Below are 49,130 nucleotides of genomic sequence, written 5' to 3' on the forward strand. Positions count from 1 at the left end.
GCAACGGGGCCTGTCGCTGCGCAATCCGCAAAGCTCCGCGCCAGCCCCCGTTGCCCAACCCGCCCAAATGGGTAAAACTGAAACCCGGAGTCTCGCTCAAGTCGGATAGAACTTGGGGGCAACGTCAAGGTCAATCGCTTCTCAGAAGCAGTGAAGAAGGGACTGCTCTTGCGTGGCCCAGTTGAATATTGGGAACAGAAGAAGAAGCGGCACATGAACGCTACTGTTTTGGTAGGCTGCGTCTTCTTGCTCTACTGCACGTCCGGGGTCTGCTCGTTCTTCAGCGAAGTTATTCGTCCAGCAGGCGGCTTGCAGGCCTATATTGAACAGTGGAGCGGAGCCGGACTTGGTGGGCTGGGCATTCTCGCCGGGGTCGCTGCGATGTTCTTGATGCTTGCACGAGTAATCTATCGGATATTTGCCAGCCAGTTGCACCTTTGGAATGATGCGGCAGAGCGGGTGACCGTCATTAAGACCTACCTAGCGTTAGCAGAGAAAGGTCATGCAAAGGAAGAGTTTCTCGCTGGTCTTATGAACAGGCTCTTTGCCCCAGCATCCGATGGCGTCGTGAAAGACGATCTAGGCTCCGTCGGCCCAATAGATGCTGTGGTCCGTCAGATTACTGGTCGGTAGTTTCACGCTCCCTAGCCGGTGACTGCAGACTTCCCCCAAAACCCTAACAAATCCCTAACCCCACACCCCATCCCCCAACGAATACAACCCCTTAGCCCCTCTTGCACGCGTGCAAGAGCCCCTTGACTCCGCCGACCAGCCCCCCTTGCACCTCCCCGCCCTTTCGGCGAAAACGCCCCCAAAGGAGCAAGCTCATGATCACCATCCTCGGCCTCTCGACCTGCGACACGACCAAGCTTGCCCTGAAAACCCTGACCCAAAAAGGCATCGAGGCCCGCCTGCGCGACATCCGCGCCGAGCCTCTGTCTGACCAGGAAATCGACCGCATCGTGATGGAATTCGGCGACAGGGCGGTGAACAAGCAATCCACCACCTATCGCAGCTTCTCGGCCTTCCTGCGCGAATCCGAGCCCGAGGCGCAGATCAAGGCCCAAGCCGCCGTGATGAAGCGCCCCGTCATCACCGACGGGACCACCTGGACGCTGGGTTGGACCCCGGAGACCGAGGCCCGCTGGTCTTAAAGCAGCTTCAGGTTGCCGGCCGATTGCTTGCCGTCGCGGCCCGACATCAGCTCGTAATTGACCTTCTGGTTGTCGTTCAGCCCCTTGAGGCCCGCCCGCTCGACCGCCGAGATATGGACGAAGACATCCTTGCCGCCATCATCGGGGGCGATGAAGCCGTAGCCCTTGGTGCTGTTGAACCACTTCACGGTGCCATTCGGCATGCCGCTCTCCTTCCTCTAGCTTTCCCCCGGCGGAATTGCCCGGGGCCGTGCGAGCAGACCCATGCCCGTCAGGGAGCCAAAGGGATTTCCGTCGTCACTGGGCGGGATGATGCCAAAGGTTAAACGAAAATCAAGCAGCATTGACGGGGAAGGGGGCTTTTCCTCCCCCTCCCCGCCTGCAAAACCTGCAATCCGGCCCGAATCCGGGCCTGATCAGTGCGAGGGCGGCAGCGCGTCGAAGCCGAAGGCCTTGACCGCCTCGTCGAAACTCACCACCTCGACCCGGTTCTCGCCCAGGCGGCGGACCGAGGCCGTGCGCTCCTCGACCTCCTTCATGCCGATGGCCAGGATGACCGGAACCTTGCCCAGGGAGTGCTCGCGGACCTTGTAGTTGATCTTCTCGTTCCTGGTATCCGCCTCTGCCCGGACACCGGCGCGCTTCAAGGCCTCGGTCAACTCCAGCACATAGGCATCGGCATCCGAGACGATGCTTGCCACCACCACCTGGCGCGGGGCCAGCCAGAAGGGGAACTTGCCCGCGTAGTTCTCGATGAGAATCCCGATGAAGCGTTCAAACGAGCCCAGAACCGCGCGGTGCAGCATCACCGGGTGATGCTTGGCCCCGTCCTCGCCGACATATTCCGCGCCCAGACGCACCGGAAGGTTGAAATCGCATTGGAAGGTGCCGCATTGCCACTCGCGGCCAATCGCGTCGGTCAGCTTGAAATCCAGCTTCGGGCCGTAAAACGCCCCGTCGCCCGGGTTGACCTGGTAGGGCAGGCCGAGGCTGGTGATCGCCTTTTCCAGCGCGGCTTCGGCCTTGTCCCAGACCTCGTCCGAGCCCACCCGCACATCGGGACGGGTCGAGAGCTTGATGTCGAATTTCTGGAAGCCGAGGTCCTTGTAAACGCTGGACAAAAGCGAGATGAAGCCCGCGCATTCGGCCTCGATCTGGTCTTCGGTGCAGAAGATATGCGCGTCGTCCTGCGTGAAGCCGCGCACCCGCATCAGCCCGTGCATGGAGCCCGAGCTCTCATAGCGGTGGCAGGAGCCGAACTCGGCCAGCCGCAGCGGCAGGTCGCGGTAGGACTTCAGACCCTGGTTGAAGACCTGCACATGGCAGGGGCAATTCATCGGCTTCAGCGCGTTGATGCGCTTTTCCTTGGCGCCCTCTTCGTCGACCTCCACGATGAACATGTTCTCGCGGTAAGCCTCCCAGTGGCCGGACTTCTCCCAAAGGACCCGGTCAACCACTTGCGGCGTCTTGATTTCTTTATATCCCGCGCGGCGGAGCCGCCCGCGCATGTAGTCCTCCAGCGTCCGGTAAACCTGCCAGCCATTCGGATGCCAGAAGACCATGCCCGGCGCTTCGTCCTGGAGGTGGAAGAGCTCCATCTCGCGGCCAAGCTTGCGGTGGTCGCGCTTGGCGGCCTCTTCCAGCATGGTCATATGGGCCTTCAGGTCGTCGCGGTTCTTGAAGGCCAGGCCATAGATGCGCTGCAGCATCGGGCGGGTCGCATCGCCCAGCCAATAGGCCCCTGCCACATGGGTCAGCTTGAAGGCATCCGCCGGAACCTGCCCCGTATGAACCAGATGCGGCCCCCGGCAAAGGTCCTGCCAGGCCCCATGCCAATACATCCGCAGGTCCTCGCCCTCGGGGATGCGGTTGATCAGCTCGACCTTGAAGGGCTCGCCGCGCTCTTCGTAATAGGCGATGGCGCGGGCGCGGTCCCAGACCTCGGTCTTCACCGGGTCGCGGGCGTTGATGATCTGCTTCATCTTCGCCTCGATGGCGCCCAGGTCTTCGGGCGTGAAGGGTTCGGCGCGGTCGAAGTCATAGAACCAGCCGTAATCGCGGACCGGGCCGATGGTGACCTTCACATCCGGCCAGATCTCTTGCACGGCGCGCGCCATGATATGGGCGAGGTCGTGGCGGATCAGCTCCAGCGCGGGGCCGTCATCCTTCATCGTGTTGATGGATATCCGGGCATCGCCCATGATCGGCCATTGCAGGTCCCAATGCTGGGCATCGACTTGCGCGGAAATCGCGGCCTTGGCCAGCGAGGGCGCAATCGAGGCCGCCACTTCGGCAGCCGTCACCCCCGGCGCATAGGACCGGATATTGCCATCGGGAAATGTCAGGGAAATCTGGTGAGCGCTCATGGGCGTTCTCCTCGTCGGTTTGGCGCCTACCAAGCGCCCGGTTGCGGGTATGGTGGCAGCGGTTTGCCAATCCTGCCCCGTGTCGTCAAGCCCCCCAGTTGGCCCCTTGCCAATCGGGGGGCGGCAGTGTCACCCTTGGGCAAAGGGGACCCCCATGCGCAGCTTTGCCGAAATCCTTGAAATTGCAGCCTCTCGCCATGGCGGGGCCGAGGCGGTCCTGGCCGATGTGCCGGTCCCGAAGTCGCCCGAGGCCCTGGCCGCGATCCCCGACGACCTTTGGCTGGCGCAGATGGCCAAGGGCATCTTCCAGGCCGGGATCAGCTGGAAGGTCGTCGACAACAAGTGGGAGGGCATCCGGAGCGCCTTCCACGATTTCCGCCCGGCCCGCGTGGCGCTGATCGCGGGCGACGAGCTTGACGACCTCCTGGACGACACGCGGGTGATCCGCTCCGGCCCCAAGATCGTGGCGATCCGCGACAATGCGGTCTGGATGACCAAGGTGGCGGCCGAGCACGGCTCCTTCGCCGCCCGGATCGCCCATTGGCCGGGGGAGGATTACGGCGGGCTCCTCGCCTGGCTCGCCAAGGAGGGCGCGCGGCTGGGCGGCAACACCGGCGCCTATGCCCTGCGCGCCATGGGGCGGGACGGCTTCACGCTCTCGGCCGATGTGGTGGCCCGCCTGGTCGAAGAGGGCGTGATCGACGCCGCACCGAGTTCGTCCCGCGCCTTGAAGGCGGTGCAAGAAGCCTTCAACCAGTGGCGCACCGAAAGCGGCCTGCCGCTGACGACCATCTCCCGCATCCTGGCAAGAAGCATCGACGCATGATCCACAATGGCCGCCGCATCGCCCATCACCAGACTGCAGGGCAGGGGCCCGGCGTCATCTTCCTGGGCGGCTATCGGTCCGACATGACGGGCACCAAGGCGCTCGCCCTGCAAGCCTGGGCCGAGGCCCGGGGCCGCGCCTTCCTGCGTTTCGACTATTCCGGCCATGGGGCGTCAGAGGGCGTCTTCGAGACCCTGGGCATCTCCGACTGGCTCTCGGACGCCAAGGCGGCGCTCAGCCTGACAGAGGGACCCCAGATCCTGGTGGGCTCTTCCATGGGCGGCTGGCTCTCGCTGCTTTTGGCCCGCGAGGTCCCTGACCGCGTCAAGGCCCTGGTCCTGATCGCCCCGGCGCCGGATTTCACCCATGACAGCCTCTTGCCCTCGCTGACCCAGGCCGAACGCGAGGCCCTGGGCACGACGGGCGTGATCCACCGCCCTTCCGCCTATGCCGACTTTCCCTATATCTTTTCCCGCGCGCTGATCTCGCAGGGGGCCGAGAACCTCGTCCTGCGCGCCCCCCTGGCCCTGCCGCCCACCCGCATCCTGCACGGAACGGCGGATGTGGATGTCCCGCAGGACGTGCCCCTTCGCCTTCTGGCCCATGCGACCGGAGACCTGCGCCTGACGCTGGTCAAGGACGCCGACCACCGCTTCTCCTCGCCCGACTGCCTCGGCCTCATCGAATCCACCGTCGACTCCATGAGCTAAGGGCGCCGCAGCGCCCCTTTCCCTTTCATCTTTTCACAAATATCCCACGGGAGGGGCCGGGAGGGTGTGAAACCCTCCCGGGCGGTCCGCAAGACCTCGGAGAGGCTGTCAAGCCCTCAGGCCGCGTTCCGCAATCACGTCGCCAGGCGAATGGGCTTCACCCTGGGCTCGGAATGGGCGTCGATGAAGCCCAGGACCAGCGGCCGGATGTTCAACCGCCAGCTCTTGCCGGCAAAGATCCCGTAATGCCCGGCGTCCGGCTCCAGGTGGCTGGTCTTCTTGTCATCGGGCAGGTTCTTGAGCATGTCCAAGGCCGCGACGCATTGGCCGGGGGCGGAGATGTCGTCCTTCTCGCCCTCGACCGTCATGACCGCCACGCGGGAAATCGCGCCCAGGTCGACATGCTTGCCCGCCACCATGAAGGCGTTCTGCGCAATCTCGCGGTTCTTGAAGATGCGCTCGACGGTCGAGAGATAGAACTCCGCCGTCATGTCCATCACGGCGAGGTATTCGTCGTAAAAGCGGTTGTGCTGGTCGTGATCGGCCGCTTCGCCATTCACCACCCGCATGATCTGGTCCTGGAAAGCCTTGGAGTGCCGCTCGGCATTCATCGACATGAAGCCCGCGAGCTGCAAGAGCCCCGGATAGACCAGCCGCCCGGCGCCCTTGTATTTGAAGCCCACGCGCTGGATGGCGAGCTGCTCGAGCTGCCCCATGGTCACGCGGCGGCCAAAGTCGGTCACATCGGTCGCCGCCGCATCGGGGTCGATCGGCCCGCCGATCAGCGTCAGGCTGCGCGGCTGGGCGTCCGGGTCCTCACCGGCGAGGTAGGCCGTGGCGGCCAGCGTCAGTGGCGCGGGTTGGCAAATTGCGATCACATGGGTCTCCGGGCCCAAATGTCGCATGAACTCCACCAGGTAAAGCGTGTAATCCTCGATGTCGAATTTGCCCTCGGACACCGGGATATCGCGCGCATTATGCCAATCGGTCACATAAACCTCGGCATCCGGCAGAAGGCTGGAGACGGTGGAGCGCAAAAGCGTCGCGTAATGGCCCGACATCGGCGCCACCAGAAGGATCTTGCGGGCCATGGGCGCGCGGCGGCGGACGGCGAAATGGATCAGGTTGCCGAAGGGCTTTTCCACTTCGGTCACCACATCGACCAGGTGATCCTGGCCCTTGGGGCCCACGATCGAGCGGATCCCCCAGTCGGGCTTGGCCACCATGCGCGAGAAGCTGCGCTCCGCCACTTCGCCCCAGGCCGCCATCATCGGGATCATCGGGTTGGGCGAGAGGGCAAAGGCCGGATAGGAGGCCATGGCGCGCGCCGAGGCGCCGGCCCATTCCACCGTGTTGCGGAAGCTTTCCATCCAGTCGTAAGTGGCCATATACTTCATGGGCGCGTCCTTCTGATCGGGGGGCGCCGGGGGGCGCTTTGCGATGCTGCAAAGCAGAATGATAGGGGCGAAAGATTAACATGACAACCGAAGAACAGGACGCTGCGACCAAAGTCGCGCGGTTGCAGGAAAATCTTTCGCGGGTCGAAGCGCTCTCAAGCCGCCTCGCCGCAGCCCTGTCGCAGCGCAAACCCCATGATTTGGCGCTGGATGGCCCCAGCCAGGAGGTTTTTCTGAAGGCTGCGGGGGCTTTCATGGCCGGGATGATGCAAAATCCGGCAAAGTTGATGGAGGCCCAGGTCGGCTACTGGACCAAGTCCCTGAAACAATATGCCGCAGTCCAGGAGGCCGCGCTGAAGGGAGAACCCGTCGCCGATGCCCCCAAGGACCGCCGATTCAGCAACCCGCTTTGGGAGACCAACCCCGCCTTCGCCTATATCAAGGCGCAGTATCTCTTGAATGCCGAGGCGATCCAGAACTCCCTGGCCGATCTCGAGGGCCTGTCGGATGACGACCGCAGCCGGGCCGAGTTCTTCACCAAGCAGATCGTCGACATGTTCGCGCCGACGAATTTCCTGGGCCTCAATCCCGATGCGATGGAAAAGGCCATGGAGACCGACGGCGCGAGCCTCGTCCAGGGGCTGGAGAATCTCGTCCGCGACCTGGAGGCCAACCGGGGCGAGGCGCAGGTGACCTTGGCCGACCCCGCGGCCTTTACCGTGGGCGTCAACATCGCCACCACCCCGGGCGAGGTCGTCTTCCGCAACCGCATGTTCGAGCTGATCCAGTACACGCCCGTCACCGACAAGGTGCACAAGATCCCCCTGCTGATCTTCCCGCCCTGGATCAACAAGTTCTACGTCATGGACATGAAGCCCGCCAATTCGCTGATCCGCTGGATCGTCGAACAGGGCTTCACGGTTTTCGTGGTCTCCTGGGTCAACCCCGACGCCTCTTACGCCGATGTCACGATGGATGACTATATCCGCGAGGGCTTCATGACCGCCATGGCCGAGGTCCGCCGCGCCACGGGCGAGAAGAGGATCAACGCGGTCGGCTATTGCATCGCGGGCACGACCCTGGGCCTGACGCTTGCCCATCTGGAGAAGGCGGGGGACAAGACGGTCAACGCGGCGACCTTCTTCACCACGCTCACCGATTTCTCGGACCCGGGCGAGGTCGGGGTCTTCCTCGCCAACGATTTCGTGGACGGGATCGAGCGGCAAAGCCTGAAGGACGGCATCCTCTCGCGCGCCTATATGTCGCGGACCTTCTCCTTCCTGCGGTCGAACGACCTGATCTGGCAGCCCGCCATCAAGCATTACATGATGGGCGAAAAGCCCCCGGCCTTTGACCTTTTGTTCTGGAACGGCGACGGCACGAACCTGCCCGCCAAGATGGCCATCGAATACCTGCGCGGGCTCTGCCAGGACGACGGCTTTGCGCAGGGCACCTTCAAGGTCTTTGGCGATCCGGTGAAGCTGTCCGATGTCCGCGTGCCGCTGTGTGCCATTGCCTGCGAGACCGACCACATCGCCCATTGGAAAGGGTCCTATAACGGCGTCAAGCAGATGGGCGCCAAGGACAAGACCTTTATCCTCAGCCAGTCCGGCCATATCGCGGGGATCATCAACCCGCCCTCCAAGGGGAAATACGGCCATTACACCAACGAGGGCCCGATGGGCGCCCCGGATGATTGGCGCGCGGGTGCGACCTTCAACCAGGGCTCCTGGTGGCCGCGTTGGCGCGACTGGCTGGCCGACCGCTCCGGCCCCAAGGTCAAGGCGCGCCAGCCCGGCACGGCCGAGCTGCCCGTCCTTTGCCCCGCGCCCGGGACCTATGTGACGGCCACGCCCAAGGTCTGATCTCAAAGCATACAAGCTATGCGGGAAGAATCATGCCGCGTCGCAGAAACTTCACTTGAAATGCTGCGGTGCAGCATGTATGTTGTCTTTCAGAGAATCCGCGCTGATCCGCAACAGGAGTTTGCAACATGGCCACCAAGACCCCCGACTTCGCCAAAGGCTTCCAGGACATGATGGCCGCTTTCCCGGTCGATGCCTCGGCCTTCCAGAACGCCTTCAAGACCCAGGCCGCCTTCGGCGAGAAGCTGACCAAGGTCGCCCTCGAGGCTGCCGAAAAGTCGACCGAGATCTCGTCCAAGTGGGCGAAGGACGCCATCGCCAAGCTCTCCGTGGCCGCCAAGGCCAAGGCCGAGCCGGCTGACTACACCAAGGCCGCCACCGACTTCGCCTCGGCCGCTGCCGAGATGGCCGCCGAGAACCTGGCCGCCTTCGCCGAAGTGGCGAAGAAGGTCCAGACCGAGACCGTCGAAATCCTGCTGGCTGCCGGCAAGGAAGCTTCGACCGAAGCCACCGCCGCCGTGAAGAAGGCCACCGAAGAGGTGACCACCGCTGCCAAGAAGGCCGCTGCGGCCGCGAAGTAATTCGCGCTTAACGAGTTTCAGGGGGCGGGCCGCAAGCCCGCCCTTTCTTTTATTCTGCACCTCGCCTAAGCTTTCTCTGCATTGCAATAAAGGGGGGTCCACCATGGCTGACGCCGCAAAACCGCTTCTGATCAAGCGTTATGCCAGTCGCAGGCTCTACAACACCGAGACCTCGGACTATGTGACGCTGGAGGATATCTCGGGCTTCATCCGCTCGGGGCGCGAGGTGCAGATCATCGACCTGAAATCGGGTGAGGATCTGACCCGGACCTATCTCCTGCAGATCGTGGCCGAGCATGAGGCCAAGGGCGACACTGTCCTGCCGACCAATGTGCTGACCGATATGGTCCGCGCCTATGCGACCAATATGCAGACCGTGATGCCGCAGTTCCTGGCCGCCTCCTTCGACATGCTGCGCGACAGCCAGTCCAAGGCGCTGGAGAGCCTCTCGGTCCTGCCCAACCCCCTGGCGACCGTCCCGGCCTTCGATGCGATGCGCAAGCAGCAAGAGGCTTTCCTGAAAACCATGATGGGCGCCTGGCCCGGCATGACCCCGCCCGCCGCCACCGAGGCGCCGGCCGATGACATCGCCGATATCAAGCGCCAGCTGGACGAGCTGCAGAAGAAGCTCTCCAAGCTTTGACATGGGCGACGCGCCCCGCCTGACCCTTTGGGGCATCGAGAGCTTTCTGGCCGTGGCGGAAGAGGGCGCGATCTCCGCCGCCGCGCGCCGCTTGGGGGTCTCGCCCTCGGCGGTCAGCCAGCAGCTTTCGGGGATCGAGGCGGCGCTGGGGGCGGTCCTCGTTGACCGCGCCTCGCGCCCCATGGGCCTGACGCCTGCGGGCGCCATGTTCCGCCGTCATGCCCAGGCCATCCTGAACGCCGAGGCCGAGGCGCGGGCGGACCTCGCGGTCGCCGATCTGTCGCTGTCGATGACGCTGCGGCTCGGGATGATCGAGGATTTCGACGCCGAAGTGACGCCTGCGCTTCTGACGACGCTGGCGCGCGAGCTGTCGGGCTGCCGGTTTCTCCTGGAGACCGGGGCGAGCCACCGTCTGCTGGATCAGTTGGAATCCCGGGCGCTGGATATGGTGGTGACCGCCGACCAGGAGGCCCATGAGGAGGGCTGGCGCGAGGTCCATCCCCTGATGGTCGAGCCCTTCGTCGCGGTCTATCCGAAAGCCCGGCGTGAGGGTCTGCCCTTGATCCAATACACCGCCCGCCACCTGATGGGCCGCCAGATCGCCGCTCACCTCGCGCGGGAGGGTCAGCGCCCGGCGCATCGCTTCGAATTGGACAGCTATTCCGCCATCCTCGCCATGGTGGCAGGCGGCGAGGGCTGGACGATCCTGACCCCCCTGGCTTTGCACCACGCCGCCCGCTTCCGCGCCGGCGTCGAGGTCGCGCCGCTGCCCTTCGCCCCCCTGGCGCGGAGCCTGTCGCTCTCGGCGCGCTCGGGGGTCTTGCGCGAGATCCCCGCCCAGGTGGCCGGGCATCTGCGGCACTTGGTGGCCGAAAAGGTCATCGGGCCAGCCTTGAAGGACTGGCCCTGGATGACGGCCTTGCGGGTGAAAGGCGCGGCGGGATGAATCCCGCCCTACGCAGATCGCGCGGCGGGGCCCCAGCGCAGGGCGGAGTTCACCCCGCCTATCCCTTCACCGCAAAGGCCGCATCACACAGCGCTCCGGCGATGAAATCCAGTTCGGCCTCGGTCAGACGGGTGGGCAGGCGCACGTCGCAGGCCCGCATCAGCATGGCGCGGGTCTGGGGCAGCTCGGGCGGCTCACCCAGGAACTGCCAGTTCCAGAAGGCGCGGGCATTGTCCTCGCTCAGGCCGAAGATCTGCACCGAAATCCCCCGGCGCTTCGATTCGGTCTGGAAGGCGCGGGCCTCGTCGTCGGACCAGTCTCCGGCCAGGTTGAACTGGATCGAATCGGGGGCGCGCTGTTCGGGGGGCAGGGCAGGGGGCACGGTCAGGTAATCGGAGCCGTTGAGCCGCTCTGCCACCCGGTCATGGCCCGCACGGCCCTTGGCGACACGGGTCGCGACCTCGGGCAGTTGCGGCCGGATCACTGCCGCCGAAAGGTTCTGCATCCGCATGTTGTACAAGGGCAGCTTGTTCTGCCAGGCCATGAAGGAGTTCTGAAGCCCCGGATGTTTCTTCCAATTGTGCTCATAAGCGCCCGACATGATGACGCAGCGCGCGGCAAGCTCGGGGTCGTCGGTGATCAGGATCCCACCTTCGCCCGCGTTCACCAGCTTGTAGCTTTGGAACGAAAAACAGCCGATCTTGCCGATCGTCCCGATCTTCCGCCCATGCCATTCGGTGCCGAGCGAATGCGCCGCATCCTCCAGGACGGGCACGCCCTTGGCGTCGCAAAGCGCCATGATCGCATCCATATCCGAGGTATGACCGCGCATATGGCTGATCAGGACCGCAGCGGCCTCGGGCAGCTTGGCCGCAAAATCCGCCATATCGACGCGGTAGTTGTCGCCGACCTCGACCAGGACCGGCACGCAATCGGCATGGACCACGGCCGAAGGCACGGCGGCAAAGGTAAAGGCCGGGATCAGAACCTTGGCGCCCCTCGGCAGGTCCAGGGCCTTGAGCGACAGAAACAGCGCGGCCGAACAGGAGGACACAGCCAGGGCATAGCGCGAGCCCATGAGCTCTGCGAATTCGCGCTCCAGCTGGGCGACCGGAGAGCCCTCGAGCGCCGTATAACGGAAGAGGTCGCCCGAGGTCAGCAGGCGCTCGATCTCCTCCCGGGCCTGGGCCGGGATCGGCTCGGCGTCATAGACATTGGGGGCGATGATCTGTCCGTCGGGCGCCATGGTCGCAGCTTTCCTGAAAGTCTTCTTCAGGAAATCTTAAACCTCTGATTGGTGACAGGCCAGTGACAATTTCCTTCGCCCGCGACAATCCGCGCAAGTTATGGGCGGGAAATGGCCTAGACCCCCAACCTGTCGCGCATCCCATACCAGAGCATCGCCATGACCAGCAGAGGATGCCGCAGGGCCGCCCCGCCCGGGAAGGGCATCTGGGGGATCCCCGCCATCAGGTCGAAACGCTCTTCCTGGCCCGCCACGGCCTCGGCCATGATCTTGCCCGCAAGCGTCGCAAAGGCCACGCCGTGCCCGGAATAGCCCGAAGCGCTCAGCATCCCAGGCGCGGGCCGGGTGAAACAGGGCAGGCGGTTGGTTGTGATGGCCAGCGTGCCGCCCCAGGCATAGTCGATGCGGGCGTCCCTCAGCTGGGGATAGATCTCCAGCATCGGCTTGCGGACGGTCTTCAGGATATCGGGGAAGCGATAGCCATAAGACTCGCCCCCGCCAAACAGAAGCCGGTTGTCCTCGGACAGCCGCCAGTAGTTCACGACGAAGCGGGTGTCATAGACGGCGATGTTTTCCGACAGCACCTTGGCGGCATCCCCAAGGGGTTCCGTTGCCAGGATGAAGTTGTTGATCGGCATGACGCGGGCGGCGACCTTGGGTTGCAGGTCACCGAGATATCCGTTGCAGGCCAGGAGGATATGCTTGGCCCGCACCGAGCCCTTGGCCGTCGTCACCATACCCTCGGCCAGCCCCGTGACTTCCGAGTTCTCAAAGAGCATCGCCCCCGCGCCCTGCGCCGCGCGCGCAATCGCCAGCGCGAAGTTCAGCGGGTGGATATGGCCGGCCGAGCGGTCGATGATCCCGCCCTTGAAGGCCTGCGACCCGATCAGCCCCCGGATCGCGTCCTGGTCCAAGGTCTCGATGGCCTGGTAGCCGTAATCGCGGGAGAGCTTTTCGGCATAGGCATGGGCCTCGCGCACCTCGCCCGCATGGTGGCAGGCGACGGCCACGCCGGGCGCATAGTCGAGCCCCGCGTCCTGGCAGATCGCCTTGACCAGGTCCTTGGCCTCTTCGGCCAGGTCCCACAAAGCCCGGGCCTTGGTCTGGCCGAGCGACTTCTCCAGCCAATCCTGGTCCTGCCTTTGCCCCGAGCCCACCTGGCCGCCATTGCGGCCCGAGGCGCCGAAGCCCAGCCGCTGCGCCTCGAGCAGAACCACCCGGTAGCCCCGGCGGCCGAGGTGCAAGGCGGCGGAGAGGCCGGTATAGCCGCCCCCCACGACGCAGACATCGGCGGCCACATCGCCCTCAAGGCTGGGCAGCGCCGGGAAGGGCACCGCCGTGGCCGCGTAGTAAGAGGGCGGATAAGCGCCCTGCTTGTCGTTCACATGCAGAAGGTTCATACGTTCAACAACAGGTGCTGACGCTCCCAAGGCGAGATGACCTGCAGGAACTCTTTGTATTCGTTGCGTTTGACAGAGTTATAGACCTTGTGGAAATCGGCCCCCAGGATCTCGATCAGGGCCGTGTCCGCCTCGAAAGCGTCCAAGGCGTCGCCCAAGGTCGAGGGGATCTGGTCCTCGTCGACATAGGCCGAGCCGGTGAATTCGGCCCGCGCGCCCTTTTTCTCCATGAGCCCAAGGTAGCCGCAGGCCAGCGTGGCCGCGATGCCAAGGTAAGGGTTGCAATCCATCCCCGGCAGGCGGTTCTCGATCCGCCGCCCGGCCGGGGAGGAGATCGGAATCCGCAGGCCCGTCGTCCGGTTGTCGCGGCCCCATTCCAGGTTGATCGGCGCGGCGAAGTCCGGGACGTAACGGCGGTAGGAGTTCACATAGGGCGCCAGAAGCGCAATCGCCCCGGTCAGGTGGTTCTGCATGCCGCCGATGAAGTCGAAGAAGGCGGGGGTCTCCACGCCCTTGGGGCCCGCGAAGATGTTCTTGCCGGATTTCGAATCCACGACCGAGGTGTGGATATGCATGGCACTCCCCGGCTCTCCGGCAATCGGCTTGGCCATGAAGGTGGCGAAGCAGTCATGCCGCAAGGCCGCCTCGCGGATCAGGCGCTTGAAGAAGAAGACCTCGTCGGCCAGCTTGATCGGGTCACCATGGGCGAGGTTCAACTCGATCTGCCCCGCGCCGCCCTCTTGCAGGATGCCGTCGATCTCCAACCCTTGCGCCTCGGCAAAGTCATAGATGTCGTCGATCACCTTGCCATATTCGTCGATGGCCGACAGGCTATAGGCCTGTTTCGCCGCAGCCTTGCGGCCCGAGCGGCCCATCGGCGCCTCGACCGGCATATTGGGGTCGATGTTGCGGGCGGTCAGGAAGAATTCCATCTCGGGCGCCACGACCGGGGTCCAGCCCTGGTCGTTGTAGAGCTTGATGATCTTTTTCAACACGTTGCGCGGCGAGAAGGGCACCGGATTGCCCTCCTGGTCCATCGCGTCATGGATCACTTGCAGCGTCACATCCGCCGTCCAGGGCGCGGCGGTCGCGGTATCCAGGTCGGGGACCATGACCATGTCCGGCTCGGTGAAGGCGTCGAAGGGATTGTCGGCCCATTCGCCCGTGATCGTCTGCAGGAAGATCGAGTTCGGCAGGTAATAGTTGGTCTGCTTGGCGAACTTGGGCGCGGGCATGGCCTTGCCCCGCGCGACCCCGGCAATGTCGCCGATCACGCATTCCACCTCATCCACGCGCCGGTTGCCAATGTAATCACGCGCCGCCTCGGGCAGCTGATCGGTCCACTTGGACATGTTAACCTCAGGGGCCTCAGGCCCGTTCCTGTTTGAAGAAGGCCGCGATCTGCCCGGCCATGGTCTGCGTATCGAGAGGCAGCGACAGACGCCCGGTGGCCTCGGCCATCAGCGCATCGGGCACCAGCCCCTTGCCCCGGGTCTTCATCAGCCCATCGACGAATTCGGAGCGGAATTCGGGATGGGCCTGCACCGTGAGGGCGCGGTCGTCATACAAAAGCGCCGCATTGGTGCAGAAATCGTTCGTCGCAATCACCTTGGCAGAGGGCGGGGCGACCGTCACCTGGTCCTGGTGCCAGGCGTTCATCCGCAGGCTGTGATCGCCGAAATCATACTCGGTCGGGCCCACGGCCCAGCCCTTTGCGTATTTTTCGACCTTGCCGCCCATGGCCTGGGCCACGATCTGGTGGCCAAAGCAGATGCCCACGACGGGCACCCGCGCCGCAAAGGCCGCGCGGATGAAGTCCTCCAAGGGCGGGATCCAGGGGTGATCCTCGTAGACGCCATGGCGCGAGCCGGTGATCAGCCAGCCGTCGCAGTCATGGACATCCTTGGGGAAGGCCCCCTCGACGACGCGGAAGGTCTGAAAGGTGAAGCCGTTCCCGTCCAGAAGGCGGGCGAACATGTCGGGGTAATCGCCCATGTCCTTCAGCGCTTCGGGCGCGAGGCCGGTTTGCAGGATGCCGATTTTCATGCGTCGCCTTGGTTTCCTGGCCCATTTAGCCCGCGCCCCCCGGGTCTGGTCAAGGGGGCACGGGATATTTTGATCAAACGGTGTCGAGATAGAGCTCGACCTTTTCGGAATCCGACAGCTCGTCTAGGTAATGCAGCTCTTGCCGCTTGGTCGAGATCAGGTTCTTGATCAGCTCGGGATGGATGAAGCGCGGCACGATTTCCGACTGTTCCAGCGCCTCGATGGCGGCCTCCCAATTGGGCGCGATCTGGGGCAGGTCCTCGATCGCATAGGCATTGCCGACGACAGGGCTCGGGGCGTCCATCTCGTGCTCGATCCCGTCCAGAGCCGCGCCAAGGATCCCCGCCAGCATCAGGTAGGGATTGACGTCGCCGCCCGCGACCCGGTGCTCGATGCGGCGCGCGGCCGGGTTGCCCGCCGGGATGCGGATGGCCGAGGTGCGGTTCTCATAACCCCAGGAGACGGCGGTGGGGGCGTGCTTGCCCGGCACGAGGCGCTCATAGGAATTCTGGTGCGGCGCGAAGAGCAGCGTCGAATCATGCATCGCATTCAGGCAGCCCGCGACGGCCTGGCGCAAGAGCGCCGTGCCCTTGGGGCCGCCCGAGTCGAAGACATTGCGCCCGTCGTTGTCCACCAGCGAGAAGTGAGTGTGCAGGCCCGAGCCGGAATATTCCGGGTAGGGTTTCGCCATGAAGCTCGCCGCAAAGCCGTGGCGCCGCGCCAGGCCCTTGACCAGCATCTTGAAGAGCCAGGCATCATCGGCGGCGCGCAAGGCGTCGTCGCAATGCATCAGGTTCACTTCGAACTGCCCCAGACCCGTCTCCGAGGTCGAGGTATCGGCCGGAATGTCCATCGCCTCGCAAGCGTCGTAGAGGTCGGTAAAGAAGGTGTCGAAAGCGTCGAGCGCGCGGATCGACAGGGTCTCGGCCGCCTTCCGGCGCTTGCCCGAACGCGGCGAGGGGGGGACTTGCAGCGTCTTGCCCGAATCGTCGATCAGGAAGAATTCCAGCTCCATCGCGCAGACCGGCGTGAGCCCCCGCGCCTTGAAGCGCTGCACGACCGTCGCAAGCGCATGGCGCGGGTCGCCCTCATAGGGCGTGCCGTTCTCGCGGAACATCCAGATCGGCAGAAGCGCGGTCGGCGCCTCGAGCCAGGGCATCGGCATGAAGCCGCGTTCGGTGGGTTTCAGCACCCCGTCCTGGTCGCCCTGTTCGAAAACCAGCGGGCTGTCGTCGATATCCTCGCCCCAGATGTCGAGGTTCAGGACCGAGAAGGGGAAGCGCGTCCCATCCTTCACGACCTTGTCTGCAAAACGCGCGGGAACCCTCTTGCCCCGTGCCTGCCCGTTGAGGTCCGCCGCCGCCACGCGAATGGTCCGGACGTCCGGGTGTTTCCTGAGCCAATCCTTCATCATGTCATTCATTCGGAAGGGGCACGATCGCAGCCATGGCTGCCTCGGATCATGCCCTTGATCCATCCCCTTTAGCCGATCCCGGCAGGTGCCTTCGCAGCACCCGCGTCAATTTGATCAAATTCAGGATGCGGGATTCGGGCGCGTTTGGCAACAAGAATCGGCTGTGGAAAGGTCGCCTGGGGGCGCTGCCCCCAGACCCCCGGGATATTTGTGAAAAGATGAAAGGGCTTAGGGGGCGCCGAAATGAGACGGTGCGGGAGGCGTGGGGATGGAAAGATAGGCATCCGCAGAGATTCGCGTGAGGCCCTTGAGGCAAAGCGTGGCGCGGTCCTCCTGGGAAAGGGCGGCGACGGCCTGTTGCAGGATCGGGAAAAGGCGGTCGGCATCGGCGTCCTTGGCGGCGATCCAGGGCAGTCCGGGGGTCGGGGTGGTGCGGGCGATCACTTTCAGGCTTGCCGCAAAGGCGTCGTGGCGGGTGATCATCGTCCAGGTCACGACGTCGATGCCCGCGATCTCGGCGCGGCCCTCGGCCACGGCGCGGGCCGACAGGACATGGCCGCCGGAGCGGAGGGATGGTCGCAGGGTGACGCCCTGCGAGAGCGCATGGGACATCGGCCCCGCCCAGCCCGATTGCGAGAGGTCCTCGTTGAAGGCAAGGGCCGCGCCGTCAAAGGCCTTGAGGCTGTCGCGCTTGTCGTCCTTGCGCGCGACATAGACCGAGACATAATGCCCAGGCGGGCAGCCCTCGACGCCGTAATCGGGGGTGGCCAGAAGGGTGACGCGGCCATGGAGCTTGGCGCGGTAGGGATAGCCGCAGGTCTGGGAGAGGATCAGGTCAGGGCTCTCCCAGGCCGGCCAATAGGATTGGGGCCCCCGGGTGAGGGCTTCGGGCGCGGGCAGCCCTTCGGCCCTGAGCCCGTCGCGGATCAGAGCCCAAAGCCGGTCATTGGCGGGCTGGACTTCGGCCCGGTCATACATGGCCAGCGAGGCGATCCCCGAGCCTGTCACTGGGCGGCCCTCTGCCGCGCGAGGGCCGAGTCGACATCGTTCAGCCCGAGGAGATTGGCCGCCAGCCGCAGGAGCCGATCCTCTTCGGCATCGCGCTGCCCATCGGCCAGGGCCACGCGCCAGAGCGCCTCGACCAGCGACTTGCGGTCTTCCAGCGGCACGGCCTCTTTCAGCGCGCGGGTGAAGCGGACCGTGTCGGGGGCAAGCTGCTCGGCCGTCTCGGCCTCTTGGCGCAGGGCGCGGGCGGCCTCGGGGGCAAGGGCGTAACGGCTGGCGAGGATGCGGTCGATCCGCGCCAGTTCGGCCGGGGAGGCATGGCCATCGGCCCGCGCCACGCGCACCAAAAGCGCCGCCAGCGCCAGCTGTTCATCGGGGGCCGGAAGCCGGGAGGGGGCGGGGCCGAAGAGGAGGTCGAGGAAGCTCATCCCCCAAGGATAGGACGCGCGCGGCCCTAGCGGAAGAGGGCAGAAAGCCGCTTGGCCTCTTCGTGAAGACCATAGGGCGGGTTCACCACGAAAAGCCCCGAGCCCACCATGCGATGGCCGGGGCGGGCCGGGGGGAAGCGGACCTCGTGGGTCAGGGCCTCGGGGAAGGACTTCTGCAGGCTGCGGATCATCGGCCCATGCGGCGCATCGGTCAGGATCGGATACCAGAGCGCCAGGATGCCGACATTCCAGCGCCGGGCGACCTGGGGCAGGATCACCGGAAGCCGATCGTAATCGGTCTTCACCTCGAAGGAGGGGTCGATCAGCATCATCCCCCGGCGCGGGTTGGGCGGGGTCAGCGAGAGCGCCGCCGCCAGCCCGTCCTCCTTGAGGATGCGGAAGGAGGCATGGTTGGCGGTCCGCAGGGGCTGGATCGCGGCCTCCAGGGCCTGGTGTTCCTGGGGGTGGAGCTCGCAAAGCCAAAGCCCGTCCTGCGGTCGCATGATCTGCCCCGCGATCAGCGGTGAGCCAGGATAGGCGGCGCGGCCAAAGGCCTTGCGGGTCATCGAGAGGACACGGCGGTAGGGGTGACCCTCGGGCAGGCGGGCCTCGAGCCGGGAGATGCCCTGCGCCGCCTCTCCGGTCTTGGTGGCCTCGGGGCCCGCGAGGTCGTAAAGTCCGCGGCCCGCATGGGTCTCCAGGTAGGTGAAGGCCTTGTCCTTCTGGGTCAGGTAATCCAGCATCCAGGCCAGAAGCGCATGTTTCTGGACATCGGCGGCATTGCCCGCGTGATAGGCGTGTTGGTAGGACAGCATGGGCGCGGCATGCGGCGGAATGGGCGCGATTGCAAGGGGCTTGGTTGAACTTGCGGCCTTTGGCGCTTAGATAGGCGCAAAACCGAAGGGACAGCCATGGAATTCCTGACAGCCGCAATCGCGGAAATCTTCTCACGCGAGGGCTTTGCCGCCCTCATGTCCGTGATCGGCATCGACCTGGTCCTGGCGGGCGACAATGCCATCGTCATCGGTCTTGCCGCCGCGGGCCTGCCGAAAGAGCAGCGCGCCAAGGCGATCCTGGTGGGGATCATCGCGGCCACGATCATGCGCATCGGTTTCGCCGCCGTGACGGTGCAGCTCTTGCAGGTCGTGGGGCTCTTGCTGGCGGGCGGCATCCTGCTTTTGTGGGTCTGCTGGAAGATGTGGAACGAGCTGCGCCACGACGCGGCCTCGGACAACGCGGCCGAAGAGGCGCTGACGGGGCAGGATCTGAACGCCGACGGGACCATCGCCGGGGGGGCTCCGCGCAAGACCTTTGCCCAGGCGGCCTTGCAGATCGTGATCGCCGATGTCTCGATGAGCCTGGACAATGTCCTGGCCGTGGCGGGGGCTGCGAAGGATCACCCTGCGGTCCTGGTCATCGGGCTGGTGCTCTCGATCGCCCTGATGGGCCTCGCGGCCAGCTTCATCGCGCGGCTTTTGAACAAGCATCGCTGGATCGCCTATGTGGGCCTCGCCATCATCGTCTATGTGGCGGGCAAGATGATCTGGGAGGGCTGGCACGAGGTCCAGCCGGTGGTCCTGGGGATGCTCTGAGGATTTCCAGGTTTGGTAAGCGGAGTCAGGGGCCTCTTGCACGCGTGCAAGGGGCCCTATGTCTTTGGAAGGATTGGAGAAATGGTGTGGGGGTTAAGGGGTTGTTAAGGAGTTGCAGGGCCAACTTCACAAGCAGTTCGCCGCACTCACTGTTGCGTCTTTGGTCTTCCCCTGCAAATATCGCTATCAGCAGAAGGAAGTCACTGAATGCCTCACATTGACACGGGCGCCGCTTACATCGGTTCGATCTTGAGAGACGGAAAGCCTTACTTGGTCCCAAAGTATCAGCGTGACTACAGCTGGACAAAAGACGAAGTTGAGCAGCTTTGGGAGGACATCACACGGGCACTCAAGGACCAGCAGTCAACTTATTTCATTGGATCGATCGTAATCAACGATGGAAACTCATCCGCATATGAGGTCATTGATGGGCAGCAACGGTTGACCACCCTGTCAATCTTGCTTTGCGCCTTGCGAGACCGAGCTAAAATGAGCTCGAATCCGAAGCTGGCCGAGCGTCTTGAAAGTGATTTCCTTGGAAAGTTCGACTATGGAACTCAAGAGACATCGCCAAAGATTACGCTCAATATAAATAATCGGGCGTTCTTCAGCGAAAAGATCATTAACGCCGATGGCGTGGATTCCGTTCGTAGAGAGGCGCAGTCGCGAGCTACGAGCAAGTCAAATAGACTGTTGGCTGAGAGCTATCTCTACTTTCATGGAGTCATTGAGAGAGAACTTGCCGACGGCGTTGGATTTTCTGACTTCGTCCAGCGGATTGTTGAGGCACTTGACGATGTTGTCCAAGTCATCCGGATTTCCGTAAAGGACGACTACGACGCCTATATGCTCTTCGAAACATTGAATGATCGCGGATTGGCGCTTTCAGTAGCGGATCTCTTGAAGAACTATCTCTTTTCGAAGGCGGATGACCGGATAGATGAAGTTCAGGCCAACTGGGCTCTGATGTCTCAGAGGTTGGACCGAATTGAACTGAAGCGCTTCCTGCGCCACTCTTGGCTTTCTCGACACAACATCGTCCGTGACAAAGAGCTCTTTCAGAGAGTCAAGGAGAAATACAATACGAAAAATGGCGTGGTCTCTTTCTCGAAAGAACTGCGCGACACAGCGGAAGGTTATGCTGCCCTAGGTGATCCTCAGTCTGATTTTTGGGCGGACTTTTTCGAGGAGCCGGAAAGGACAAAAATCAGAGGGTACATCGAAGAGCTAAAGCTTTTCGGTGTCAATCAGTACAATCCCCTGCTCGTGTCGACCCTTGAGACGGCGCCATCTAAGTTCCTCTCGGTGCTCCGGATGGTTGTTGCGTTTGCCTTCCGCTACAGCATAATCTTGGGGGCCGGCACCGGAAATATTGAGAAGAGCTTTACTGCTGCCGCAGTCCATCTGCGCAACAACCAAGGTGCAAGCCTTTCTGATATTTTTTCGAAGTTCAGTTCACTATATCCAAGCGATGCAGACTTCTCGGCCGCATTCGCACGAAAGTCGGTGGAGCAATCAGCGATGGCCCGCCATATACTCACCAAGATAAACGACAGACTTGAGGAAGATTCTGGCCTGGTGGTTAATCGGGACGCAAGTGTGGTCAACCTTGAACACGTTCTTCCTCAAAAGTTTGATGTTGCGGACTGGACTGACTTCGGCACGGATGCAGACGCTCTTTCCGAGTACGTCACACGCATTGGCAACATGACTCTTCTCAAAAGCTCTTTGAATCGCCGCATTTCAAATAAGGGCTTCTCTGAAAAGCTTCCTCATTACAAGCAGTCCTCTGCCCTAAAGATCTCGGAAGAAATCTTTGATTGTGAAGCTTGGACCGCGAAGTCAGTTGAGACCCGACAACAAAGGCTGGCGAAGATTGCCTGTCAAATTTGGAGGGTTGATCTGTAGGTGGGGGGCTAGCCCCCCTAAACCAACCGCTCCACCTCCTTCGCCGCTCTTACGAAATCCGCAAACAGCGGGTGCGGGGCGAAGGGTTTGCTTTTCAGCTCGGGGTGGAATTGCACGCCGATGAACCAGGGGTGGTCTTTCACCTCCACGATCTCGGGCAGTTTGCCATCCGGGCTCATGCCGGAGAAGATCAACCCGCATTGCTCCAGCTTGTCGCGGTACTGGATATCGACCTCGTAGCGGTGGCGGTGGCGTTCCTCGATGGTGGTGGAGCCATAGACCTCGGCCACGCGGGAGCCCGCTTTCAGGACCGCCGTATAGGCGCCGAGGCGCATCGTGCCGCCCTTGGCGTCATCGGCCTTGCGGCGGACGGTGTGGTTGCCCTGGACCCATTCCTTCAGGTGGTAAACCACGGGGGTGAAACGCTTTTCCCCCGCCTCGTGGTCGAATTCCTCGGAGCCTGCGTTCTTTAGGCCCACCAGGTTGCGGGAGGCCTCGATCACGGCCATCTGCATGCCGAGGCAAATCCCCAGGTAGGGGATGCCCTTCTCGCGGGCAAATTGGGCGGCGCGGATCTTGCCTTCGGTGCCGCGCTCGCCAAAGCCTCCCGGAACCAGGATGGCGTGGAAATTGCCCAGATGCGCGGCGGGGTCTTCGGTTTCGAAGATCTCGGCGTTGATCCATTCGGCGCGGACCTTGGTGCGGTTGGCGATGCCGCCATGGGTCAGGGCCTCGGCGATGGATTTGTAGGCGTCTTCCAGCTGGGTGTATTTGCCGACGATGGCGACGCGGACCTCGCCTTCGGGATGGGTGATGCGGTCCATCACGTCTTCCCAGCGGGTCAGGTTGGGCTTGGGCGCCGGGGTGATGCCGAAAGCGTCCAGCACGGCCTGGTCGAGGCCCGCGCGGTGATAGGCGAGCGGCGCCTCGTAGATCGTCTTCAGGTCATAGGCCGGGACGACATGCTCTTTGCGGACGTTGCAGAAGAGGGCGATCTTTTCCAGCTCGCGGTCGGGGATCGGGTGTTCGGAGCGGCAGACCAGCACGTCAGGGGCGAGGCCGATGGACTGGAGCTCCTTGACCGAGTGCTGGGTGGGCTTGGTTTTGAGTTCGCCCGAGGCCGCGAGGTAGGGCAGGAGCGTCAGGTGCATCAGGATCGACTGGCCGCGCGGGCGTTCGTGGATGAACTGGCGGATGGACTCGAAGAAGGGCAGGCCCTCGATATCGCCGACCGTGCCGCCGATCTCGCAGAGCATGAAATCGACCTCTTCGTCGCCGATGCGCAGGAAGTCCTTGATTTCGTTGGTGACGTGGGGGATGACCTGGATGGTCTTGCCGAGGTAATCGCCGCGGCGCTCTTTCTCCAGCACGTTGGAATAGATCCGGCCCGAGGAGATGGAATCGGTCTGCCGCGCATGAACGCCGGTGAAGCGCTCGTAATGGCCGAGGTCGAGGTCGGTTTCCGCGCCGTCGTCGGTCACGAAGACCTCGCCATGTTCGAAGGGCGACATGGTGCCGGGGTCGACGTTGAGATAGGGGTCGAGCTTGCGCAGCCGGACGGTATAGCCGCGCGCCTGCAAGAGCGCACCCAGGGCGGCGGAGGCGAGGCCCTTGCCCAGCGAGGAAACCACACCACCGGTGATGAAGATATAGCGTGCCATGGGGGCTCCCGTTGTCAGGCGATTCGGAACGGGCGGAATCGCAGCACCACGGGAATTAGAGCGTAAGGCCTTTTCAGGAAATACGCAACCGGACCGCTAGATGCAGTTGGACCGCCGGGAAAATCAGCAAAGGCTTGTGGTCAGTTTTCCGCCTTGGGCGGGGTGGCGGGGGCATCCGCCGGGGGCAGGGCTTGCAGGGGCGAGGGCGTCGCGGGCAGCTCGGCCGCGGGCTCGGGCAGGGTGCCGCCGATCTGGTCGATGACGGAGGAAGTGGCCGAGTTCGAGGCGGCAAGCAGGGTCAGGGCGATGGAGGTCGCGATGAAGAGCCCCGCGAGGCCCCAGGTCACCTTGGCCAGCGCGGTCGCGGCCTGACGGCCCGAGACGACACCGCCTCCGCCGCCGCCCATGCCGAGCCCGCCGCCCTCCGACCGCTGCAACAGCACGAGGACGATCAGCAGAAGCGCGAGGATCAGGTGGATGGCGAGGACGACGTTTTCCATGGGCAAGGCCTTGTGCGGTGACGCGCCTATCTAGGCGCAAGGCGGCGGGCACGCAAGGGGGAAGGGGGCTCAGGCCGGGTGGCGCGGTCGGAAGCTCCAGAGCCCGAGGGCGAAGAGCGCGGCATTGGTCATGGGCAGGGCCGCGCTGGGGACCGCGATCGTGCCCTGGACGAGGAGGAGGGCACCGGCGGCGAAGTCTCCGACCTGGATGGCGGCCATGGTCAGGACCCAGCCAGGGTCGGGCTGGCTGCGGCGGGCCTGGACGAGGAGGCCGAGGCCGAGGACGAGGAACCGCGTGCCGAGCATGGCCATGAGATAGGCGGAATCGGCCGGGGGCGGGGTCAGGCCCATCCAGGTGGCAAATTGCACCGGGACGAGCAGGGTCAGCGCGGCCAGGACCAGCTGCGAGATGGCGATGAGGACGAGAAGCGGTTTCAGCATGGGGATCTCCTTTTGAGCTGTGATCCCGAGATGCGGCATGGACTATGGAAAAGGAAGCAGTTACAAAATCCATAGTATCACTTTCATGCTGCCCCCTGGGGCGGCGCGACCAGGGAGAGGGCCAGGATGGGCGAGGTGCGGCGGGGAAGCGATGCGGGCTGCGCGGAGGACTGTCCCGTGGCGCGCGCCCATGGGGTCCTGGGCGGCAAGTGGACGACCCTGATCTTCCGCGACCTCCTGCCCGGGCCGCAGCGCTACAGCGGCCTCATGCGCTCGCTGGGCGGGATCAGCCCGCGCATGCTGGCCGAAAGGCTGGACATGCTGGAGGAAGCGGGCCTGGTCGAGCGCCGGGTCTATCCGACCAATCCGCCGACGACCGATTACCGGCTGACCGCGCTTGGCCAGGGCATGGGCCCGGTCATCGCGGCCATGGCGGCCTTCGGGTCCAGCCTGCCACCGGCGACGGGGGAGGCCTAGGCGCCCGCAGGCCGGGGGGCATGGGGGCAAAGCGCACCGAGCCTGAAAGGATATCCCGGGGGGCTCCTCCGAGAGGCGTGGAGCCTGCGATCACGCAGCCTCTGCCGCGCTTCCGGCGGGCCCCGATATCCCAAGGCCGCCCCGGGCGGAACGGTGCTTGCGATCCCCCCCTTTCATACTGGCCCAAATATCCCCGCCGGAGGCCCCGGCTGGCCCCCGGCGCTCTGCCAGGGCCTGACCCACCCCGGCACATTCTCCGCTTTCCCCCGGCAGCCCTTGCCGCTATAGGGTGCACGGTTTCACCAAATGCAGGACCGGACGCATGGCCAACGTGGTTGTCGTGGGCGCCCAATGGGGCGACGAGGGCAAGGGAAAGATCGTCGACTGGCTCTCGGAGCGCGCCGATGTCATCGCACGCTTCCAGGGCGGGCATAACGCGGGCCATACCCTGGTCATCGACGGCAAGGTCTACAAGCTCTCGCTCCTGCCTTCGGGCATCGTGCGGGGCGGGAAATTGTCGGTCATCGGCAATGGCGTCGTGCTGGACCCCTGGCACCTGGTCATGGAGATCGAGAAGCTGCGCGGCCAAGGCGTCGAAATCACGCCGGAAAACCTCATGGTGGCCGAAAACGCCTCGCTGATCCTGCCGATCCATGGCGAGCTGGACCGGGGCCGCGAAAGCCAGAACTCGGTCGCCAAGATCGGCACCACGGGGCGCGGCATCGGTCCGGCCTATGAAGACAAGGTCGGCCGCCGCGCGATCCGCGTGGCCGACATCTTCGACGAAACCACGCTGGACGCCCGCATCGGGCGGCTTTTGGCCCATCACAATGCACTTCGCGCGGGTCTGGGGCTGGAGCCGGTCGACCCCGTGGCGCTGAAAGCCGCGATTCTCGAGATCGCGCCCAAGATCAAGCCCTATGCCGGTCCGGTCTGGAAGGTGCTGACCGATGCGCGGCGCGCGGGCAAGCGGATCCTCTTTGAGGGCGCGCAGGGTGCGCTTCTGGACATCGACTTCGGGACCTATCCTTTCGTCACCTCCTCGAACACCATCGCGGGGCAGGCGGCGACGGGCACGGGGCTTGGCCCCACGGCCATCGATTTCGTCCTGGGCATCGTGAAGGCCTATACGACGCGGGTCGGCGAAGGCCCCTTCCCGGCGGAGCTGTTTGACGCCGATGGCGAGCGTCTGGGCGAGCGCGGCCATGAATTCGGCACCGTGACCGGGCGCAAGCGCCGCTGCGGCTGGTTCGATGCGGTGCTGGTGCGGCAAACCTGCGCGACCTCTGGCGTCTCGGGGATTGCCCTGACCAAGCTGGACGTTCTGGACGGGTTCAAGACGCTGAAGATCTGCGTGGGCTATGGCCTCGACGGCGTGCGGATGGATTACCTGCCCACCGCCGCCGACCAACAGGCGCGCTGCACGCCCATCTATGAAGAGATGGAAGGCTGGTCGGAGAATACGGCAGGCGCCCGCTCCTGGGCCGATCTTCCCGGCGCGGCCATCAAATATGTCCGCCGGATCGAAGAGTTGATCCAGTGCCCGGTCGCGCTGCTCTCCACCTCGCCGGAACGGGACGACACGATCCTCGTGACCGATCCCTTCGCCGACTGATGCGCTACAAGACCAAACGTCGGCTGTCGCTGCTGGTGCTGGTCCTGGGGATTCCGGCCTATATCATCGTGGCCGTCAACCTGATCGACCTGTTCGAGAGGCCCTCCTTCTGGGTCGAGCTTCTGGTCTACCTGGGTCTTGGCATCTTGTGGATCATTCCCCTGAAGCCGATCTTCCTGGGGGTGGGGCAGCCCGACCCGGACGACAAGAAAGATTGAAAAAGGGAAAGGCCCGGGATGATCCCCGGGCCTTTCCCTTGCGGAATGTCGGAAAATGAAAAGGCGGAGAGGTTGCCCTCTCCGCCGCACTGACACGCCGCACTCAGCTTGCCCGGCGTTTGACCTGGGCCAGCATGGGAGAGGTCTCGGTAAGCGCATAGGTCCCGGCCTCGGTCTTGGTCAGGCGCCCTTCGCGCAACAGGCGGCCGAAGCCGCGCAGGCCATCCTCGCGCGAGGGTTCGGAGCCTGCGGCGGTCAGTTGCGCGAAAAGCTCGGGGCGGGTGAAGCCGCCCTCGCCCTTGGTCAGGGTGAGATAGGCGCCGGCCGCCTCGATCAGGTCTTGCAGGCTATGGGCGCCGAGGCCGTCGGCGAAGTCCTGGAAGCTTTGGCCCGGGCCGTCGGAGAAGACATTGGAGCCCTCGGCGGCGGCCAGTTCGTCCTCTTCGGGGGCGAAGGCGGGGCGCTGGGCCAGGGCCGCAGCCGTCACCCGGCGCGGGCGGACGGGCTGGACCGCGACCGGAGCCGGGGCGGCGGCGGGCGCCGGGGCCTGGGCGGCGGGCGCGCGCTGGTCGATGCGCAGCGTGGGCAGAAGCACAAGCGGCGCGGGCTTTTCGGCGGCGGGGCGCATGGCCTGGTCGAGGTCCTGGCGATAGGGGTTCTCGCGCAGGCTGTCATCGGGCTTGGCGGCGCCCTTGGCGCGGCGTTCGGCCACGGTCGCCAGGACGGCGGCCTTGAGATGGGCGATGGCCGAGCGGCGGCGCTTGGTCTGGGGCTCTTCGAACTCCGTCGCGGCCTTTTGCAGGAGGCGGTTGACCGAAGCCTCGTCGGTTTCGACGGCGGGCAGGCGGTTGGCCGGGGTCTCGGGTTGCGGCTCGGTCATGACCGCGCGCAGGGCGGCGGAGGGATCGGCCTCGGGAGCGGTTTCGGGAGCGGTTTCGGGAGCCGCCTGGGCCTCGATGCGGCGGATCTTGATGACCCGGGCCCGGGCGCGCTGGATCTTTTCGGCGACCTGGGGGGCGGCCTCTTCCAGGGGCGCGGGCTCGGCGCCGAAGATGGCCTCAGGCGCAGCCTCGGCTTCGGCAGCAACGGCTTCGGGTTCGGTCGGGGCTTCGGGTTCGGCCAGGGCTTCCGGTTCTTCGAAGGCTTCGGGCTCTTCGGCCGGGGCTTCGGGCTCTTCGAAGGCGTCGGGCTCTTCGGCCGGGGCTTCGACCGCGTCGGACCAGGCTTCGGGTTCCGCGAAGGGGGCTTCGGGGAGCTCTTCATCCGCGGCCATCTCGGGCGCGGGCAGGTCTTCGGGCTCGGGAGCGGCGAGGATGGCGGCCAGGGTTGCGCTGGCTTCGATCTCGGCCTGGGCGGCCTCTTCCGCCTCGGCGAGGGTCTCTTCGACGATCTCGGGCAGGTCGGCTTCCGGCGAGAGCGCCTCGGGCTCGGCCTCGGGCAGGTCCTCGGTCGGTTCGAGGGTCAGGGCGGCCATGTCGAAGGGCTGGGGCTCGGGCGCGGGCTCTGGGGCGATGCTGTCGCTGTCCAGCGCGCCCGAAAGGGTTTCGCGCAGGGCCGACAAGAGGGCGTCATCCGCCTCGGCGGCGGCCTCGACCTCGGCTGCCGGGGCCTCGGCTTGCGCGAGTTCGGCTTGCGGGTCGGTGTCTTCGATCTCGGGGGCCGTGGAAGCGGGAAGCTCTGCGGCCTCGGCCAGGGGGGCCGGAGCGATGAGGTCTTCGGGCTTGGCTTCGGGCGCGGGCGCCGCGTCAAGGAGCGTCGGAGCGGGGGACGCAGGTTCGGTCGCAGTCTCTGCCACGGGGGCAACCACGGGGGGGGCCACAGGGGCGGGCTCGGGGGCGAGCTCGGGAGCCGAAACGGGCGCCTCTGCCGGGGCGGCCACAGGGGCGGCCACAGGGGCGGCCATTGGGGCGGTCACTGCGGTGGTGATCTGGGCTCCGGCCTGGGCGGCGCGGAGACGCTGGAGCCTTTGGGCCGCGCTGGCCATGGCGGCGGCGGCGGCGTCATCGGCCAGCATCCTGGGCGCGGCGGGGGCCGCTGCGGCTTGGGCCTGGCCCATGGTCACGGAAACCCGCTCGGCCGGGGTCGGGGCCGGGGTCGGGTCGGCGCTGCGGGCAGGGGCGCTTTGCGGCGGCGCTGCGGCCGCATCGGGGGCCTCCTCCACGGGGGGGGCGGCTTCGGCCTCCCTTGCGCGGAGCACCACGCCGTTCTCCTGGATCTTGGCCTCGACCCGGCGCTGGATCTCGCGCTCGGCGATCTTGTGCAGCATGGCGGCATCGGGCTGCGGCGGCTCGGCCCCGAAGTAACGATCCTCTGCCGCCAGGTCGCGGAAATACTCCGCGATCGCCTTCATCGTGTTGAAGGGGTCGTCGAAGCCTTCCAGCGTGCAGCTGAAAGTTCCGTAAGAAACCGTTAGAATTTTATGAGCAGCGTTCATTGTCGCCCGCCTTCTGCCAAACTCGACCGGATCACCCTGCGCGGAGGTCTGTTCGAATCCATGGACAAACCGGGGTGATTTGAAGGATTGATTGTGGCCGCCGCACCGGTGGATTGCCGCAATTCGAAGGACAATATCAGCATGCCCGAGGTCATTGTCCAATCAACTGATGGGGTCACCCTGGCGGGGGGCAGCGCTTTTTCGGCGCGTCTCTTGGCCGAGGCGCGGGAATTGGCGCCGCGCGTCGTGGCCGCCGATGGCGGGGCGGACCGGCTTTTGGCGCATGGGGTGGAGCCTGAGGCGGTGATGGGCGACCTCGATTCGATCAGCGATGGCGCAAGGCTGCGGCTGGCGGACAGGGTGCATCACATCGCCGAACAGGTCACGACCGATTTCGATAAGGCTTTACGCTCGATCGCGGCGCCTTTCGTGGTCGCGGTGGGCTTTGCGGGCCAAAGGCTGGACCATGGGCTCGCGGTCTTGACCTCTCTCCTCGCCCATCCCGAGAAACGCTGCCTGGTGATGAGCGCCACGGATGTGGTCTTTCTGTGCCCGCCCCGGCTGGAGCTGGCCCTGACCCCCGGCAGCCGGTTTTCGCTTTACCCCCTGGGGGAGGTGCGCTGCCGGTCAGAGGGGCTGCGCTGGCCGACGGCAGGTTTGGATTTCTCGCCCTGGGGGAGGGTCGGGACCTCGAACGAGGTGGCCGCGCCCCGGGTGCGGCTGGAGGTCGATCAGGCGCGGATGCTGGTCATATTGCCTCGTCGGGCAGCAGGGGCGGTTGCCCGCGCGTTTCAAGGCGGATGACGTAGAGGCCGGAGCCCACGATCACCGCCATGCCGATCCAGGTATAGGCATTGGGGAAGTCGCCGAAGATCGCATAGCCCAGGAAGACCGCCATCGGCAGTTCCAGGTAATGCAGGGGCGCGAGGGTGGCGGCGGGGGCATGGCGCATGGCCACGGTCATGCAGAAATGCGAGGCCGCGGCCCAGAAGCCCACGCCAAAGAGCCAGAGCGTGTTGATCGCGTCGGGCATGACGGGATCAAGCGGGGTCACGCCCGAGCCGTCGAAGGCCCAGAGCACCGGGGCCGCCATGGCGAAACCGGCCAGCGAGGTATGGAGCTGCATCGAGACGGCATCGACGCGGGTCGACATGGCTTGCGTGGCGAATTCGTAGAAGGAAAAGGCCAGGGCGCAGCCCAGCGGGAAGAGCGCGACCAGGCCATAGGTCGAAAGCTTGGGCTGGATGACGAGAAGCGCTCCGCCAAAGCCCACGAGCGAGGCCAGGACCTGCTGTTTGCCGATGGGCGTGCCGAAGATCAGGCGGGACAGGCCCATGATCATGAAGGGCATGACGAAGACGATGGCGATGGCATCGGCGATGGGCATGAACTGGACCGAGGCCACGAAGCAATAGGTCGACAGGATCAGGCAGAAGGCGCGGGCGGTGATGAAGAAGAGGTCGCGCCTGGTGCCGCCCCATTTCGGCCGCATCAGGGCGAAGACCGGCAGCATGCAAAGCCCCTGGAACAGGAAGCGCGCGGCGGTGATCTGGCCCACCGGAATCGCCTCGGTCGCCAGTTTGGAACAGGCGTCCAGGAGCGGGGCCATGATGCAGAAGGCGACCATGAGAAGGGCGCCGCGAAGGGGGGATGGCGTCGACATGCGGCCTTTTAGCAGGGCGCGCGCGCGGGGGGCTGCCGGAAACCGACGCGGGGGGGCCGAAAATCGCGTTTGACCCAAGGGGCGGGGCGGGGGCAGAATGGGGCGTCTTTCAGAAGGTTCGCGTTATGGCCACGATCATCAGCACCAATGTTGCGCAGTCCCTGTTGATGCCGGGGGATTACCTGCTTTTGACCCAGACCGGCTCGATCACGACGGCGGGCGCCAGCGCCATCGCCTCGCCCTTTGGCGGCGTGCGCATGACCTTGGCGGGGCTGGTCTGGTCGGACCAGACGGCCATTCAGACCGTGGTCGTCGATGCCCTTTCGGGGCAAAGCAGCTATACGGTCACCACCTCGGGCCAGGTGATCGGCGACCAGGTGGCCATGCGGCTTCAGGGGCCCTCGGTGGTCAAGAACTATGGGCAGATCCTCGGCGAGGCCGCGGTGCAGATCTGGACCTCTGACGTGCAGGACACGAATGTCGCGCTGACCAATATCGGGCGCATCGACGGCGGCTATGCGGCGATCACGGCGCTGGGGGCCAACACCGGGGGGTTCCTGAATGTGACCAACCGGGGCACGATCTCGGCCTCGGGCTGGGGGGTGCTGGACCAGACGGTGGGGATGACCTGGGTCATCCACAATTACGGTCGGATGGAGGGCGGCATTTGGCTCGGCGGCAGCAATGACGTGGTGGGCAACAAGGGGACGATCCTGGGCGACATCTACCTGGGCGAGGGCCAGGACGAGATCGACACGCGGGGCGGGACGATGACCGGGCTGATCTGGTTGGGGGGCGGCGATGATTTTGCCGTCCTGGGTGCCGCGGCGGAGTTCGTGCAGGGCGATGGCGGCTTCGACCTGGTCAGCTATGAGTATTCCCAGGTCCGGGTGATCTTGAACCTGGCCAATGGGCTGGCCAACCGGGGCGATGCGGCGGGCGACCAGTTTGCGGGGGTCGAGGCCTTTGCGGGGTCCGATGTCGGGGCGGACCGCATGACCGGGGATGCGGCGGACAACCGGCTGGAGGGGCGGGGCGGCAATGACACGCTGGTGGGTGGCCTCGGCGCCGATACGCTGGTCGGAGGGCAGGGGCTGGACCTCTTGACCGGCAATGCCGGGGCGGATTGGTTCGTCTTTGGCACGCCTGACGGCAATGTCGACCGCATCACCGACTTTGCCCGTGGGGTGACGCCGGACCGGATCGTGGTCCAGGCCTTTGACTTCGGCATCTTCGACCTCGCTCCCGGGGCGGTCGCGGCGGGGGCCTTCATCCTGCGGGCCGACAACCAGGCGCAACAGGCCGACGACCGCTTCATCTTTGACACCACGACCAGCACGCTTTGGGCGGACTTCGACGGCAATGGCGCCGAGGTGGCCATCGCCGTCTGCCAGGTTCAGGCCGGCGTCGTGCTGCGGGCCGCCGATCTCTGGCTGATCTAGCAGTTGGGGACATTGACGGCGAGGCCGCCCAGGGAGGTCTCTTTATACTTCTCATGCATGTCATGGCCGGTCTGGCGCATGGTCTCGATGCAGGCATCGAGCGAGACCAAATGCTGCCCGTCGCCGCGCATGGACAGCGAGGCCGCCGAGACCGCCTTGATGGCGCCGAGGCCGTTGCGCTCGATGCAGGGCACCTGCACGAGGCCCTTGACCGGGTCGCAGGTCATGCCGAGGTGATGCTCCAGCGCGATTTCGGCGGCGTTTTCCACCTGCTCCGGCGTGCCCCCCAGCACCGCCGCGAGGCCAGCGGCAGACATGGCGGCGGCCGAGCCCACCTCGGCCTGGCAGCCGCATTCCGCCCCCGAGATCGAGGCATTGTGCTTGCACAGCCCGCCGATGGCGGCGGCGGTCAAGAGGAAATCCGGCACGCGCGAGAGCGAGGCGCCGGGCACATGGTCGAGGTAATAGCGGATCGTCGCGGGCAGGACACCCGCCGCGCCATTGGTCGGCGCGGTCACGACCTGGCCCCCGGCGGCGTTTTCCTCGTTCACCGCCATGGCGTAAAGCGACATCCAGTCGTTGATCGTATGGGGCGCGGTCATGTTCAGGCCCCGTTCGGCCATCAGCGCGTCGTAAATCCCCTTGGCCCGCCTGCGGACCTTCAAGCCCCCGGGCAGGATCCCATCCACTGCCATCCCGCGCGAGATGCAGGCGTTCATGACCTCCCACAGCCGGGACAGGCCCTTGTCGATTTCCGCTTTCGTGCGGAATTTCAGCTCGTTCTGCAGTTTCATCTGGGCGATGGAGAGGCCGGAGGCGCGGGCCATGTCCAGCATCTCGGCCGCCGTTTCGAAAGGATAGGGCACATCGGCGCGGGCCTTGGATTTCGTGCCCCCGGCCTCGGCGAGCTCTCCGGCGGTCAGGACGAAGCCGCCGCCGATGGAGTAATAGGTCTCCTCCAGGATCACGTCGCCCTGGGCATCGGTGGCCTTGAGGATCATCCCATTGGCATGGCCCGGAAGCGCCGGGCCATAGTCGAAGGTCAGGTCTTTCTTGGGGTCGAAGCTCAGTTCCGGCAGGCCGGGGGGCTGGATCTTGTGGGTCTCGTGGATGGCGGCCAGCGTGGCTTCGGCCTTTGCGGCGTCATAGGTCGCGGGCTGGAACCCGGCCAGCCCCAGGATCGTGGCGCGGTCGGTGGCATGGCCCACGCCGGTAAAGGCCAGCGACCCATGGAGCGAGCCGCGCAACCCCGCCGCATGGAAGGGCGAGGCGCGCAGAAGGTCCAGGAAGCGGGCGGCGGCCACCATGGGCCCCATCGTATGCGAGGAGGAAGGCCCGACGCCCACCTTGAACATGTCGAAGACGGAAAGGAACATGATGCGGCCTCAATAGGGGTCGGAGAGATAGGTGAGCTTCAGCCCCTCGTCGCGGCAGACTTCCGCCACGGCGGGGTGGAGTTCCAGCGGGGCCAGGAGGGGGCCGAGGTGGGGCAGGTCCTCCAGCGTCAGATGGGCGGCATGGCCGGGGGGGAAGCCGCCCAGCCAATGGACCAGCATGGCAAGGTAGATGGGCAGGGGCTTGGTTCCCTGCAGCCAGTCGGGCGGGGTCGCGGCCATGGCGTCCAGCGTGGCGAAATTGGCGCGCAAGAGGCCCGCCGCGCGCGCGGCGACCTCGGGGCCATCGGAGGCCACGCGCTCGGGGTAGAAGACGGACATCAGCGGCGCGTGCAGGTTGTAGCTGGTGAAGAAAAGCCAGGAGAGGAAGGCGCCGCGCTGGGGGTCGGTGGCGCTGGGGGCAAGGCCGTGGCGCTCGGCGAGGTGAAGGAAGATCGCGGCGGTCTCGAAGACCGGGCCATCGGGGGTCTCGAGCGCGGGGATCTTCCCCAGGGGTTGCAGGGCGCGGTAGGCGGGGCTGTCGAGGGCGCCGTTCTCGCGGTCGATGAGGATTTCCGTGAAAGGCGCGCCGATGACGCGCAAGAGGATGCGCAGACCTTGGGAGGCGCTGTCGGGCCAATAGTGCAGGGTATACATCGCGGGCTCCTTTCGCGGCAGGATAGGCGGGATTGCGGGGAAGGGGGGCGCAAAACCGACAGAAGGGCGCGGAAAACGAAGGGGCGCGGTTTTTCTGCAAGTGTTCCGGTTTTGTTTACCCGGGCTTAACCGGGATTCGCGAAGCTGGGTCATCCCGATCCAGAATGGAGAGATGTCATGCGCCTTGCCCCCCTGATGATGATTTTGCCGCTTGTGATGCCCCTGTCGGCCCGGGCCGAGGGCGGCCTTCCGCCGCGCCTGATGCAGGTGATCAAGGCCGACAGCGCGGCCTATTTGCAGGATGTGGCGGCGCTGATCGCGAGCGCCGGCTCGGGCGATGCGATCACCTCGGATCAGCTGGCGGTCTCGATCGCGCTGAAACGGGCAAAGGCGCGGGTCGCGGTCGTCGCGCCGCTGATGGCGGCGGACCTGAATGGCGATGGGGCTGTGACGCGGGAAGAGATGCTGGGCGCCGCCCAGGCGCTGAAGGCCGAGGCGCGGGTGCGGCTCGACCGTGATTTCGGGGCGGCCGATGCCGATGGCGATGGTCTGGTGACGGCGGCCGAGATTGCGAGCCGGGCCGAGGAGGCGGCTCTGTCGGCCTATGGCCCGGCGCGGCTGGCCGAGGTCAAGGTGCTGATGGGTTTCGACGCCGATGCCGATGGAAGGGTCACCCTGGACGAGGTGCGCTCGGGCGTCCAGGCCCTGGTGTCCTGAGCCGCGGCCTGGCCGGTTTCGGCGCAGGCGGCGCGGGTTCCCCCCGAGGGGGGCCAGGTTTTGCGTCGGGGGGCCTTGATGGTGCGCCCGGCAGCGCCTCCCCCCGGGGTGCCTGCCGGATCAGAAGAAGTCGCTGAGCAGCTTCAGGTTCAGGACGACGATCACCGCCGCGATGGCCCAGGCGAAGGCGCCAAGCCAGAGGGGGGCCACCAGGTCTCCCATCTTCGAGCGCTGGGTGGTGAAGGCCACCAGCGGCACGACGGCGAAGGAGAGTTGCATGGACAGGACGACCTGGGTGAGGATCAGGAGCTCTCCCATGCCGTCGGTCCCGTAAAGGATGGTCACCCCTGCCGCCGGCAGGATGGCAAGGGCGCGGGTGAGGAGCCTGCGGGCCCAGGGCGCGATCCGGAGGTGCAGAAAGCCCTCCATGACCGCCTGGCCCGCCAGGGTCGCCGTGACGGTCGAGTTCAAGCCACAGGCCAGAAGGGCCACGGCGAAGAGGACCGGCGCGATGCCCGCGCCCAGAAGGGGCCCGATCAGCCGATGGGCATCGCCGAGGTCCGCGACCTCGGTCTGGCCATTGGCATGGAAGGCCGAGGCCGCGAGGATCAGGATCGAGGCATTGATCGTCAGGGCGAACATCAGGGCCACGGTCGAATCGATCGTGGCAAAGCGCAGGGCCTCGCGCTTTTCGGCTGTGGAGTTGCCCCAGGCCCGGGTCTGGACGATGGCCGAGTGCAGATAGAGGTTATGCGGCATGACCGTGGCGCCGAGGATGCCCAAGGCCAGGTAGAGCATGTCAGGGTTGGTCAGGATATCGGTCGTGGGCATGAATCCCTTCAGCACGCCGCCCCAATCCGGGTCCGCCAGGACGATCTGCGCCAGGAAAGAGACCGCGATGATGCCCAGAAGGGCGATCACGAAGGCCTCGAGCTTGCGGAAGCCGCGCCGTTGCAGCCAGAGGATCAGGAAGACATCGAGCGAGGTGATGATGACGCCCAGTTCCAGCGGGATGCCGAAGAGCAGGTTCAGGCCGATGGCCGTGCCGATGACCTCGGCGATATCGGTGGCGATGATGGCGATCTCGGCAGCAAGCCAGAGCGGGAGCCGCGTCCAGCGCGGCAGCCCGTCGCGGCAGGCCTGGGCCAGGTCGCGGCCCGAGGCGATGGCGAGGCGCGCGCTCAGCGATTGCAGGACGATGGCCATGATATTGGACAAGAGCGCCACGAAAAGCAGCGTATAGCCGAATTTCGACCCCCCCGCGAGCGAGGTCGCCCAGTTGCCAGGGTCCATATAGCCCACGGCGACCATGTAGCCCGGCCCGAGGAAGGCCAGGAACCTCTGCCAGCGCGTGACGCCCAGCGGGATGGAGCGGTGGACATCGGCCAGCGCGGCCTCGCCGCGGGGCTGGCTCCAGGCCCGGTCGGTTGCGGGTTCGGGGCGGTCGAAGAGGCTCATGGGCACCAATCTGGTTTTGCAATTGCGAATTAGTCGCAATTTAAGCTTGGCGCGGTGGGGCCGGATGTCAAGGGGGAAAGCGATGGGGCCGGGAGCCTTGGGACTGACCGCGGAGGGAAGTGGCGCGGGCGTTCCGCCCGCAAGCGCTTGCCTCGCCTCTGGCCTGCGGCCAACCGGCTCCGGGGGAAGGAGGGGCCGTCGGGCGGGCGGCATCGGGGAGGGGCCCGCTATTCTTGCTGCTGATCAGCGGCATGGGCGGCGGAGTGGCGCGGGCGTCCCGCCCGCAAGCGCTTGCCTCGCCTCTGGCCTGCGGCCAACCGGCTTCGGGGGGAGGGGGGGCGGCGTCGGGGAGGGGCCCCCTTTCCCCATGGCCCCGCGCGTTCCATTTGCTATAAGGCCTCCAGACCCGAAGGAGGCCCGGACATGACCAAAGAACTCTCCCCCGCCGACAAGGCGAAATTCGTCGCTGCCAAGCGGGCTTGCGACTATGTGCAGACGGGGATGAAGGTCGGGCTCGGCACGGGATCGACCGCGGCCTGGATGGTGCGCTGCCTGGGCGAAAGGGTGCGCGAAGAGGGGCTCAAGATCGTGGGCGTGCCCACCTCGACCCGGACGGCGGAACTGGCGCGGCAGGTGGGGATCCAGGTTGTCTCGCTCGATGAGGCGAAGTGGCTCGACCTGACCATCGACGGGGCGGATGAGTTCGATCCGCAGCTGGCGCTGATCAAGGGCGGCGGGGCGGCTCTGTTGCAGGAAAAGATCGTGGCCACGGCCAGCGACCAGATGATCGTCATCGCCGATGCGGCCAAGGAGGTCGCGACGCTCGGCGCCTTCCCCCTGCCGGTCGAGGTCATTCCCTTTGGCTGGCAGACCACCAAGGCGCTGATCGAAGAGACCCTCGTGGCGCTGGATGTGATGAACCGCGAGGTCTCGCTTCGGATGAACGGCGACCGGCCGCTGATCACGGATGAAAGCAATTACATCGTCGACCTGCATCTGAAGCGCATCGGCAACCCGCGCCAGCTTGCCCTGGTCCTGAACCAGATCCCCGGCGTCGTGGAAAACGGGCTCTTCATCGACATCTGCGACGTGGTGGTCATCGGCCATTCCGATGGCCGCGTCCAGGTGCGCGACATCAACAATGGCACCGACACCGAGGACCGGATCGAGTTCCTGCCCTCGGACAACATCTTCCGGGACCTGTGATGGATTACGACCTTTTCGTCATCGGCGGCGGCTCGGGCGGGGTGCGCGCGGCGCGGATCGCCAGTGCGGAGGGCGGGGCCAAGGTGGGCCTGGCCGAGGAAAGCCGCATGGGCGGGACCTGCGTGATCCGGGGCTGCGTGCCCAAGAAGATCATGGTCAATGCCTCGGCCTTCCCGGGCCAGATCGCGGATGCGGCGGCCTATGGCTGGCAGGTGACCCAAGGCGGCTTTGACTGGCCGCGCTTTCGTGGCCAGCTGGAGGCCGAGCTCACACGGCTGGAGGGCGCCTATCGCAACACGCTGAAGAATGCGGGGGTTGTGATCCATGACCAGCGCGCGGTGGTCATCGACCCGCATCGCGTCAGGCTGGCGGATGGGACGGAGGTCTCCGCCCGCCATATCCTGATTGCCACCGGAGGCCGCCCCTTCATCCCCGATATCCCCGGGGCAGAGCTGGCCGTCACCTCGAACGAGATGTTCCACCTCGACGCCCTGCCGGGGCGCGCGGTCATCATGGGCGGCGGCTATATCGCCTGTGAGTTTGCCTGCATCCTCAATGGCCTCGGCGTGCAGGTCACGCTGATGTGCCGCGCCTCCAACATCCTGCGCGGCTTTGACGAAGAGGCCCGCGCCCATGTGGCCGCTGGCATGGCCGAGAAGGGCATCACCATCCTGACCGGGACCGAGATTGCCCGCATCGACCCTGGCCTCGTGACCACCACGGCGGGCGCGACCCATGAAACCGACCTCGTGCTTTACGCCACGGGCCGGGTGCCGAACACCACGGGCCTGGGGCTGGAGGCGCTCGGCGTCCAGTTTGGCGCCAGGGGGCAGATCCTGGTGGATGCGCATAGCCAAACCTCCGTCCCCTCGATCTTCGCCGTGGGCGATGTCACCGACCGGATCAACCTGACCCCGGTGGCGATCCGCGAGGGCCATGCCTTTGCCGATACGATCTTTGGCGGCAAGCCCTGGGTGGCCGATCACGACCTGGTGGCAAGCGCGGTCTTCACCCAGCCCGAGATGGGCACGGTGGGCCTGACCGAAGAGGCGGCGAAGGCGCAAGGCGGGGTCGAGGTCTATGTCTCGACCTTCCGTCCCATGAAGACGCTGTTTGCAGGCCGCCAGGACCGCACCCTGATGAAGCTGATCGTGGCGACTGATACCCGCAGGGTGCTGGGCTGTCATATCGTCGGCCCCGAGGCGGGAGAGATGATCCAGTTGGCCGCCGTGGCGATCAAGATGGGCGCGACGAAGGAGGATTTCGACCGCACGGTCGCGGTTCACCCCACGGCAGCGGAAGAATTGGTCACGATGCGCAAACCCGCGCGGGTTCACGCTTGAAATTCGCGCCTGAGTCCCCAGTTTTAGGGCAGGCATAACAAAGAGGTTAAGGATGGCAAACGGAAACGGCCCCTGGGGCGGCGGTAACGGCCCCGAGGATGACCGCCCGAAGGGCAAACGCGACGAACCCCGCGGGCCCCAAAGCCAGATCCCGGAAATCGACGAGGTCCTGCGCAAGGGCCAGGAAAAGCTCCGTGTCATCATGGGTGGCGGCGGGGGCGGCAATGGCGGACGCCCGGGCCAGGGCGGTGGCGTGCCGGCCATCACCCCCATGGGCGCGGCGCTCGGCGCCGTGGGTGCGCTTTTGCTTTACGGCTACATGTGCGCCTATACCGTGCGCCCCGACGAGCAGGGGGTCGAGCTCTTCCTCGGCAAGGCGACCGAGGTCACCGGCCCGGGCCTGAACTTCGTGGCCTGGCCGCTTGGCACGGCCGAGGTCGTCTCGACCACCCAGCAGCGCACGACCGATATCGGCATGGGCGTGCAGGGCCAGGACGACAACGGGCTGATGCTGACGGGCGACCAGAATGTCGTGGATATCGAGTTCCAGGTCGTCTGGACGATCAGCGATCCGACCAAGTATCTGTTCAAGCTGGACGATCCCGAGGGCACCCTGCGGGCTGCCGCCGAAAGTGCCGTGCGTGACATCGTGGCGCGCAGCCTTCTGGCCCCGATCCTGGGCGAAGATATCGGCGTGGTCGAAAGCTCGTTGAAGGAAGAGGTCCAGGCGACGCTGGACAGCTATGAAAGCGGCATCGCGGTCGAGCGCATCGTGCTGCGCAAGCCCGACGTGCCCGAAAGCGTGCGTCCGGCGGTCCAGGCCGTGCAATCGGCCCAGCAAGAGCGCGACCGCCTGCAGAAGGTGGCCGATGCCGATGCCAACAAGGTTCTCGCGGCCGCGCGCGGCCAGGCGGCCCAGGCCGAGCAGGATGCCCAGGCCTATGCCGCCACGGTGATCAACCAGGCCGAGGGCGAGGCCAGCCGTTTCAACGCGGTCTATGCCGAATATGCCAAGGCGCCGGAGGTCACGCGCCAGCGCATGTACCTGGAAACCATGGAATCCGTGCTGGGCGGGGCGCAGAAGGTGATCCTGGAGGGGGGGCAGGCCTTGCCGCTTTTGCCGCTTGACGGGGTCTTGTCGCAGAAGGGGGTCCAGCAATGAAGGCGGGTCTTGTCATTCCGGCCCTGGTGATCCTGGGCGCGGCGGCGCTGTCCTCGGTCTATGTGGTCGATCAGCGCGAGAAGGTGCTGGTGCAGCAGTTCGGCGAGGTGGTGCGTGTGGTCGAGGAGCCGGGGCTCTATTTCAAGCTCTCGCTCGTGCAGGACGTGACGCGCTATTCCAACCAGATCCAGGGTCTGGTGACCCCGCCGCAAGAGATCAACTTCTCGGACCGGCGGCGCCTGGTGGTCGATGCTTTCGCGCGCTGGCGGATCGTCGATGTGCAGAAGTTCCGCGAGGCCGTGGGCCTGGGCGGGATCGAAAGCGCCGGGGCCTCGCTGGGGCGGATCGTGAACTCCGAGGTGCGCGACGTGCTGGGCGATGTGCCCCTGTCGACCGTGCTGAGCCCCGAGCGGGTGGCGCTGATGGCCAAGATCCGCGATGCGGCACGGGCCAAGGCTCAGAGCCTGGGGATCGAGGTCATCGACGTGCGCCTGACGCGCACCGACCTGCCCGTGCAGAACCTTCAGAACACCTATTCGCGGATGGAGGCCGAGCGGAACCGCGAGGCGACCGACGAGATCGCCCGAGGCAACGAGGCGGCGCAGAAGATCCGCGCCACGGCCAATCGCCAGGCGGCCGAGATCACCGCGGAGGCCAACAAGAAGGCCGCCATCGTGCGCGGCGAGGCCGATGCAAGGCGCGCGGCCATCTATGCCGAGGCCTATGGCCAGGACCCCGAGTTCTACGCCTTCTACCGGTCGCTGCAGGCCTATGCGACGGCCTTGCAGGGGGGCAATACCTCTTTCGTCCTGGCGCCGGAGGGGGATTTCTTCCGCTTCTTCGGGGCCGGCGATGCCTCCGGTTCGGTGGGGGCCGACGGCACGGGCGCCATGGGGGTCGGCACGACGGTGAACGGCGGGGCGGGACCCAAGCCGCCCGAGGGCTCGAGCGCGGCGCCGTAAGGGCTGCGGACCAGGGTTTGACGGGGCCTCTCCTTCGGGAGGGGCCCCGTTGCTTTGGGGGGCAGGCTGCGGGGAGCCTGGCCCTGCCGACTGGAGGGGCGGCGGCAGGGGCCTGGCCTGTGGGCCCTGCCGACTGGGAGCGGGGGCTCTGCCGACTGGGCCCTTGCCCTTGACAGCCGCCGCTTGGCCCTGCCGACTTGGGGACTTGGGGACTTGGGGACTGGGGACTGGGGTCTGAGGGCTGAGGGATGGGGCGCCCTCCCGTCCGGGGGGCGGCTGCGGCGCCGTTGCCCGTCTGCCGCTGGCAGTCGGCAGGGACCCGGGCGGGCCTTTCGTCGCCAGGGTGCAGTCGGCAGGGCCCGACCCCGCAGTCGGCAGGGCCCAGCCATCCGCCCTGGCGCAAGGCGTCAGTCGGCAGCGCCCCCTCCCACCCTCCTCCCGCCCGCGTGAAACAATTCCCCCCGATCTGTCACAGGGCTTTGACCCTGCGCGATCCGGTTTGCATGGACATGGCCCCATCGCATGACAGATGATGAGCCATCCGAACAAGGGCGCCACGACAAGGTGCCCGGCACATCGAGAGGAGTTCGAACGTGCAGTCTCTGAATGTGACTCAAACCGCGCCGCAAGCCCTGGCGCAGCCCCGGCCCCTGGCGCAAGCCCGGCCCCTGGCCCGGCCCCGCGCCGCGCGCCTGCTTGGCGCCCTGACGCTTGGCCTGGCCATGACCGTCAGCCCCCTGGTCCTTGCCCCCTTCGCGAGCCCCGCCCAGGCCCAGGCCGTGCCGCCCTCCTTCGCCGACCTGGTCGACCAGTTCTCCCCGGCGGTCGTCGACATCACCACCTCCTCCATCGTCGCGGCCGAAGCGGGTGGCGGCATGCAGGTGCCCCCGGGTTCCCCCTTCGAGAAGTTCTTCAAGGACTTCCAGGGCGACCAGCCGCCGCGCCAGGAAGAGATGCAGCGCTCCGAGGCGCTGGGTTCGGGCTATATCATCTCGGCCGATGGCTATGTCGTGACCAACAACCATGTGATCGAGGGCGCCGACGACATCCAGGTCGAGACCTTTGGCGGCAAGACCTTCACCGCCAAGCTGATCGGGCGCGACCCCAAGACCGATGTGGCGCTGTTGAAGATCGACAGCGAGACGCCCTTGCCCTTCGTCTCCTTTGGCGACAGCGACAAGATGCGGGTGGGGGATTGGGTCGTGGCCATGGGCAACCCCTTGGGGCAGGGCTTCTCGGTCTCGGCGGGCATCGTCTCGGCACGCGGTCGGGAATTGAACGGCACCTATGACGACTTCCTGCAGACCGATGCCGCGATCAACAAGGGCAACTCGGGCGGGCCCTTGTTCAACGTCGATGGCGAGGTCATCGGCATGAACACCGCCATCCTCTCGCCCTCGGGCGGGTCGATCGGCATCGGCTTTGCCATGGCCTCGAACGTGGTCACCAAGGTGGTGGACCAGCTGAAGCAATATGGCGAGACGCGGCGCGGCTGGCTGGGCGTGCGCATCCAGGACGTCAGCGAAGATGTCGCCGATGCCATGGGCCTGGCCGAGGCCAAGGGCGCGCTCGTCACCGATGTGCCCGATGGCCCCGGCAAGGATGCGGGGATCCTGTCGGGCGACGTCATCGTGACCTTCAACGGCCAGGAGGTGAAGGACAGCAAGGAGCTGGTGCGCCGCGTGGCCGATGCGCCGATCGGCGAGGTCGTTCCTGTCCTGGTCCTGCGCGATGGCAAGCAGGTGACGCTGGATGTCAAGCTGGGCCGCCGCGAAGAGGCCGAGGGAGAGGCGCAGCCTGCCGCCGACAAGTCCACCAAACCGGCCGAGCCCCAGACCGGCGAGATGATGGGCCTGACGCTTCAGGCGATCACCGACGAGATGGTCCAGGACCTCGGGCTCACGCCCGGGGACAGGGGCCTTGTGGTGATGAAGGTCGATGTCGCCTCCGAGGCCTATACCAAGGGCCTGCGCGAGGGCGATGTGATCATGGAGGCGGGCCAGCAGAAGATCGCGAGCCTCAAGGACCTCGAGGCCAGGGTGGCCGAAGCCAGGGAAGGCGGGCGCAAGTCGATCCTGCTCCTCGTGCGCACCCAGGGCGACCCGCGCTTCGTGGCGCTGTCGGTCGAGTGAACCGGATGAGATAGGGGGAAGGCGGGCCGCGAGGTCCGCCTTTTTCGTTGCGCGGAGACCCGGGGTATACCCCGGGCTACGCAGTTCGGCGAGGCCAGCAAAGGGCCCATCCTCTTTCACATTTGTCGAAACATTCCCGACAGAGGCGCTCTGGTGGCGCTCTGGTGGCGCTTGCGTAGCCCGGGGTATACCCCGGGTTCCGCCCCCTTATTGCACCGGCGTCAGCACCAGCCCCAGCATCTGCGCGGCTTTCAGCGACAGGACCGTCGTGTCCAGCCCGTGATCGGCCTGGAAGCGGCGGATCGCGGTCATGGTCTCGGGCGAAAGCACCCCGTCCAGCGCGCCGAGGTAATAGCCCCGCGCCCGCAGCGCCCGTTGCAAGGTCAGGATCGTGTCGGGCGTCAACTGGTCATAGCAGGGCGTGCGCACCCAGACGGTCCTGGTGTCGCTGACCATGCGCTGGCGGCTTTCGCTTCGATAGCTGCCATCGGCGAGCCTTTGCGTCACGGTCACGGTCTCGATCACGGCGGGGATCGTGTCGCGGCCCCAGCAGGCGCCCGCGGGCCCCTCGGGCTGGCGCGCGGCATCGCCGGGAATGGCCTCGGCCGAAAGGTCCAGGGTCTCGGGCGCCGAGACCGGCACTTGCGCCCCGCAACTGGCCAAAAGCACCAGAAGTGCCGAAATCGTCCTTGCCCGCATGTGCCCCTCGTTTTGCGGCATCATAGGCGGGGCGGCGGCACTAGGGAAGCCTTCAGGGTTGATCCCCCGCCCGGGCGCCCTCGGGCCTCAGGCGGGCTTCCGGCGCCAGGAGGTCGTCGAGCAGGGCCGAGCAATCCTCGATCACCTCGGCCACGACATGGACCACCCCGGCCTCGCGCTGCAACCGCCCCGTGACGCGCAAGAGCCGCCCCGCGATGACGGCCCGGCGGAAGCGCTCATAGATCTTGGCCCAGACCACGACATTGGCGGTGCCGGTCTCGTCCTCCAGCGTCAGGAAGATTACGCCCTTGGCCGTGCCGGGTCGCTGGCGCACCAGCACGAGCCCCGCCACGACGACACGGGCCCCGCCCGGCGGTTCCACCAGCCGCGCCGCCGGAATGGCCCGGGGCGGGCGCGGCCAGGTGTTCGGGGCGGGCGTCGGGGTCAGCCAGTCGGACATGGGAACGAATATGGAACAGGCGCAGCCCTAAGTCCAGAGGGGGTGGAACTGCGGGCCGACCTGCGCTAAGTCGATGCCAACCAGTCAAGAGGGCAAGATGGCGAAGATCACCTATGTGGAATTCGGCGGCAAGGAACATGTGGTCGAGGTGGCCAATGGTCTGACCGTCATGGAAGGCGCGCGCGACAATGGCATCCCGGGCATCGAGGCCGATTGCGGCGGCGCCTGCGCCTGTTCGACCTGCCATGTCTATGTCGATGCCGCCTGGGTCGACAAGCTGCCCAAGAAGGATTCGATGGAATCCGACATGCTGGACTTCGCCTGGAACCCCGATGCGACCCGCTCGCGCCTGACCTGCCAGCTCAAGGTCTCGCCCGCGCTGGAGGGGTTGAAGGTCTTCATGCCCGAAAAGCAGATCTGATCTTTGGGGGCCCCGCTCGGGCCCCTTTGTCTTGAAGGCGGGCTTTGGACGGGCTAACAGGGGCGCGACCGTCAAGGGAGCCCGCCATGGCCGAAAAGATCCGCGCTGAGAAGACATATCGGCCCAAGGCCGAGACGCCCAAGGGCTTCCGCGACTATTTCGGCGCGGAAGTGACCGAGCGCAAGGCGATGCTGGACCGCATCGCCGAGGTCTATCACCGCTATGGCTTTGATCCTTTGGAGACTTCTGCGGTGGAAACCGTCGAGGCCCTGGGCAAGTTCCTCCCCGACGTGGACCGCCCGAATGAGGGGGTTTTCGCCTGGCAAGAAGCCTCTGAAGGTGCGGACGCCGATTGGCTGGCCCTGCGCTATGACCTGACCGCGCCGCTCGCGCGCGTCGCGGCGCAATACCGCAACGACCTGCCCTCGCCCTATCGCCGCTATGCGATGGGCCCGGTGTGGCGGAACGAGAAACCCGGCCCGGGGCGGTTCCGGCAGTTCTATCAATGCGACGCGGATACGGTTGGGTCGTCCTCGGTGGCGGCCGATGCCGAGATCTGTGCCATGCTGTCGGATGCTTTGGAGACCGTGGGGATTCCGCGTGGCGACTATGTGGTGAAGGTGAACAACCGCAAGGTGCTGAACGGAATTCTTACGTCGGTTACAGGTGGTCTTGAGCGCTACGAAGTCGCCTCAATGACGCCGGAAGAAAGAAAAGAATATCGCGCCCTAGAGTTGGCGGGCTTGGAAAATGATCCGGCTGTCGATCCGATCATGCGCACTCTCGACAAGTTCGATAAAGTTGGGATCGAGGGTGTGAGAGAGTTGCTGACCTACGGAAGAAAGGACGCCTCGGGCGCGTTCATTGATGGCGTCGGACTTTCTAGCGATATGGCCCAAGGATACGTCAACTTCCTAACCGCCAAAGGGTCGTCAAACGAATCCACTTTGCGCCGGCTTCGCGAGATTCTTGCTCACTCCGCGATTGGTTTGGAGGGGGTGGACGAACTCGAAGAGATGGCCAAACTCCTCGACTGTCAGGGCTATGGCCCCGACCGCATAGTCATTGACCCTGGCGTCGTCCGGGGCCTCGGCTACTACACCGGCCCGGTTTACGAGGCCGAGCTGACCTTCGAAATCCTCGACGAGAAAGGCCGCAAGCGCCAGTTCGGCTCCGTCGCGGGTGGGGGGCGCTATGACGGCCTCGTCAAACGCTTCACCGGCCAGGACGTGCCTGCGACCGGAGTCTCCATCGGCGTGGACCGCCTCCTCGCAGCCCTCCGCGCCAAGGGCCGCGTCACCGCCGATACCACCGGCCCCGTCGTCGTCACCGTCATGGACCGCGAGCGGATGGCCGATTACATGGCCATGGTGGGGGACCTCCGCCAGGCCGGCATCCGGGCGGAAGTCTATCTCGGCAATCCCAAGAACTTTGGCAACCAGTTGAAATATGCCGACAAACGCCAAAGCCCCGTCGCCGTCATCCAGGGCGCGAACGAGGCCGAGAAGGGCACCGTGATCCTCAAGGACCTGATCCTCGGCGCCAAGATCGCCGAGGGCGCTTCCTTGGAGGAATGGAAATCCCGCCCCGCCCAGGTCGAAATCCCCGTGGCCTCACTGGTGGCCGAAGTCCGCAAGATGCTCGCCCCATGACCGCGCGCCAAACCGCCCGCCCCGAGGCCTCATGCTGACCAGGCTCGCCATCCGCGCCGAGGCCGAGCGCGCCTTTGCCGCCTTCCGCGCCACGGGGGCGGCCGAGGTCGAGGCCGATCTGCTCCTGCCCGCCGGAACCCTCCTTGACCTTTACGGCGAGGATATCCGCGCCCAGGCCTATGTCACGCATGACCCCGACCGGGGCGAGATGATGCTGCGGCCCGACTTCACCGTCCCCGTGGTCCAGGCCCATATGCTCCACGGCGCCGACCCCGCCCGCTATTGCTACATGGGCGAGGTCTTCCGGCAAGAGGACGAGGCCCCGCAGACCCTGCAGGTGGGCTATGAGATCTTCGACCGCAGCGCCCCGCAAGAGGCCGATGCCGAGGTCTTCGCCCTCTTCCGCGACGCTTTGCAGGGGCTCCCGGTGACCCCGGTGACCGGCGATATCGGCATCCTCATGGCCGCCGTGAAGGGGCTGGAGACGACCGAGCGCCGCAAATCCGCCCTCCTCCGCCACATCTGGCGGCCCGCCCGCTTTCGCGCGCTGCTCGACCGCTTCTCGGGCCGCGCACCCGTGGCGCCCGCCCGCGCGGCCCTGCTTCAGCACCTGGCCAGCGGCACCGCCTCCGACCTGATCGCCGCAGCCGGCCCCCTCATCGGCCTGCGCGACGAGGCCGAGATCGCAGCCCGCGCCGAGGCGCTTCTGGAGGACGCCGCCACCCCGCCGATCCCCGCCATCGCGGCCGCCATGCTCTACGACCTCCTCCAGCTCCAGGCCCCGGCCCGCGCCGCCCTCTCCCACCTCCAAGCCATCGCCCCGCATCTGCCCGCCATCGCCCCCGCCGTCGCGACCTTTGCCCAAAGGCTCGACGCGCTGGACCGGCGCGGCGTGGCGACCGAGGCGCTGCCCTTCGAGGCCAGCCTCGGCCGCGCCTCGATGGAATACTACGACGGCTTCGTCTTCTCCTTCCGCCACGGCACGCAGACAATCGCCACCGGAGGCCGCTATGACGCCCTGACCGAGGTCCTGGGCCGTGGGGCCTCGATCCCGGCGGTCGGCGGCATCCTGCGCCCGCATCTGATGGCCGAATTGAGGGGGCCGAAATGATCCGCATCGGCGTGCCGTCCAAGGGGCGGCTGATGGAAAAGACCTTCGACTGGTTTGGGCAGCGCGGGTTGAAGATGACCCGCACCGGCAACGAGCGCGAATATGCGGGCGCGGTGGAGGGGGCTGACAATGTCTCCCTCGTGCTGCTTTCGGCGGGAGAGATCCCCCGCGAACTGGCCGCGGGCCGCATCGACCTCGGCGTCACCGGCACCGACCTGGTGCGCGACAAGCTGGCCAATTGGGAGACCAAGGTGAGTGAGGTCGCCCCCCTGGGTTTCGGCCATGCCGACCTGGTCATCGCCATCCCGGCCTGCTGGATCGACGTGGAAACGCTCGACGACCTGGATGCGGCGGCCAGCGCCTTCCGCCGCGCCCATGGCCACCGCCTGCGCATCGCCACGAAATACCACCGCCTGGTCCGCGATTTCCTGGCGTCTCATGGCGTGGCCGATTACCAGCTGACCGACAGCCAGGGCGCCACCGAGGGCACGGTCAAGAACCAGACCGCCGAGGCGATTGCCGATATCACCTCCTCGGGTGAGACTTTGCGGGCCAACCACCTGAAGATCCTGTCGGACGGGTTGATCCTGCAAAGCCAGGCGACGCTTTACCGCGCCACCCTCTCCCAGGGCCCCGAGATCGACGCTTTGATCAAGCGCATCGGCTTCTGATCCCATTCATCTTTTCATAAATATCCCGCTGGGGTCTGGGGAGGGTCGCACCCTCCCCAGCACGGGGGTCCGGGGGTGTGAAACCCCCGGGCCTATCCGCGCGCGCGACGGCTGGCCAACATGACACCCACCGCCGCCAGCCCCATGCCCGCCCAGCCGAGCGGCGCCAGGGCCTCTCCCAAAAGCGGCCAGGCGAAAAGCGCGGCGAGGGGCGGCACGAGGTAGAAGAGCGCCGAGACCCGCGCGACCTCTCCGGCCCGGATCATGGCGAGGAGGAGCGAGATGGCGAGGAGCGAGTTGCCCAGCACGAGATAGGCCATGACGGCGATGAATTCCCAGTCCCAGGAGATCGGCGCGCTTTCGGTCCAAAGCGCCAGGGGCAGGGTGACGGCGGCGCCCACGGCATATTGGATCAGGTTGGCGGTGATCGGATGCTGGGTGACGCCGAAGCGCTTTTCGTAAAGCGCGGCGCCGGTCATGCCGAAAAGCGCGATTGCGGTGCAGATCAGGCCGAAGGGGCCCTGGGTCTTGAGCTCGGCATGGGAGAGGATGACGGTCCCCGCGCCGATCAGCCCCAAGGCGAGCCCCGCCCAGGTGCGGGGTGAGACGGGTTCTCCGGCAAAGCGCGGGGCGAGGAGGCCCACGAGGATCGGTTGCAGGCAGACCACGATGGCCACGGTGCCCGAGGAGGTGCCGGATTTGAAGGCCAGGTAACAAAGGCCGAAATAGACGACCTGGATCAGGAAGCCCGTCACCGCGACATCGAACCCGGCCCGGAAGCTCTTGGGCAGCGGCGGGCGCAAGATCAGCGCGAGGGGGGCCAGCAGCACCAGCACAAGCGTGTAGCGCAGGGCGAGGATCGTCATGGGCTCGGCATGGGCGATGCCGATCTTGGCGATCGGAAAGCCCGCCGACCAGAGGAGCAGGAAAAGCACGGGGGCTGCGGCGAGCCAAAGGGGGCGCTTGGAGGTCATTGCCCCTTTTGTCATGGACTTGGACGCCCCGTCAGCCTGTTTGCGACACCTTTCGGGCGGGTGGGTCCCGGAATTTCCGAAGGGGCAGGGCCCCTGCGGAAATTCCGGGAGGACGCCGGGGGGGAGGGCGCTGCCCTCCCCCCCGGACCCCCCT

47 protein-coding genes are annotated in these 49,130 nt (G+C 65.9%); 25 read left to right on the forward strand and 22 right to left on the reverse strand.

Annotated elements, in window-relative coordinates; translation table 11 throughout:
* Positions 1-105 precede the first annotated feature (105 nt).
* On the forward strand, positions 106-633 hold the full coding sequence (locus tag GV832_RS17760; RefSeq protein ID WP_354001984.1) for a DUF6161 domain-containing protein: 528 nt from the start codon (positions 106-108) through the stop codon (positions 631-633).
* A 194-nt stretch (positions 634-827) separates the two neighbouring features.
* On the forward strand, positions 828-1,154 hold the full coding sequence (locus GV832_RS17765) for an arsenate reductase family protein (RefSeq protein ID WP_227754512.1): 327 nt from the start codon (positions 828-830) through the stop codon (positions 1,152-1,154).
* Here GV832_RS17765 and GV832_RS17770 read toward each other — a convergent pair.
* Positions 1,151-1,357, reverse strand: a complete 207-nt coding sequence (locus GV832_RS17770; protein WP_168776226.1) for a cold-shock protein — start codon at positions 1,355-1,357, stop codon at positions 1,151-1,153. The genes GV832_RS17765 and GV832_RS17770 overlap by 4 nt on opposite strands.
* 213 nt (positions 1,358-1,570) lie before the next feature.
* Positions 1,571-3,520: a threonine--tRNA ligase gene (gene thrS / locus GV832_RS17775; protein ID WP_168776227.1), complete on the reverse strand. Its 1,950-nt coding sequence runs from the start codon at positions 3,518-3,520 to the stop codon at positions 1,571-1,573.
* Between the two features lie 154 nt (positions 3,521-3,674).
* On the opposite strand from thrS, the gene GV832_RS17780 reads away from it, so the two are divergent.
* Together GV832_RS17780 and GV832_RS17785 are read left to right on the forward strand one after the other, a co-directional pair.
* Positions 3,675-4,346, forward strand: a complete 672-nt coding sequence (locus tag GV832_RS17780) for a DNA-3-methyladenine glycosylase I (protein ID WP_168776228.1) — start codon at positions 3,675-3,677, stop codon at positions 4,344-4,346.
* On the forward strand, positions 4,343-5,056 hold the full coding sequence (locus GV832_RS17785; RefSeq protein ID WP_168776229.1) for an alpha/beta hydrolase: 714 nt from the start codon (positions 4,343-4,345) through the stop codon (positions 5,054-5,056). Before GV832_RS17780 ends, GV832_RS17785 begins: the two co-directional genes overlap by 4 nt.
* 134 nt (positions 5,057-5,190) lie before the next feature.
* Here GV832_RS17785 and phaZ read toward each other — a convergent pair whose 3' ends face one another.
* Positions 5,191-6,453 carry a polyhydroxyalkanoate depolymerase gene (gene phaZ / locus GV832_RS17790; protein WP_168776230.1) on the reverse strand — a complete coding sequence of 421 codons (1,263 nt, stop codon included), beginning with the start codon at positions 6,451-6,453 and terminating at the stop codon, positions 5,191-5,193.
* An 80-nt stretch (positions 6,454-6,533) separates the two neighbouring features.
* On the opposite strand from phaZ, the gene GV832_RS17795 reads away from it, so the two are divergent.
* From GV832_RS17795 to GV832_RS17810, 4 genes are all read left to right on the forward strand, one after another.
* The gene (locus GV832_RS17795) at positions 6,534-8,318 is read left to right on the forward strand and encodes a PHA/PHB synthase family protein (protein ID WP_168776231.1); all 1,785 of its coding nucleotides are present in this window, start codon (positions 6,534-6,536) and stop codon (positions 8,316-8,318) included.
* 128 nt (positions 8,319-8,446) lie between these two features.
* A complete protein-coding gene (locus GV832_RS17800; RefSeq protein ID WP_168776232.1) occupies positions 8,447-8,899 on the forward strand; it encodes a Phasin in 453 nt (150 codons plus the stop codon).
* 103 nt (positions 8,900-9,002) lie between these two features.
* Complete coding sequence (phaR, locus tag GV832_RS17805; RefSeq protein ID WP_168776233.1) at positions 9,003-9,542, forward strand: polyhydroxyalkanoate synthesis repressor PhaR; 540 nt, start codon at positions 9,003-9,005, stop codon at positions 9,540-9,542.
* Between the two features lies 1 nt (position 9,543).
* On the forward strand, positions 9,544-10,488 hold the full coding sequence (locus GV832_RS17810; protein ID WP_168776234.1) for a LysR family transcriptional regulator: 945 nt from the start codon (positions 9,544-9,546) through the stop codon (positions 10,486-10,488).
* A 58-nt stretch (positions 10,489-10,546) separates the two neighbouring features.
* Here GV832_RS17810 and GV832_RS17815 read toward each other — a convergent pair whose 3' ends face one another.
* The 8 genes from GV832_RS17815 to GV832_RS17850 form a co-directional block, all read right to left on the reverse strand.
* On the reverse strand, positions 10,547-11,734 hold the full coding sequence (locus GV832_RS17815) for a DegT/DnrJ/EryC1/StrS family aminotransferase (RefSeq protein WP_168776235.1): 1,188 nt from the start codon (positions 11,732-11,734) through the stop codon (positions 10,547-10,549).
* A gap of 116 nt (positions 11,735-11,850) precedes the next feature.
* Positions 11,851-13,134, reverse strand: a complete 1,284-nt coding sequence (locus GV832_RS17820; RefSeq protein ID WP_168776236.1) for an NAD(P)/FAD-dependent oxidoreductase — start codon at positions 13,132-13,134, stop codon at positions 11,851-11,853.
* Complete coding sequence (locus GV832_RS17825) at positions 13,131-14,486, reverse strand: glutamine synthetase family protein (RefSeq protein ID WP_168776237.1); 1,356 nt, start codon at positions 14,484-14,486, stop codon at positions 13,131-13,133. Before GV832_RS17825 ends, GV832_RS17820 begins: the two co-directional genes overlap by 4 nt.
* 16 nt (positions 14,487-14,502) lie before the next feature.
* Positions 14,503-15,180 (reverse strand): type 1 glutamine amidotransferase, encoded by a 678-nt coding sequence (locus GV832_RS17830; RefSeq protein WP_168776238.1) that lies wholly within the window; start codon positions 15,178-15,180, stop codon positions 14,503-14,505.
* Positions 15,181-15,253: 73 nt separating this feature from the next.
* Positions 15,254-16,591: a glutamine synthetase family protein gene (locus GV832_RS17835; protein ID WP_168776267.1), complete on the reverse strand. Its 1,338-nt coding sequence runs from the start codon at positions 16,589-16,591 to the stop codon at positions 15,254-15,256.
* A 231-nt stretch (positions 16,592-16,822) separates the two neighbouring features.
* The gene (locus GV832_RS17840; RefSeq protein WP_354001982.1) at positions 16,823-17,602 is read right to left on the reverse strand and encodes a phosphate/phosphite/phosphonate ABC transporter substrate-binding protein; all 780 of its coding nucleotides are present in this window, start codon (positions 17,600-17,602) and stop codon (positions 16,823-16,825) included.
* On the reverse strand, positions 17,599-18,027 hold the full coding sequence (locus GV832_RS17845; protein WP_168776239.1) for a tellurite resistance TerB family protein: 429 nt from the start codon (positions 18,025-18,027) through the stop codon (positions 17,599-17,601). The genes GV832_RS17840 and GV832_RS17845 overlap by 4 nt, the downstream gene beginning before the upstream one ends.
* Positions 18,028-18,053: 26 nt before the next feature.
* A complete protein-coding gene (locus tag GV832_RS17850; RefSeq protein WP_168776240.1) occupies positions 18,054-18,842 on the reverse strand; it encodes a 23S rRNA (adenine(2030)-N(6))-methyltransferase RlmJ in 789 nt (262 codons plus the stop codon).
* A 96-nt stretch (positions 18,843-18,938) separates the two neighbouring features.
* On the opposite strand from GV832_RS17850, the gene GV832_RS17855 reads away from it, so the two are divergent.
* Positions 18,939-19,619: a TerC family protein gene (locus GV832_RS17855; protein WP_168776241.1), complete on the forward strand. Its 681-nt coding sequence runs from the start codon at positions 18,939-18,941 to the stop codon at positions 19,617-19,619.
* A gap of 207 nt (positions 19,620-19,826) precedes the next feature.
* The gene (locus GV832_RS17860; RefSeq protein ID WP_168776242.1) at positions 19,827-21,527 is read left to right on the forward strand and encodes a DUF262 domain-containing protein; all 1,701 of its coding nucleotides are present in this window, start codon (positions 19,827-19,829) and stop codon (positions 21,525-21,527) included.
* A 17-nt stretch (positions 21,528-21,544) separates the two neighbouring features.
* Here GV832_RS17860 and pyrG read toward each other — a convergent pair whose 3' ends face one another.
* The 3 genes from pyrG to GV832_RS17875 form a co-directional block, all read right to left on the reverse strand.
* Positions 21,545-23,188, reverse strand: a complete 1,644-nt coding sequence (gene pyrG, locus GV832_RS17865; protein WP_168776243.1) for a CTP synthase — start codon at positions 23,186-23,188, stop codon at positions 21,545-21,547.
* Positions 23,189-23,328: 140 nt separating this feature from the next.
* On the reverse strand, positions 23,329-23,688 hold the full coding sequence (secG, locus tag GV832_RS17870; protein WP_168776244.1) for a preprotein translocase subunit SecG: 360 nt from the start codon (positions 23,686-23,688) through the stop codon (positions 23,329-23,331).
* Positions 23,689-23,757: 69 nt separating this feature from the next.
* Positions 23,758-24,129, reverse strand: a complete 372-nt coding sequence (locus GV832_RS17875) for a hypothetical protein (protein WP_168776245.1) — start codon at positions 24,127-24,129, stop codon at positions 23,758-23,760.
* Between the two features lie 135 nt (positions 24,130-24,264).
* On the opposite strand from GV832_RS17875, the gene GV832_RS17880 reads away from it, so the two are divergent.
* From GV832_RS17880 to GV832_RS17890, 3 genes are all read left to right on the forward strand, one after another.
* Positions 24,265-24,606, forward strand: a complete 342-nt coding sequence (locus tag GV832_RS17880; protein WP_354001983.1) for a winged helix-turn-helix transcriptional regulator — start codon at positions 24,265-24,267, stop codon at positions 24,604-24,606.
* Between the two features lie 322 nt (positions 24,607-24,928).
* A complete protein-coding gene (locus GV832_RS17885) occupies positions 24,929-26,221 on the forward strand; it encodes an adenylosuccinate synthase (RefSeq protein WP_168776246.1) in 1,293 nt (430 codons plus the stop codon).
* Positions 26,221-26,439 (forward strand): DUF2842 domain-containing protein, encoded by a 219-nt coding sequence (locus GV832_RS17890; RefSeq protein WP_168776247.1) that lies wholly within the window; start codon positions 26,221-26,223, stop codon positions 26,437-26,439. The genes GV832_RS17885 and GV832_RS17890 overlap by 1 nt, the downstream gene beginning before the upstream one ends.
* A gap of 103 nt (positions 26,440-26,542) precedes the next feature.
* Here the strand turns inward: GV832_RS17890 and GV832_RS17895 are convergent, their stop codons facing one another.
* On the reverse strand, positions 26,543-28,873 hold the full coding sequence (locus GV832_RS17895) for a hypothetical protein (protein WP_168776248.1): 2,331 nt from the start codon (positions 28,871-28,873) through the stop codon (positions 26,543-26,545).
* Between the two features lie 141 nt (positions 28,874-29,014).
* Here GV832_RS17895 and GV832_RS17900 point away from each other — a divergent pair, with 141 nt between their 5' ends.
* The gene (locus GV832_RS17900; RefSeq protein WP_168776249.1) at positions 29,015-29,677 is read left to right on the forward strand and encodes a thiamine diphosphokinase; all 663 of its coding nucleotides are present in this window, start codon (positions 29,015-29,017) and stop codon (positions 29,675-29,677) included.
* Here the strand turns inward: GV832_RS17900 and GV832_RS17905 are convergent.
* Complete coding sequence (locus GV832_RS17905; protein ID WP_168776250.1) at positions 29,622-30,536, reverse strand: DMT family transporter; 915 nt, start codon at positions 30,534-30,536, stop codon at positions 29,622-29,624. The genes GV832_RS17900 and GV832_RS17905 overlap by 56 nt on opposite strands.
* A gap of 125 nt (positions 30,537-30,661) precedes the next feature.
* Here GV832_RS17905 and GV832_RS17910 point away from each other — a divergent pair, with 125 nt between their 5' ends.
* Positions 30,662-31,978 carry a calcium-binding protein gene (locus GV832_RS17910; RefSeq protein ID WP_227754514.1) on the forward strand — a complete coding sequence of 439 codons (1,317 nt, stop codon included), beginning with the start codon at positions 30,662-30,664 and terminating at the stop codon, positions 31,976-31,978.
* On the opposite strand, the gene GV832_RS17915 is transcribed toward GV832_RS17910, so the two are convergent.
* Together GV832_RS17915 and GV832_RS17920 are read right to left on the reverse strand one after the other, a co-directional pair.
* Positions 31,975-33,354 (reverse strand): L-serine ammonia-lyase, encoded by a 1,380-nt coding sequence (locus GV832_RS17915; RefSeq protein ID WP_168776252.1) that lies wholly within the window; start codon positions 33,352-33,354, stop codon positions 31,975-31,977. The two genes, GV832_RS17910 and GV832_RS17915, sit on opposite strands and share 4 nt — an antisense overlap.
* A gap of 9 nt (positions 33,355-33,363) precedes the next feature.
* Complete coding sequence (locus GV832_RS17920; protein ID WP_168776253.1) at positions 33,364-34,008, reverse strand: glutathione S-transferase family protein; 645 nt, start codon at positions 34,006-34,008, stop codon at positions 33,364-33,366.
* A 177-nt stretch (positions 34,009-34,185) separates the two neighbouring features.
* Between GV832_RS17920 and GV832_RS17925 the strand changes: the two genes are divergently transcribed.
* Positions 34,186-34,725: an EF-hand domain-containing protein gene (locus GV832_RS17925; protein ID WP_168776254.1), complete on the forward strand. Its 540-nt coding sequence runs from the start codon at positions 34,186-34,188 to the stop codon at positions 34,723-34,725.
* 120 nt (positions 34,726-34,845) lie between these two features.
* Here the strand turns inward: GV832_RS17925 and GV832_RS17930 are convergent, their stop codons facing one another.
* Complete coding sequence (locus GV832_RS17930; RefSeq protein ID WP_168776255.1) at positions 34,846-36,183, reverse strand: Nramp family divalent metal transporter; 1,338 nt, start codon at positions 36,181-36,183, stop codon at positions 34,846-34,848.
* A 423-nt stretch (positions 36,184-36,606) separates the two neighbouring features.
* Between GV832_RS17930 and rpiA the strand changes: the two genes are divergently transcribed.
* The 5 genes from rpiA to GV832_RS17955 all read left to right on the forward strand — a co-directional run bounded on the left by rpiA (position 36,607) and on the right by GV832_RS17955 (position 42,988).
* Positions 36,607-37,389, forward strand: a complete 783-nt coding sequence (gene rpiA, locus GV832_RS17935; protein WP_168776256.1) for a ribose-5-phosphate isomerase RpiA — start codon at positions 36,607-36,609, stop codon at positions 37,387-37,389.
* Positions 37,389-38,732, forward strand: a complete 1,344-nt coding sequence (gene gor / locus GV832_RS17940; protein ID WP_168776257.1) for a glutathione-disulfide reductase — start codon at positions 37,389-37,391, stop codon at positions 38,730-38,732. Before rpiA ends, gor begins: the two co-directional genes overlap by 1 nt.
* Positions 38,733-38,784: 52 nt before the next feature.
* On the forward strand, positions 38,785-39,894 hold the full coding sequence (hflK, locus tag GV832_RS17945) for an FtsH protease activity modulator HflK (RefSeq protein ID WP_168776258.1): 1,110 nt from the start codon (positions 38,785-38,787) through the stop codon (positions 39,892-39,894).
* A complete protein-coding gene (gene hflC / locus GV832_RS17950; RefSeq protein WP_168776259.1) occupies positions 39,891-40,856 on the forward strand; it encodes a protease modulator HflC in 966 nt (321 codons plus the stop codon). The genes hflK and hflC overlap by 4 nt, the downstream gene beginning before the upstream one ends.
* Positions 40,857-41,578: 722 nt before the next feature.
* Positions 41,579-42,988 carry a Do family serine endopeptidase gene (locus tag GV832_RS17955; RefSeq protein WP_168776270.1) on the forward strand — a complete coding sequence of 470 codons (1,410 nt, stop codon included), beginning with the start codon at positions 41,579-41,581 and terminating at the stop codon, positions 42,986-42,988.
* Between the two features lie 207 nt (positions 42,989-43,195).
* On the opposite strand, the gene GV832_RS17960 is transcribed toward GV832_RS17955, so the two are convergent.
* Together GV832_RS17960 and GV832_RS17965 are read right to left on the reverse strand one after the other, a co-directional pair.
* Positions 43,196-43,687: a peptidoglycan-binding domain-containing protein gene (locus GV832_RS17960; RefSeq protein WP_168776260.1), complete on the reverse strand. Its 492-nt coding sequence runs from the start codon at positions 43,685-43,687 to the stop codon at positions 43,196-43,198.
* Between the two features lie 52 nt (positions 43,688-43,739).
* Positions 43,740-44,147 (reverse strand): OB-fold nucleic acid binding domain-containing protein, encoded by a 408-nt coding sequence (locus tag GV832_RS17965; protein ID WP_168776261.1) that lies wholly within the window; start codon positions 44,145-44,147, stop codon positions 43,740-43,742.
* A 97-nt stretch (positions 44,148-44,244) separates the two neighbouring features.
* Between GV832_RS17965 and GV832_RS17970 the strand changes: the two genes are divergently transcribed.
* The 4 genes from GV832_RS17970 (at position 44,245) to hisG (ending at position 48,002) form a co-directional block, all read left to right on the forward strand.
* Positions 44,245-44,568: a 2Fe-2S iron-sulfur cluster-binding protein gene (locus tag GV832_RS17970; protein WP_168776262.1), complete on the forward strand. Its 324-nt coding sequence runs from the start codon at positions 44,245-44,247 to the stop codon at positions 44,566-44,568.
* A gap of 86 nt (positions 44,569-44,654) precedes the next feature.
* Complete coding sequence (hisS, locus tag GV832_RS17975) at positions 44,655-46,220, forward strand: histidine--tRNA ligase (RefSeq protein WP_168776263.1); 1,566 nt, start codon at positions 44,655-44,657, stop codon at positions 46,218-46,220.
* 31 nt (positions 46,221-46,251) lie between these two features.
* Positions 46,252-47,331 carry an ATP phosphoribosyltransferase regulatory subunit gene (locus GV832_RS17980; protein WP_227754515.1) on the forward strand — a complete coding sequence of 360 codons (1,080 nt, stop codon included), beginning with the start codon at positions 46,252-46,254 and terminating at the stop codon, positions 47,329-47,331.
* Positions 47,328-48,002 carry an ATP phosphoribosyltransferase gene (gene hisG, locus GV832_RS17985; protein ID WP_168776264.1) on the forward strand — a complete coding sequence of 225 codons (675 nt, stop codon included), beginning with the start codon at positions 47,328-47,330 and terminating at the stop codon, positions 48,000-48,002. Before GV832_RS17980 ends, hisG begins: the two co-directional genes overlap by 4 nt.
* 92 nt (positions 48,003-48,094) lie before the next feature.
* Here hisG and GV832_RS17990 read toward each other — a convergent pair whose 3' ends face one another.
* Positions 48,095-48,976 (reverse strand): DMT family transporter, encoded by an 882-nt coding sequence (locus tag GV832_RS17990; protein ID WP_168776265.1) that lies wholly within the window; start codon positions 48,974-48,976, stop codon positions 48,095-48,097.
* Positions 48,977-49,130: the final 154 nt, after the last annotated feature.

It is taken from the genome of Stagnihabitans tardus (assembly GCF_009925085.1).
In the GTDB taxonomy this organism is placed as follows: Bacteria; Pseudomonadota; Alphaproteobacteria; order Rhodobacterales; family Rhodobacteraceae; genus Stagnihabitans; species Stagnihabitans tardus.

Excerpts from the sequence above, each read along its gene's own strand:
- GV832_RS17905 (WP_168776250.1), bottom strand. The coding sequence starts at position 30,536 with ATGTCGACGCCATCCCCCCTTCGCGGCGCCCTTCTCATGGTCGCCTTC.
- GV832_RS17915 (WP_168776252.1), bottom strand. The coding sequence starts at position 33,354 with ATGTTCCTTTCCGTCTTCGACATGTTCAAGGTGGGCGTCGGGCCTTCC.
- hflC (WP_168776259.1), top strand. The coding sequence starts at position 39,891 with ATGAAGGCGGGTCTTGTCATTCCGGCCCTGGTGATCCTGGGCGCGGCG.
- GV832_RS17980 (WP_227754515.1), top strand. The coding sequence starts at position 46,252 with ATGCTGACCAGGCTCGCCATCCGCGCCGAGGCCGAGCGCGCCTTTGCC.
- GV832_RS17965 (WP_168776261.1), bottom strand. The coding sequence starts at position 44,147 with ATGTCCGACTGGCTGACCCCGACGCCCGCCCCGAACACCTGGCCGCGC.
- GV832_RS17770 (WP_168776226.1), bottom strand. The coding sequence starts at position 1,357 with ATGCCGAATGGCACCGTGAAGTGGTTCAACAGCACCAAGGGCTACGGC.
- GV832_RS17900 (WP_168776249.1), top strand. The coding sequence starts at position 29,015 with ATGCCCGAGGTCATTGTCCAATCAACTGATGGGGTCACCCTGGCGGGG.
- thrS (WP_168776227.1), bottom strand. The coding sequence starts at position 3,520 with ATGAGCGCTCACCAGATTTCCCTGACATTTCCCGATGGCAATATCCGG.
- GV832_RS17885 (WP_168776246.1), top strand. The coding sequence starts at position 24,929 with ATGGCCAACGTGGTTGTCGTGGGCGCCCAATGGGGCGACGAGGGCAAG.
- GV832_RS17955 (WP_168776270.1), top strand. The coding sequence starts at position 41,579 with ATGACCGTCAGCCCCCTGGTCCTTGCCCCCTTCGCGAGCCCCGCCCAG.
- hflK (WP_168776258.1), top strand. The coding sequence starts at position 38,785 with ATGGCAAACGGAAACGGCCCCTGGGGCGGCGGTAACGGCCCCGAGGAT.
- GV832_RS17960 (WP_168776260.1), bottom strand. The coding sequence starts at position 43,687 with ATGCGGGCAAGGACGATTTCGGCACTTCTGGTGCTTTTGGCCAGTTGC.
- GV832_RS17855 (WP_168776241.1), top strand. The coding sequence starts at position 18,939 with ATGGAATTCCTGACAGCCGCAATCGCGGAAATCTTCTCACGCGAGGGC.
- GV832_RS17860 (WP_168776242.1), top strand. The coding sequence starts at position 19,827 with ATGCCTCACATTGACACGGGCGCCGCTTACATCGGTTCGATCTTGAGA.
- rpiA (WP_168776256.1), top strand. The coding sequence starts at position 36,607 with ATGACCAAAGAACTCTCCCCCGCCGACAAGGCGAAATTCGTCGCTGCC.
- GV832_RS17895 (WP_168776248.1), bottom strand. The coding sequence starts at position 28,873 with ATGAACGCTGCTCATAAAATTCTAACGGTTTCTTACGGAACTTTCAGC.
- GV832_RS17820 (WP_168776236.1), bottom strand. The coding sequence starts at position 13,134 with ATGAACCTTCTGCATGTGAACGACAAGCAGGGCGCTTATCCGCCCTCT.
- GV832_RS17890 (WP_168776247.1), top strand. The coding sequence starts at position 26,221 with ATGCGCTACAAGACCAAACGTCGGCTGTCGCTGCTGGTGCTGGTCCTG.
- GV832_RS17875 (WP_168776245.1), bottom strand. The coding sequence starts at position 24,129 with ATGCTGAAACCGCTTCTCGTCCTCATCGCCATCTCGCAGCTGGTCCTG.
- phaZ (WP_168776230.1), bottom strand. The coding sequence starts at position 6,453 with ATGAAGTATATGGCCACTTACGACTGGATGGAAAGCTTCCGCAACACG.
- GV832_RS17815 (WP_168776235.1), bottom strand. The coding sequence starts at position 11,734 with ATGGCGCCCGACGGACAGATCATCGCCCCCAATGTCTATGACGCCGAG.
- GV832_RS17925 (WP_168776254.1), top strand. The coding sequence starts at position 34,186 with ATGCGCCTTGCCCCCCTGATGATGATTTTGCCGCTTGTGATGCCCCTG.
- GV832_RS17910 (WP_227754514.1), top strand. The coding sequence starts at position 30,662 with ATGGCCACGATCATCAGCACCAATGTTGCGCAGTCCCTGTTGATGCCG.
- pyrG (WP_168776243.1), bottom strand. The coding sequence starts at position 23,188 with ATGGCACGCTATATCTTCATCACCGGTGGTGTGGTTTCCTCGCTGGGC.
- GV832_RS17990 (WP_168776265.1), bottom strand. The coding sequence starts at position 48,976 with ATGACCTCCAAGCGCCCCCTTTGGCTCGCCGCAGCCCCCGTGCTTTTC.
- GV832_RS17850 (WP_168776240.1), bottom strand. The coding sequence starts at position 18,842 with ATGCTGTCCTACCAACACGCCTATCACGCGGGCAATGCCGCCGATGTC.
- gor (WP_168776257.1), top strand. The coding sequence starts at position 37,389 with ATGGATTACGACCTTTTCGTCATCGGCGGCGGCTCGGGCGGGGTGCGC.
- GV832_RS17810 (WP_168776234.1), top strand. The coding sequence starts at position 9,544 with ATGGGCGACGCGCCCCGCCTGACCCTTTGGGGCATCGAGAGCTTTCTG.
- secG (WP_168776244.1), bottom strand. The coding sequence starts at position 23,688 with ATGGAAAACGTCGTCCTCGCCATCCACCTGATCCTCGCGCTTCTGCTG.
- GV832_RS17825 (WP_168776237.1), bottom strand. The coding sequence starts at position 14,486 with ATGTCCAAGTGGACCGATCAGCTGCCCGAGGCGGCGCGTGATTACATT.
- GV832_RS17830 (WP_168776238.1), bottom strand. The coding sequence starts at position 15,180 with ATGAAAATCGGCATCCTGCAAACCGGCCTCGCGCCCGAAGCGCTGAAG.
- GV832_RS17780 (WP_168776228.1), top strand. The coding sequence starts at position 3,675 with ATGCGCAGCTTTGCCGAAATCCTTGAAATTGCAGCCTCTCGCCATGGC.
- GV832_RS17920 (WP_168776253.1), bottom strand. The coding sequence starts at position 34,008 with ATGTATACCCTGCACTATTGGCCCGACAGCGCCTCCCAAGGTCTGCGC.
- GV832_RS17845 (WP_168776239.1), bottom strand. The coding sequence starts at position 18,027 with ATGAGCTTCCTCGACCTCCTCTTCGGCCCCGCCCCCTCCCGGCTTCCG.
- hisS (WP_168776263.1), top strand. The coding sequence starts at position 44,655 with ATGGCCGAAAAGATCCGCGCTGAGAAGACATATCGGCCCAAGGCCGAG.
- GV832_RS17795 (WP_168776231.1), top strand. The coding sequence starts at position 6,534 with ATGACAACCGAAGAACAGGACGCTGCGACCAAAGTCGCGCGGTTGCAG.
- GV832_RS17800 (WP_168776232.1), top strand. The coding sequence starts at position 8,447 with ATGGCCACCAAGACCCCCGACTTCGCCAAAGGCTTCCAGGACATGATG.
- GV832_RS17785 (WP_168776229.1), top strand. The coding sequence starts at position 4,343 with ATGATCCACAATGGCCGCCGCATCGCCCATCACCAGACTGCAGGGCAG.
- GV832_RS17930 (WP_168776255.1), bottom strand. The coding sequence starts at position 36,183 with ATGAGCCTCTTCGACCGCCCCGAACCCGCAACCGACCGGGCCTGGAGC.
- hisG (WP_168776264.1), top strand. The coding sequence starts at position 47,328 with ATGATCCGCATCGGCGTGCCGTCCAAGGGGCGGCTGATGGAAAAGACC.
- GV832_RS17970 (WP_168776262.1), top strand. The coding sequence starts at position 44,245 with ATGGCGAAGATCACCTATGTGGAATTCGGCGGCAAGGAACATGTGGTC.
- GV832_RS17835 (WP_168776267.1), bottom strand. The coding sequence starts at position 16,591 with ATGAAGGATTGGCTCAGGAAACACCCGGACGTCCGGACCATTCGCGTG.
- GV832_RS17765 (WP_227754512.1), top strand. The coding sequence starts at position 828 with ATGATCACCATCCTCGGCCTCTCGACCTGCGACACGACCAAGCTTGCC.
- phaR (WP_168776233.1), top strand. The coding sequence starts at position 9,003 with ATGGCTGACGCCGCAAAACCGCTTCTGATCAAGCGTTATGCCAGTCGC.